The organism is Methylobacterium sp. J-072 (assembly GCF_022829425.1).
Lineage (GTDB): Bacteria > Pseudomonadota > Alphaproteobacteria > Rhizobiales > Beijerinckiaceae > Methylobacterium.
The window spans coordinates 1-53,197 of the sequence record NZ_JAKSYK010000160.1 but is presented as its reverse complement, the minus strand read 5'-3'; the positions used below and the strand labels follow the sequence as shown (position 1 = coordinate 53,197).

48 protein-coding genes are annotated in these 53,197 nt (G+C 69.8%); 28 read left to right on the top strand and 20 right to left on the bottom strand.

From position 1 onward, the window contains the following. The 5 genes from MKK67_RS18395 to era all read left to right on the top strand — a co-directional run. On the top strand, positions 1-512 hold a 512-nt coding region (locus MKK67_RS18395), incomplete at its 5' end, for a pyridoxine 5'-phosphate synthase (RefSeq protein WP_243967361.1). Next, the gene (gene acpS / locus MKK67_RS18390) at positions 509-919 is read left to right on the top strand and encodes a holo-ACP synthase (protein ID WP_243967344.1); all 411 of its coding nucleotides are present in this window, start codon (positions 509-511) and stop codon (positions 917-919) included. The genes MKK67_RS18395 and acpS, both read left to right, overlap by 4 nt. A 251-nt stretch (positions 920-1,170) precedes the next feature. Further along, positions 1,171-1,971 carry a signal peptidase I gene (gene lepB, locus MKK67_RS18385; protein WP_243967334.1) on the top strand — a complete coding sequence of 267 codons (801 nt, stop codon included), beginning with the start codon at positions 1,171-1,173 and terminating at the stop codon, positions 1,969-1,971. Positions 1,972-1,982: 11 nt separating this feature from the next. Continuing rightward, the gene (rnc, locus tag MKK67_RS18380) at positions 1,983-2,747 is read left to right on the top strand and encodes a ribonuclease III (protein WP_243967390.1); all 765 of its coding nucleotides are present in this window, start codon (positions 1,983-1,985) and stop codon (positions 2,745-2,747) included. Further along, positions 2,744-3,730, top strand: coding sequence for a GTPase Era (gene era, locus MKK67_RS18375; RefSeq protein WP_243967325.1), 987 nt, complete (start codon positions 2,744-2,746; stop codon positions 3,728-3,730). Before rnc ends, era begins: the two co-directional genes overlap by 4 nt. 130 nt (positions 3,731-3,860) lie before the next feature. Here the strand turns inward: era and MKK67_RS18370 are convergent, their stop codons facing one another. After that, complete coding sequence (locus tag MKK67_RS18370; protein WP_243967317.1) at positions 3,861-5,939, bottom strand: prolyl oligopeptidase family serine peptidase; 2,079 nt, start codon at positions 5,937-5,939, stop codon at positions 3,861-3,863. Positions 5,940-6,192: 253 nt separating this feature from the next. Between MKK67_RS18370 and MKK67_RS18365 the strand changes: the two genes are divergently transcribed. Then, a complete protein-coding gene (locus MKK67_RS18365; protein WP_243967306.1) occupies positions 6,193-7,098 on the top strand; it encodes a class I SAM-dependent methyltransferase in 906 nt (301 codons plus the stop codon). After that, entirely contained in the window at positions 7,095-7,835 is a 741-nt protein-coding gene (locus tag MKK67_RS18360; protein ID WP_243967297.1) for a pseudouridine synthase, read from the top strand. The genes MKK67_RS18365 and MKK67_RS18360 overlap by 4 nt, the downstream gene beginning before the upstream one ends. Positions 7,836-7,859: 24 nt before the next feature. On the opposite strand, the gene MKK67_RS18355 is transcribed toward MKK67_RS18360, so the two are convergent. Further along, the gene (locus tag MKK67_RS18355; RefSeq protein WP_243967289.1) at positions 7,860-8,117 is read right to left on the bottom strand and encodes a CCDC90 family protein; all 258 of its coding nucleotides are present in this window, start codon (positions 8,115-8,117) and stop codon (positions 7,860-7,862) included. Positions 8,118-8,344: 227 nt separating this feature from the next. Between MKK67_RS18355 and MKK67_RS18350 the strand changes: the two genes are divergently transcribed. The 3 genes from MKK67_RS18350 (at position 8,345) to MKK67_RS18340 (ending at position 11,108) form a co-directional block, all read left to right on the top strand. Further along, the gene (locus tag MKK67_RS18350) at positions 8,345-9,412 is read left to right on the top strand and encodes a 30S ribosomal protein S2 (protein WP_243967272.1); all 1,068 of its coding nucleotides are present in this window, start codon (positions 8,345-8,347) and stop codon (positions 9,410-9,412) included. A 117-nt stretch (positions 9,413-9,529) separates the two neighbouring features. Next, positions 9,530-10,456: a translation elongation factor Ts gene (gene tsf / locus MKK67_RS18345; protein ID WP_243967264.1), complete on the top strand. Its 927-nt coding sequence runs from the start codon at positions 9,530-9,532 to the stop codon at positions 10,454-10,456. A gap of 343 nt (positions 10,457-10,799) precedes the next feature. Beyond that, the gene (locus tag MKK67_RS18340) at positions 10,800-11,108 is read left to right on the top strand and encodes a hypothetical protein (RefSeq protein WP_243967253.1); all 309 of its coding nucleotides are present in this window, start codon (positions 10,800-10,802) and stop codon (positions 11,106-11,108) included. Positions 11,109-11,132: 24 nt separating this feature from the next. Here the strand turns inward: MKK67_RS18340 and MKK67_RS18335 are convergent, their stop codons facing one another. Continuing rightward, positions 11,133-11,951, bottom strand: a complete 819-nt coding sequence (locus tag MKK67_RS18335; protein WP_243967244.1) for a metallophosphoesterase family protein — start codon at positions 11,949-11,951, stop codon at positions 11,133-11,135. Next, complete coding sequence (locus tag MKK67_RS18330) at positions 11,948-12,850, bottom strand: diacylglycerol/lipid kinase family protein (protein WP_243967235.1); 903 nt, start codon at positions 12,848-12,850, stop codon at positions 11,948-11,950. The genes MKK67_RS18335 and MKK67_RS18330 overlap by 4 nt, the downstream gene beginning before the upstream one ends. A gap of 186 nt (positions 12,851-13,036) precedes the next feature. Here MKK67_RS18330 and pyrH point away from each other — a divergent pair, with 186 nt between their 5' ends. The 4 genes from pyrH (at position 13,037) to dxr (ending at position 16,595) form a co-directional block, all read left to right on the top strand. Next, complete coding sequence (pyrH, locus tag MKK67_RS18325; protein WP_243967233.1) at positions 13,037-13,759, top strand: UMP kinase; 723 nt, start codon at positions 13,037-13,039, stop codon at positions 13,757-13,759. A 169-nt stretch (positions 13,760-13,928) separates the two neighbouring features. Continuing rightward, positions 13,929-14,492 carry a ribosome recycling factor gene (gene frr, locus MKK67_RS18320; RefSeq protein WP_243967223.1) on the top strand — a complete coding sequence of 188 codons (564 nt, stop codon included), beginning with the start codon at positions 13,929-13,931 and terminating at the stop codon, positions 14,490-14,492. A gap of 19 nt (positions 14,493-14,511) precedes the next feature. After that, complete coding sequence (locus MKK67_RS18315) at positions 14,512-15,369, top strand: phosphatidate cytidylyltransferase (RefSeq protein ID WP_243967213.1); 858 nt, start codon at positions 14,512-14,514, stop codon at positions 15,367-15,369. A gap of 47 nt (positions 15,370-15,416) precedes the next feature. Beyond that, a complete protein-coding gene (dxr, locus tag MKK67_RS18310) occupies positions 15,417-16,595 on the top strand; it encodes a 1-deoxy-D-xylulose-5-phosphate reductoisomerase (protein ID WP_243967204.1) in 1,179 nt (392 codons plus the stop codon). Between the two features lie 243 nt (positions 16,596-16,838). Here the strand turns inward: dxr and MKK67_RS18305 are convergent, their stop codons facing one another. Next, complete coding sequence (locus MKK67_RS18305) at positions 16,839-17,477, bottom strand: TetR/AcrR family transcriptional regulator (protein WP_243967185.1); 639 nt, start codon at positions 17,475-17,477, stop codon at positions 16,839-16,841. A gap of 139 nt (positions 17,478-17,616) precedes the next feature. Here MKK67_RS18305 and MKK67_RS18300 point away from each other — a divergent pair, with 139 nt between their 5' ends. The 9 genes from MKK67_RS18300 (at position 17,617) to lpxB (ending at position 29,786) form a co-directional block, all read left to right on the top strand. Next, positions 17,617-18,861 (top strand): HlyD family secretion protein, encoded by a 1,245-nt coding sequence (locus MKK67_RS18300; protein WP_243967176.1) that lies wholly within the window; start codon positions 17,617-17,619, stop codon positions 18,859-18,861. Between the two features lie 59 nt (positions 18,862-18,920). Next, on the top strand, positions 18,921-20,450 hold the full coding sequence (locus MKK67_RS18295) for a DHA2 family efflux MFS transporter permease subunit (protein ID WP_279601702.1): 1,530 nt from the start codon (positions 18,921-18,923) through the stop codon (positions 20,448-20,450). A gap of 595 nt (positions 20,451-21,045) precedes the next feature. Beyond that, complete coding sequence (locus MKK67_RS18290; protein WP_243967157.1) at positions 21,046-22,200, top strand: M50 family metallopeptidase; 1,155 nt, start codon at positions 21,046-21,048, stop codon at positions 22,198-22,200. A gap of 419 nt (positions 22,201-22,619) precedes the next feature. Further along, on the top strand, positions 22,620-25,190 hold the full coding sequence (bamA, locus tag MKK67_RS18285) for an outer membrane protein assembly factor BamA (protein WP_243967147.1): 2,571 nt from the start codon (positions 22,620-22,622) through the stop codon (positions 25,188-25,190). 50 nt (positions 25,191-25,240) lie between these two features. After that, positions 25,241-26,311, top strand: coding sequence for a UDP-3-O-(3-hydroxymyristoyl)glucosamine N-acyltransferase (gene lpxD / locus MKK67_RS18280; protein ID WP_243967130.1), 1,071 nt, complete (start codon positions 25,241-25,243; stop codon positions 26,309-26,311). Positions 26,312-26,433: 122 nt separating this feature from the next. After that, complete coding sequence (fabZ, locus tag MKK67_RS18275; RefSeq protein WP_147855074.1) at positions 26,434-26,910, top strand: 3-hydroxyacyl-ACP dehydratase FabZ; 477 nt, start codon at positions 26,434-26,436, stop codon at positions 26,908-26,910. Beyond that, positions 26,907-27,725, top strand: a complete 819-nt coding sequence (gene lpxA / locus MKK67_RS18270) for an acyl-ACP--UDP-N-acetylglucosamine O-acyltransferase (RefSeq protein WP_243967112.1) — start codon at positions 26,907-26,909, stop codon at positions 27,723-27,725. The genes fabZ and lpxA overlap by 4 nt, the downstream gene beginning before the upstream one ends. Positions 27,726-27,735: 10 nt before the next feature. Beyond that, entirely contained in the window at positions 27,736-28,599 is an 864-nt protein-coding gene (locus tag MKK67_RS18265; RefSeq protein WP_243967102.1) for an LpxI family protein, read from the top strand. An 11-nt stretch (positions 28,600-28,610) separates the two neighbouring features. Continuing rightward, complete coding sequence (lpxB, locus tag MKK67_RS18260; protein ID WP_313899029.1) at positions 28,611-29,786, top strand: lipid-A-disaccharide synthase; 1,176 nt, start codon at positions 28,611-28,613, stop codon at positions 29,784-29,786. Between the two features lie 212 nt (positions 29,787-29,998). Here the strand turns inward: lpxB and MKK67_RS18255 are convergent, their stop codons facing one another. Together MKK67_RS18255 and MKK67_RS18250 are read right to left on the bottom strand one after the other, a co-directional pair. After that, complete coding sequence (locus MKK67_RS18255; RefSeq protein ID WP_243967092.1) at positions 29,999-30,655, bottom strand: peptidase inhibitor family I36 protein; 657 nt, start codon at positions 30,653-30,655, stop codon at positions 29,999-30,001. Between the two features lie 98 nt (positions 30,656-30,753). Then, positions 30,754-31,386 (bottom strand): 2OG-Fe(II) oxygenase, encoded by a 633-nt coding sequence (locus MKK67_RS18250; RefSeq protein WP_243967090.1) that lies wholly within the window; start codon positions 31,384-31,386, stop codon positions 30,754-30,756. A gap of 297 nt (positions 31,387-31,683) precedes the next feature. Here MKK67_RS18250 and MKK67_RS18245 point away from each other — a divergent pair, with 297 nt between their 5' ends. From MKK67_RS18245 to MKK67_RS18235, 3 genes are all read left to right on the top strand, one after another. Further along, positions 31,684-32,004, top strand: coding sequence for a hypothetical protein (locus MKK67_RS18245; protein WP_243967083.1), 321 nt, complete (start codon positions 31,684-31,686; stop codon positions 32,002-32,004). A gap of 151 nt (positions 32,005-32,155) precedes the next feature. Next, positions 32,156-34,267, top strand: a complete 2,112-nt coding sequence (locus MKK67_RS18240; protein WP_243967081.1) for an ABC transporter ATP-binding protein/permease — start codon at positions 32,156-32,158, stop codon at positions 34,265-34,267. A 116-nt stretch (positions 34,268-34,383) separates the two neighbouring features. Further along, a complete protein-coding gene (locus MKK67_RS18235) occupies positions 34,384-34,680 on the top strand; it encodes a hypothetical protein (protein ID WP_243967070.1) in 297 nt (98 codons plus the stop codon). A gap of 78 nt (positions 34,681-34,758) precedes the next feature. On the opposite strand, the gene eda is transcribed toward MKK67_RS18235, so the two are convergent. From eda to MKK67_RS18220, 3 genes are all read right to left on the bottom strand, one after another. After that, positions 34,759-35,388 carry a bifunctional 4-hydroxy-2-oxoglutarate aldolase/2-dehydro-3-deoxy-phosphogluconate aldolase gene (gene eda / locus MKK67_RS18230; protein WP_279594836.1) on the bottom strand — a complete coding sequence of 210 codons (630 nt, stop codon included), beginning with the start codon at positions 35,386-35,388 and terminating at the stop codon, positions 34,759-34,761. 23 nt (positions 35,389-35,411) lie between these two features. Continuing rightward, positions 35,412-37,238, bottom strand: a complete 1,827-nt coding sequence (gene edd / locus MKK67_RS18225; protein ID WP_243967068.1) for a phosphogluconate dehydratase — start codon at positions 37,236-37,238, stop codon at positions 35,412-35,414. Positions 37,239-37,574: 336 nt separating this feature from the next. Next, a complete protein-coding gene (locus tag MKK67_RS18220; RefSeq protein WP_243967059.1) occupies positions 37,575-38,696 on the bottom strand; it encodes a type II asparaginase in 1,122 nt (373 codons plus the stop codon). A gap of 169 nt (positions 38,697-38,865) precedes the next feature. Between MKK67_RS18220 and MKK67_RS18215 the strand changes: the two genes are divergently transcribed. Further along, the gene (locus tag MKK67_RS18215; protein ID WP_243967050.1) at positions 38,866-39,084 is read left to right on the top strand and encodes a hypothetical protein; all 219 of its coding nucleotides are present in this window, start codon (positions 38,866-38,868) and stop codon (positions 39,082-39,084) included. Positions 39,085-39,236: 152 nt separating this feature from the next. Here MKK67_RS18215 and MKK67_RS18210 read toward each other — a convergent pair whose 3' ends face one another. From MKK67_RS18210 to MKK67_RS18180, 7 genes are all read right to left on the bottom strand, one after another. Continuing rightward, the gene (locus tag MKK67_RS18210; protein ID WP_243967047.1) at positions 39,237-40,256 is read right to left on the bottom strand and encodes an acyltransferase family protein; all 1,020 of its coding nucleotides are present in this window, start codon (positions 40,254-40,256) and stop codon (positions 39,237-39,239) included. Positions 40,257-40,404: 148 nt separating this feature from the next. Next, a complete protein-coding gene (locus tag MKK67_RS18205; protein WP_243967037.1) occupies positions 40,405-41,343 on the bottom strand; it encodes a DMT family transporter in 939 nt (312 codons plus the stop codon). A gap of 73 nt (positions 41,344-41,416) precedes the next feature. Beyond that, entirely contained in the window at positions 41,417-42,685 is a 1,269-nt protein-coding gene (locus MKK67_RS18200) for an arsenic transporter (protein ID WP_243967021.1), read from the bottom strand. Between the two features lie 34 nt (positions 42,686-42,719). Continuing rightward, positions 42,720-44,021, bottom strand: a complete 1,302-nt coding sequence (locus MKK67_RS18195) for a metallophosphoesterase family protein (protein WP_243967011.1) — start codon at positions 44,019-44,021, stop codon at positions 42,720-42,722. Between the two features lie 20 nt (positions 44,022-44,041). Then, on the bottom strand, positions 44,042-45,367 hold the full coding sequence (locus MKK67_RS18190) for an MFS transporter (RefSeq protein ID WP_243967009.1): 1,326 nt from the start codon (positions 45,365-45,367) through the stop codon (positions 44,042-44,044). A 146-nt stretch (positions 45,368-45,513) separates the two neighbouring features. Beyond that, positions 45,514-46,923: a sigma-54-dependent transcriptional regulator gene (locus MKK67_RS18185; protein ID WP_243967000.1), complete on the bottom strand. Its 1,410-nt coding sequence runs from the start codon at positions 46,921-46,923 to the stop codon at positions 45,514-45,516. Further along, positions 46,908-48,368, bottom strand: a complete 1,461-nt coding sequence (locus tag MKK67_RS18180; protein ID WP_243966982.1) for a sensor histidine kinase — start codon at positions 48,366-48,368, stop codon at positions 46,908-46,910. Before MKK67_RS18180 ends, MKK67_RS18185 begins: the two co-directional genes overlap by 16 nt. A gap of 165 nt (positions 48,369-48,533) precedes the next feature. On the opposite strand from MKK67_RS18180, the gene MKK67_RS18175 reads away from it, so the two are divergent. Next, complete coding sequence (locus MKK67_RS18175; RefSeq protein ID WP_243966973.1) at positions 48,534-48,878, top strand: Hpt domain-containing protein; 345 nt, start codon at positions 48,534-48,536, stop codon at positions 48,876-48,878. A gap of 3 nt (positions 48,879-48,881) precedes the next feature. Here MKK67_RS18175 and MKK67_RS18170 read toward each other — a convergent pair whose 3' ends face one another. From MKK67_RS18170 to MKK67_RS18160, 3 genes are all read right to left on the bottom strand, one after another. After that, complete coding sequence (locus tag MKK67_RS18170; protein ID WP_243966957.1) at positions 48,882-50,129, bottom strand: sensor histidine kinase; 1,248 nt, start codon at positions 50,127-50,129, stop codon at positions 48,882-48,884. A gap of 269 nt (positions 50,130-50,398) precedes the next feature. Further along, positions 50,399-52,030 carry an ABC1 kinase family protein gene (locus MKK67_RS18165; protein WP_243966946.1) on the bottom strand — a complete coding sequence of 544 codons (1,632 nt, stop codon included), beginning with the start codon at positions 52,028-52,030 and terminating at the stop codon, positions 50,399-50,401. A 131-nt stretch (positions 52,031-52,161) separates the two neighbouring features. Continuing rightward, a partial coding sequence (locus MKK67_RS18160) for an MFS transporter (RefSeq protein ID WP_243966936.1) occupies positions 52,162-53,197 on the bottom strand: 1,036 nt, incomplete at its 5' end.

Genomic DNA, 53,197 nt, shown 5'->3' with positions numbered 1-53,197 from the left:
AGATGGTGGCGATCGCCCTGGCGACCCGGCCGCACGCCGCCTGCCTGGTGCCCGAGAAGCGCGCGGAGCGCACCACCGAGGGCGGCCTCGATATCGTCGGCGGGTGCGATCACCTCGCCCCCCGCATTCGGGCCCTGGCCGAGGCCGGTATCCGCGTCTCGCTGTTCGTCGAGCCGGAGCCCGCGATCATGGACGCCGCGCGGGCCCTCGGGGCGCCGGTGGTCGAGCTCCATACCGGCCGCTACTGCGAGGCCGCCATTGCCGGCGACGGCGCGCGCATCGCCCACGAGCTGAGGCGGATCACGCGGGCGGCCGAGCATGGCGCCGGGCTCGGCCTCGAGATCCATGCCGGCCACGGCCTCACCGTCGAGAGCGTCGGTCCGGTGGCGGCACTGCCGCAGATCCGGGAGCTGAATATCGGCCACGCGCTGATCGCCGAAGCGATCTTCGTCGGGCTCGCCCAGGCCGTACGGGACATGCGGGCGGCCATGGACCGCGCGCGGCGCCCATGATCATCGGCATCGGCTCGGACCTCTGCGACATCGATCGGATCGGGCGGACCCTGGCGCGGCACGGCGACCGCTTCACGCACCGGGTGTTTACCGATGGCGAGCGGGCGCGCTGCGACCGCCGCGCCGCCCGCGCCCCGGGCTACGCCAGGCGCTTCGCCGCCAAGGAGGCCTGCGCCAAGGCCCTGGGCACCGGTCTCAGCAACGGCGTGTTCTGGCGCGACATGGAAGTGGTGAACCTCCCCTCCGGCCAGCCGACCCTGCGGCTCTCCGGCGGCGCGGCGGCGCGCCTGGCCGAGTTGCTGCCCCCGGGCCATGAGGGACGGCTGCATGTGACTCTCACGGACGATCCGCCGATGGCTCAAGCCTTCGTGATCATCGAGGCGCTGCCGACGGTGCCGCCTACGTGAGATCCGGGATCGTGGATTAGCCTGCCGCCCTCGTGCGTTGCGGGGGGCTCGCGCTTGGTCTAGACCGCCGCACCAGCGGACACGATTGCGGCGCATTCCTCGGGACAACCGCAGATCAGCCGCAAGCGGCGGGGCCGAGCCCCGCTTGCGGCTGGCGTATGATGCGGAAAAACGGGGTCCGGTTTTCCGAAGCCATCATGCGATAACGGAAGCGCCGGAGCCTGCTTCGGCGACGGAATCTGAGTCTGAAGATGGAACGCGCACGCGTGGATCACGACGGCAAGCCGCTGATGAAACAGGCCGAGACCGGCACCTGGGCCAGCATCCGCGAGACCCTGAAGGTCGGCATCCAGGCGCTGCTGATCGCCCTGGTGGTGCGGACGCTGCTGTTCCAGCCGTTCAACATCCCGTCCGGATCGCTGGTACCGACCCTGCTGATCGGCGACTACTTATTCGTCTCGAAATACTCGTACGGATACTCGAAGTATTCGCTGCCGCTGTCGGAATACATCCCGATCCAGGCGGATGGGCGCGTCTGGGCGGCCGAGCCGAAGCGCGGCGACATCGCGGTGTTCAAGCTGCCCAAGGACAACGCGACCGACTACATCAAGCGTGTGATCGGCCTGCCGGGCGACAAGATCCAGATGATCGACGGCGTGCTCAACATCAACGGCAAGGCGGTCAAGCGCGAGCGAATCGCCGATTACGAGACCACCGATCCCTACGGCCAGGCGACCAAGGTTCCCCAATACCTCGAGACGCTGCCCAACGGCGTCGTCCACCGGGTGATCGAGCGCGACGGCGACAACGGCTTCTGGGACAAGACCGAGCTGTACACCGTGCCGAGCGGTCACTTCTTCATGATGGGCGACAACCGCGACAACTCCACCGATTCGCGCGACCTCGCCAGCGTCGGCTACGTGCCCTTCGCCAACTTCGTCGGGCGCGCCGAGATGATCTTCTTCTCGATCGACGAGGGCACGCCGGCCTGGCAGCTCTGGAACTGGCCGGCCCATGTACGGTGGTCGCGCCTGTTCTCGACGATCCATTGACCGGCCCGGACTTGGACGAGGCTGGACAGGCCCGGCCGTCTTCCCGGGCGCGGCGTTCCCACAGGCCCAGGCCGCCCCTCGGCGTCCTGGAGGAGCGGATCGGCCACAGCTTCGCCGACCAGACCCTGCTCACCCGGGCCCTGACCCATACCAGCAAGGCCACCGGCCGCGGCGGCAGCTACCAGCGCCTGGAATTTTTGGGCGACCGCGTGCTCGGGCTCGCGGTGGCGGACCGGCTCTATTCTGCCTTTCCCGACGCGGACGAGGGCGACCTGTCGCGCCAGCTCGCCGGGCTCGTGCGCCGGGAGACCTGCGCGGCGGTGGCGGCCTCCTGGGAGGTCGGGCCGCACCTGATCCTCGGCCAGGGCGAGGTGATGGGCGGCGGCCGGCGCAACCAGACGATCCTGGCTGACGTGTGCGAGGCGATTCTCGGGGCAGTCTACCTCGATGCCGGCTTCGATGCGGCCCGGGCGATCGTCGAGGCGCATTTCCACCCGGCCGAGCCGATGGCGGCGCATCGAGGCCGCGACGCGAAATCCGCCCTGCAGGAATGGGCGATGGGCCGGGGCCTGCCGATTCCCGTCTACGCGGTGGTCGAGCGCACCGGCCCGGATCATGCGCCACGCTTCCGCATTGCCGTACAGGTCGAGGGGCTCGAGCCGGGCCATGGCGAGGGCACCTCGAAGCGTGTCGCCGAGCAGGAGGCCGCCCGCGCGCTGATGGAGCGCGAGGGAATCGGCACCGTCCCGGAGACGGGGCCGACGGAGACAGCATGACCGAACACGATCAAGACGACGGCCACGACGACGGCCCTGCCGAGCGGCTGGCCCCGAAGACGCCCACGGCGCTCCCGGGTACGCCCGCCGATGCCCGGGCGGGCTTCGTCGCGCTGATCGGCGTGCCGAATGCCGGCAAGTCGACGCTCCTCAACAACCTGGTCGGCACCAAGGTCTCGATCGTCTCGCGCAAGGTGCAGACGACCCGGGCGCTGGTGCGCGGCATCCTGATCGAGGGCTCGGCCCAGGTCATCCTGGTCGACACCCCCGGCATCTTCGCGCCGAAGCGCCGCCTCGACCGGGCGATGGTGCATTCGGCCTGGAGCGGCGCGGCCGACGCGGATGCGGTCTGCCTGCTGGTCGATGCCCGCAAGGGCCTGGACGAGGAGGTCGAGGCGATTCTCAGCCGCCTCGGCGAGGTGAAGCGCGAGAAGATGCTGATCCTCAACAAGATCGACCTGATCCCGCGCGAACGGCTGCTCGATCTCGCCGCCAAGCTCAACGCGGCCTCGCCGTTTGCCGAGACCTTCATGATCTCGGCCCTCAAGGGCGACGGCGTCGGCGACCTGCGCCGGGCGCTCGCCGCCCGGATGCCGCCCGGCCCGTGGCTCTACCCGGAGGACCAGGTCTCGGATGCGCCGCTGCGCATGCTCGCCGCCGAGATCACCCGGGAGAAGATCTACGACCGCCTCCACGAGGAGCTGCCCTACCGCTCCACGGTCGAGACCGACCAGTGGCAGATCCGGCCGGACGGCTCGGTGCGGATCGAGCAGACGATCTTCGTCGAGCGCGAGAGCCAGCGTTCGATCGTGCTCGGCAAAGGCGGCCAGACCATCAAGGCGATCGGGCAGGCCGCCCGGATCGGGATCTCCGAGGCGGCGGATGCCAAGGTCCACCTGTTCCTGCACGTGAAGGTGCGCGAGAACTGGGCCGACGACCCGGCCCGCTACCGCGAGATGGGCCTGGAATTCCCGCGCGGCTGAAAAGGGTTTCCAAAGGGCTCAGCCCTTTGGCGGGGTTCGGGGGCGGAGCCCCTGATGCATCGGGCGGAGCCCGACAGCAGGGCGCTGCCCTGCACCCGCAAAAGGTCGAAGACCTTTTGAAACCAGGACTCTAGGCCTCCGGTACGTTCCAGCCGATCGAGCGGCGCAGGAAGTTCAGGCCGAGCGCCAGGAACGCGGCTGTCTCGGCATTGTCCTTGCCGTAGCCGTGCCCCCCGGCTGCGGGCTCGTAGAAGGCCGCGTCGTAGCCGAGGGCGTTCAGCTTCCGGGCCATCTTGCGGGCGTGGCCGGGATGCACGCGGTCGTCGCGGCGGCTCGTGGCCAGCAGGATCGGCGGGTAGGGCCGGCCCGCTTCGGCCGTATGGTAGGCCGAGATCGCGCCGAGGAACGCCCAGTCCTGAGGGTCGTCCGGGTCGCCGTATTCCGCGATCCAGCTCGCCCCGGCCAAGAGCTTGGTGTAGCGGCGCATGTCGATCAGCGGGATCGTGCAGAACAGGGCTCCGAACCGCTCGGGATAGCGGGTCAGCATGTTGGCGATCAGCAGGCCGCCGTTCGATCCGCCCTCCGCGGCGATCCGGCCCGGCCGGGTCACGCCCCGCGCCACGAGGTCGGCCGCGACCGCGGCGAAGTCGTCATGCGCGCGAGCCTTGCCCTCCCGGCGGCCGGCATCGTGCCAGCGCGTTCCGAATTCGCCGCCGCCGCGGATATTGGCGACGACGCTCGTGCCGCCCCGTTCCAGCCAGAGCTTGCCCAAGACCGGCTGGTAGCTCGGCAACAGGGGAACCCGGAAGCCGCCATAGGCGGTCAGGTACACGGGAGCTTCGCCTGTCAGTCCGTCCGGGCCGGTCTGGACGTAGGGGACCCGCGTGCCGTCCGCCGAGACCGCCTCGTGGCGAGTGACCCGCAGGCCCTGCGCGTCGAAGGCCGGCGGTGTCCGGCGCAGGACCGTGGGGGCTTCGAGGCTCGGCGGGATGCTAAGCAGCGTCGCGGGCGTCACCGGGTCGTGCACGGTCGCGAGCAACGTGCCGTCCGACTCCTCGGGGTCGCCGTCGAGGGGCCAGACATGGACGCTGCCCAGGGTCGGCAGCCCGTCTAGGGGCCGCGTCGTCCACACGCCCCCGGTATGCTCGCAAATCGTGTAGGTCGGCCGCAGGTCGTCGAGCGCGTGCACGAACAGGCGCCCGGCGGACCAGAACACGTCCTGGAGCGCCCGGCGCTCGTCCGGCCGCCACAGCACCGTGAAGTCGCGGCTTCCGGCGAGGAACCCGGACAGGGCGATCGCCAGCACCGTGTCGGTCGCGTGCTCAGTACCGCCGACACGCCAGGGCTGGCGCGGCCGCACGGCGATCTGGTCCCGATCGATCTGCACATCCGCGTCCGAGGGCAGGTCGAGCTGCGTGCGCGAGCCAGTCCGGTCGCCGAGATGGATCTTCGTATCGAAGAAGCCGACCTGATCGATGAAGACGAGCCGTTCGACGCCGGTCTCCCGGTCGACCGAGGCCCATGCGGCCATGCTGGTCTCGGGCACTTCGAACAGCACCGCGGCGGCCTGCGGATCCGATCCGCGCGACAGCATCCGGGTGGTGCGCGGGTAGCCCGCGCGCGTGGCCATGTCGTCGCCGTAGGCGCTCGATACCAGCAGCGTGTCGCGGTCGAGCCAGGCCGCACCGCCCTTCGACTCCGGCAGGACGAAGCCGTCGGCCACGAAGCTTCGGCTGATCAGGTCGAACTCGCGCACGACCTTGGCGTCGCCGCCGCCCCGACTGAGGGATAGCAGGGCGCGATCATGCCCGTCCTTCAGGACCGAGGATCCGGCCCAGACCCAATCCTCGCCCTCCGCAGCGGCCAGGGCGTCGAGGTCGAGGAGAATGTCCCAGGCCGGCGCCTCGGCCCGGAAACTCGCCTCGTCGGTCCGCCGCCACAGGCCGCGCGGATGCTCGGCATCCGTCCAGAAATTGTAGAGCAGCCCGCCGCGCCGCGAGACGAACGGGATGCGCTCCGGCCGGTCGAGAATGGTGCGCGCGGTGTCGCGGTCGCGGGCGAAGGCGGCATCGCCGTAGCGGGCCAGGGTCTCGGCGTTGCGCGCCTCGACCCAGGCCAGCGCCTCCGGCCCGTCGATCTCCTCCAACCAGAGGTAGGGATCGTCGTCCGGATGCTGGAGGGTCGGGCGCGGATCGGTAGGGACGGTCATGGCGGACACGATAGACCGGCGTATGGGGATTCGGGAACGGCCCTGACTGCGTCAGGTTAGGCGCACGTCCTGGTTGTTGGATGAAGGCTCGGATAGGGCGGATGCCGGGCCGTGCGGATCCGAAGGCTGGGCTTCCGGGACCATTCCAGTGTAACAGGCGACGTTCCTCCCGGATGATCCGAGTCGGGCGCGGGTTTCCCGCTCCGCTGTGGATTCGCGTTCCGATGCCAGCTCTCCAGATCCTGAATTGTTCATGCGCCACGCCGTTTACGGCCTGCCGCCGGTCGATCTCGCCGAGGTCCCCGGTGACGCCGTCCAGTTTTCCCCCCTGATTCCCGGCTCCGCCCGGCTCGAGGATCTGCCCGAAGGCAGCCTCGATGCCGCGACCGTGCTGGCGCCGCCCGGCACGGTCGAGCGGCGCTACGTTCTCGCTCATACGTTGCGGGCACTCGTGCCCGGCGGCCGGATGATGGCGCTCGCCCCGAAGGATCGGGGCGGTGCCCGGCTGGCCAAGGAACTGGCGGCTTTCGAATGCCACGCCGCCGACGAGCCGCGCCGCCACCACCGGATCTGCCGGCTCGTGCGGCCGCCCGCACCGGCCGGGATCGCCGCCGCCATCGACGAGGGCGGACCGCGCCACGTCGATAACCTCGCTTTGTGCACGCAGCCGGGCATCTTCTCCTGGGATCGGCTCGATCCCGGCACGGCGCTGCTCCTGGCCAATCTTCCGCCCCTGAAGGGGCGGGGGGCCGATCTCGGCTGCGGCCTCGGGGTCCTGTCCCGGGCGATCCTGGGCTCGCCCGCCGTGACCGCGCTGACGCTGGTCGAGGTCGATCGCCGCGCCGTCGAGATGGCGCGGCGCAACGTCGCCGATCCGCGGGCCACGATCGTCTGGGCCGACATCCGGGCGGCCGGCACGGTGCCTGGCAGCCTCGACTTCGTCGTGATGAACCCGCCGTTCCACGACGGCGGCACCGAGGACCAGGCGCTTGGCCGGACGTTCATCGCCCGGGCCGCCGAGGCTTTGCGCAAGGGCGGCACGCTGTGGCTCGTGGCCAACGCGCACCTGCCCTACGAGACCGCCCTGTCGGCGGCGTTCCGCGACGTCTCGGTCACGGTGCAGGCCGGGGGCTACCGGGTCTACGAGGCGCGCAAATGACGGCCGCGAAGTCCGTCCGCCTCGACAAGCTGCTGGCCAATCTCGGCTACGGATCGCGCCGCGAGATCCAGGGTCTGGCCCGGGCCGGTGCGGTCCTGTTGGACGGTGCGGAGGTGGCGGATGCCGGCGACCGGATCGCCCTCGACCCCGATCTCCCGAGCCGGCTGACGATCGACGGCGCGCCGGTCGATCCGCTGCCGGGCCTGTGCCTGATGCTGCACAAACCGCTGGGCGTGACCTGCTCGCATAAGGAAGCCGGCCCGCTGGTCTACGGACTGCTGCCCGAGCGCTGGCGTCGGCGCGATCCGCCGCTCTCCACCGTGGGCCGCCTCGACAAGGAGACCTCCGGCCTGCTGCTGCTCACCGATGACGGCGCGCTGCTGCACCGGATCATCGCCCCCAAGGCGAACGTCGCGAAGCGCTACCGGGTCACCCTCGACCGGCCCCTCGACGGCACCGAGGCCGCAATCTTCGCGTCCGGCTCGCTGATGCTGGAGGGCGAGGACAGGCCGCTGCTGCCGGTGCGGCTGGTGGTGGAGGATCCTACGCATTGCGCGGTGACGCTCACCGAGGGGCGCTACCATCAGGTTCGCCGGATGTTCGCTGCGGTCGGCAACCATGTTGTGGCGCTGCATCGGGACCGGGTCGGGGGCCTCGACCTGATGGCGGACCTGCCGGCCGGGGGCTACCGGGTGATGAATGAGGCGGATGTCGCCGCGGTGTTCGAGGGCGCCTGAACACCCCGCTGTCGGGTTACGGCCTCAGTGAAGTGATCGGGCGAGGGCGACTACGGCGCCGATGATCGCCAGCGTCTGAAAGCCAATCAATCCAGCGACCCAACGCACGATCTCGGCCCGCGTTTCCGCCAACTCGGCGCGCAGATCCGCCTTCGTGACGAGATCGCCCTGAAGCGCTTCGGCCATGGCATCGGCCAAGCCCTCGGCCTGCTCGGGTGAGAGCTTGGCCTTGTCCCGGAGTGTCCGGGCGAATTTCAGCGTATCGAATGCCACGGCCGCCATGTGGGGTATTATCGGCGTCGAAGGTGCCGGGTTGCAAGCTCTGGGGACCCGCAATCACCATCCGCATCACCCGAATCCTTGCGTCCGGCTCCGGGCTCTGCTAAGCGCCCGCCCATCCCACACGCGGAGCCGGCCTCATGCCTGAATGAGGCGTCTTCCGGTGGCCGTCCGAATCTTTTGGGCGGCTGCATCCCTCCGCGGCGGATCCAACCGGAGAGTACAAAGATATGGCCGTCGATTTCTCTATGCGTCAGCTCCTCGAGGCGGGCGCCCATTTCGGTCACCAGTCGCACCGCTGGAACCCGAAGATGCAGCCGTACATCTTCGGCACCCGCAACAACATCCACATCATCGACCTGGCCCAGACCGTGCCGGCGCTGCACACCGCGCTGCAGGCGGTGAGCGACACCGTCGCCAAGGGTGGCCGCGTGCTGTTCGTCGGCACCAAGCGCCAGGCGGCCGACACCATCGCCGACGCCGCCAAGCGCTCGGCCCAGTACTACGTCAACTCCCGCTGGCTGGGCGGCATGCTCACCAACTGGAAGACCATCTCGGGCTCGATCTCGCGCCTGCGCAAGGTCACCGAGACGCTGGAGACCGGCGGCCCGGGCCTGACCAAGAAGGAGCGCCTGATGCTGTCCCGTGAGAAGGACAAGCTCGAGAAGGCGCTGGGCGGCATCAAGGACATGGGCGGCGTGCCGGACCTGCTGTTCGTGATCGACACCAACAAGGAGCAGCTGGCGATCAAGGAGGCGAACCGCCTCGGGATCCCGGTGGCCGCCATCGTCGACACCAACTGCAACCCGGACGGCATCACCCACATCGTCCCGGCCAACGACGATGCCGGCCGCGCCATCGCGCTCTACTGCGACCTGATCGCGAAGGCCGCCATCGACGGCATCTCGCGCGCCCAGGGTTCGTCGGGTGTCGATCTCGGCGCCTCCGAGGAGCCGCAGGCTGAGGAGCTGCCGGCCAACGACGCCGCCGCCGTCTCGGTCGAGTCCGACGCGCTCGATCCGGCCGACGTGGCGATGCTCTCCGAGACCACCGAGCATTTCGAGCTGCTCGCCGCCCCGCGCGGCGCGCCGGACGACCTGACCAAGCTGCACGGCGCCGGCCCGCAGATCGTCCAGAAGCTCAACGATGCTGGCATCTACCATTACTGGCAGATCGCCGCGATGACGCCGGAGGAAGTCGCCAAGGTCGATTCCGACCTGAAGCTCAACGGCCGCATCGATCGCGATTCGTGGGTCTCGCAGGCTCGCGGCTTCGTCGAGGCGACTGCCGCAGCCTGATCCTCCGGGACCTCGCGACGCCCCGTCATCCGGGCGTCGCGAATTCAGCCATATCGGGCCCGGCCGCTCACCCGCGCGCCGGGCCTCTCTCATCCAGACCACACGAAAGGGACCGCCATGGCCAACATCACCGCCGCGATGGTGAAGGAGCTCCGGGAGAAGACCGGCGCGGGCATGATGGACTGCAAGGGCGCGCTCAACGAGACGCAGGGCGACATCGAGGCGGCCATCGACTGGCTGCGCAAGAAGGGCCTCGCCAAGGCCGCCAAGAAAGCCGGCCGCGTCGCCGCCGAGGGCCTCGTCGCTGTCGAGTCCGCCGGCCATCACGCCGCGATCGTCGAGGTGAATTCCGAGACCGACTTCGTCGCCCGCAACGACGCCTTCCAGGCCTTCGCCCGCGAGGCCGCCAAGATCGCTCTCAACACCGACGGCACCCTGGAAGGTCTCCAGGCCGCCCATTTCCCGGGCGCCACCGAGACCGTCTCGGAGAAGCTGCAGAGCCTGATCGCCACCATCGGCGAGAACATGAACCTGCGCCGGGTCGCCAAGCTCGAGGTAAAGAAGGGCGTCATCGCCTCCTACGTCCACAGCCAGGTCTCCGAGGGGCTGGGCAAGATCGGCGTGCTCGTGGCGCTCGAGTCCGAGGGCGATGTCGAGGCCCTGTCGGCGCTCGGCCGCCAGATCGCCATGCACGTCGCCGCCACCAACCCGGTGGCGCTGGACGCATCCGGCGTCGACGCCGCGACCCTGGAGCGTGAGTCGAACATCCTGCGCGAGAAGAACGCCGGCAAGCCGGACCACGTGCTCGCCAAGATCGTCGAGAGCGGCCTGAAGAGCTACTACAAGGAGGTCACCCTCCTGGAGCAGCCCTTCGTGCATGACGGCTCGAAGACGGTCAGCCAGGTGCTCAAGGAAGCTGCCGGTAAGGTCGGCGGTCCCGTCACCCTGACGGCGTTCGTCCGCTACGCTCTGGGCGAGGGCATCGAGAAGGAAGACGGTCCGGACTTCGCCACCGAAGTCGCCCAGCAGGCCGGCCGCGCCTGATTTTTTCGGACCTGTTGGTCTGACGATTTCGAGACCCCGTCCGGCGCGAGCCGGGCGGGGTTTTCTTTTGTACCGCGACGACGGCTTCGGCGAGGGGGCAGGAGGCCGGGTGGGAGCGGCCGGTCGGATGGAACCTGGTCAGACAGGACTCGCCTCATTGAGAAGGTCTGCGTCGATCGCACCGCGCAGGATGCAGCGCGGGTCCCCTCTCCCGTGCGGGAGAGGGACAGGGTGAGGGATGCGACATCTCCGGAGAAACCTGATCCCTCACCCCAACCCTCTCCCGCACGGGAGAGGGGGCGCGTCGTGGCCTGCACAAGCTGACAAGTGAACATCGTAGCCCGTGCGGGTGGGGGCTTCGCTTCGCGAACTCAGCAGCACCGCCAGATCAAACGTTTGCGCCGCGACCGAGCCTGTTGAGAAGCTGCAAGCCATTGCCGGAAAATATCATTCCGGCCTGGTCAACGCGAAGCCCCGCATCGCGAAACATAATCCCGCCCGCCTCGTGTTGCAGCGCACACCCGGTTCGGCACCGCCGCGCTACATCACGCTCATGGCAATGAAATCCTTCTCGTACCTGATGATCGGCGTGTTCGCCTCCGGTCTCGTCATGACCCTTCTGGGCTCCGTCGGCCTCTTCGTCGGGAGCTGAACCTTGGCGCCGGCGTGACCCCCGTCATGCCGGCGCTGCTGCATCGACCCAGGCGCCGCCGTCCCACAGACGGACCCGGACGGTGGCGCAGCCCTCCGCGATGGTGATGCGGTTGTAGGCGTTGGGCTCGTTGCCCCGCAGCCGCGTCGAGGTCGCCGAGCCGGCCTGGACCGCCAGAAGACGCCCGGGACGAGACCGGATCGACCCCCGGTCCAGCGTCTCGGGGATTGATCCTTCCGCTTCCGCATAGCGCGCGTAGTGCCGATGCAGGTGGCCGGCGAGCGTCAGGCCCACACCGCACCCGGCAAACGCCGCCAGGGCCCGGTCGGCGCGCCCGACCAGGCGGGCCTCCTCGTCCCAGGGCGGCGGCAGGAACGGGTGGTGGCCGACCACGATCTTGAACAGGTGGGCCGGCATCGCCGAGAGCCGCGCCTCCGCCCGCTCGATCTGGCTCCGGCGGATCACGCCGTGCGACCAGTCTGGCTCCGGCGCCCAGCGACGCACCGTGTTGAGACAGACGATCCCGATCTCTCCATCTTGGAAGCACGGCTCGGTCTCGGCCGCGATGGCGCGCCGGTAGCGGGTGAACGGGTGCACGAAGCGCTGGACCAAGCGGAACGGCGAGATGTCGTGATTGCCCGGCACCCCAATCCAGGGCGGCGCCAGGCGGTCGAGGAAGGCCCGGGCTTGCGCGAATTCCGAAGGCCGCGCCGCCATGGTGAAATCCCCCGAGGCGACGATCAGGTCCGGCGCATCCGCGTTCAACTCGTGGACCAGGGCCTCCACCACGGCGGGGTCGGTACGGCCGAAATGCAGGTCGGAGATATGGCTGATCCGTCTCACGTGTGCTGGCTCGACCGAGGCACGATCACCGTCAGCGCCTGCCGGTGGATCCGGTAGCGCAGGGGCGCGGGGATCAGCGCCACCTCGCCGTCGTTCATGACCCGCAGCGCCCGGGTCTCCGACGCGATGGTCAGGTTGGCTGCCGGCAGCCGCTCGATGTCCGGCAGGCGCCGCCAGTCGCCCAGGGCGAAGCCGAGGGCGAGGCGCAGGGTCCGCCACGGGGAGAGATGCGCCAGGATGTAGAGCGTCAGCTCCCCGGCATCGACCGGCGCCCGCACCAGCATGCGGCCCGGCCGCTCGACATAATCCCCGATCACCACCGCCAGCAGCCGGAACCGCCAGGTCCGCGCCGCGCCGTCGATCGTGCCGGTCACGGTCAGCCGCGGATACCGGCCGAGATGGCGCAGCACGCCTATGATCCAGCGCAGCAGCGTGCGCAGGCCGAGATGCCGGCGATGCGCCTCCCGGTGCCGCGTCACCCGAGCGGGCAGGCCGAGCACGGAGTTGATCAGGAACGTGCGGCCATTGACCTCACCGACATCGATCTGCCGCCGGGCTCCGGAGGCGAGGACCGCGACCGCGCCGTCGATATCGAGCGGCACGCCGAGATCCCGCGCCAGGAAGTTCATGGTGCCCAGCGGCAGGATGCCGAGGGGCGTGGCCTTGCCGATGAGCGCTGCGGCCGCGCAGGCGATGGTGCCGTCGCCGCCCGCCACCACCAGGGCATCGATGTCGGGCTCCGACGCGGCGGCGGCGATCCGCACCGGCAGGGGCGCCCCCCGGTCGGCCTCGCCCAGGGGTTCGATCCCGGCCGCGACCAGCTTCTCCCGGATCGCCTCCGGCGTCGTGCCCGACGCCACCGCCCCGGAGGCGCCGTTGATGACCAGAGCGATGCGCATGGATTCGGGCATCCATCCCGATGACGAGCCTAGCTCCTCTGCCAAAGCTGCACGTCGTTCGCGTGTCGGTGGGACATCGTCCCCGTGATCCCCGCCCGGATCGGCGCCCGCCCCTCGACGCCGCTCCCGCGGCTGACGTAGAAGCCTCACGGGTTCGGGTGATGCGGTATGGAGCCGGAGATCAAGATGCCGGAAGCGACGCCGTTTCGCCGTATCCTCCTCAAGCTGTCTGGCGAGGCCCTGGCCGCCCCGGACGGCTACTGGCTCCATCCGCCGACCCTCGCGGCGCTCGCCGAGGACATCGCCCGCACCATCGAGTCCGGGGCCGAGATCGCCATCGTGGTCGGCGGCGGCAACATGATCCGCGGCGCCCGCATCTCGGCGGCCGGCTGGATCGACCGCGCCACCGGTGATTCCCTCGGCATGATGGCCACCGTGATGAACTCGCTGGCGATCGAGACCGCCCTCAACGCCGCGGGCGTCCCGGCCAGGACCATGTCGGCGGTGTCGATGCCGACGATCTGCGAGACCTACGCCCGCCAGCCGGCCCTGCACCATCTCGACAAGGGCCAGGTGGTGGTTCTGGCCGGCGGCACCGGCAACCCGTTCTTCACCACCGACACCGCCGCGGTGCTGCGCGCCGCCGAGCTGCGCTGCGACGCCGTGCTCAAGGCCACGCAGGTGGACGGCGTCTATTCGGCCGATCCCAAGAAGGATCCGAGCGCCACGCGCTACGACCGGCTGACCCATGACGAGGCGATCGCCCGCGATCTCAAGGTGATGGATACCGCCGCCTTCGCGCTCGCCCGCGAGAGCCGGCTGTCGATCGTCGTCGGCTCCCTGCATCCGCCGAGCTCGATCGCCAAGATCCTGTCCGGCGAGGCGCCCTCGACCCTCGTGGCACCGTAACCGCACGCTGCGCGCGCCTCTCGATTCGCATCGTCTTCTTCCGAAAGCCGGCGGCCACCTTTCGGGACGATGCTCCGGAGGTTTGCGGCACCGGGAAAATTCCGCCATTGAGGCCGCGACTGCCCGTACTGGGCGAGAAGACAACGTCAGACGTGTCGGGACGACCACCATGGCCACACCGGAATTCGACCTCAACGACATCAAGCGCCGCATGCAGGGCGCGGTCGCGTCGCTCTCCAAGGATCTCGGATCCCTGCGGACCGGGCGGGCCACCCCCTCGCTGGTCGATCCGATCCAGGTCGATGCCTACGGCTCGTCGATGCCGATGGCGCAGGTCGCCACCGTGAGCGTGCCCGAGCCCCGGCTCCTGTCGATCTCGGTCTGGGACCGCAGCATGGTCACCGCCGTCGAGAAGGCGATCCGCGAATCCGATCTCGGCCTCAACCCGCAGACCGAGGGCCAGACCATCCGGCTGCGCATCCCCGAGATGAACGAGCAGCGCCGCAAGGAGATGGTCAAGGTCGCCCACAAGTACACCGAGGAGGCGCGCGTGGCCGTGCGCCACGTCCGCCGGGACGGGCTCGACCACCTCAAGAAGCTCCTCAAGGACAGCGCCATCTCGGAGGACGACGAGAAGCGCCAGGCCGCCGACGTGCAGAAGGCGACCGACCAGTTCATCGCTGAGATCGACAGCGTGCTGGCCTCGAAGGAAAAGGAGATCATGCACGTCTGAGGCGCAGGCCGAGACGCGCGTGACCTCCGCCACCACACCGGCCGTGCGCCCCACCGGGCGGCGCGAGCTCTGGCTGCGCGTCGCCTCGGGCGTCGTGCTCGCCCCCGCGATCCTCGCGGCCCTGGTCTATGGCGGCTGGCCCTTCGCCGGGATCTGGCTCGCCGCCGGGATCATCGGCTTCGCCGAATGGATGGTGATGAGCCGGACCGAGCCCCGCGAGGTGCTGATCGCGTTGGGCGTGGCGACTTTGGCCGCCCTGCTGCTCTGCCAGCGCGGCGGCGCCCCGGCGCTCGCCTGCCTCGCCGTCCTGCTCCTCGGGGCCGCGGCCTGCGCAACGGTGGCGCGCACCGGCTCCGGCCGGGTGCGGGCGTTCGCCGGCGTGCTCGGGGCGGCGGCCGTCGCCTCGGTGCCGGTCGCCCTGCGCGACGATCCCGGGATCGGCCTCGTCGGGCCGGCCTGGATGTTCGCCGTGGTCTGGTCCACCGACATCGCCGCCTACTTCGCCGGCCGGAAGATCGGCGGCCCGAAGCTGATGCCCCGGGTCTCGCCCAACAAGACCTGGTCGGGGGCCATCGGCGGCCTGATCGGGGCGGTCGCGGCGGGCTCGCTGGTGGCGGCGGCCGCCGACCTCGCCGGGCTGGACCTGCCGAGCGCCGCCTCCCTGCCGGTGGTGGCCGGCGTCAGCGCCCTGGCCTCCGTGCTGAGCCAGGCCGGCGATCTCGTCGAATCCGGCCTGAAACGCCGCTACGGGGTGAAGGATTCGGGCAAGATCATCCCGGGCCATGGCGGCGTCATGGACCGGCTCGATGGATTTTTCGCGGTGGCCGTGTTGGCCGGGCTCTATCTCGCCGCGCGTGGAAGCGGTCTGATCCCATGACTCTGACCCCATGACTCTGACCCCATGACGATGAGGGAGTTTCACCCGTGACCCAGATCGTCACCGTCTTCGGCGCCACCGGCTCGATCGGCCGCTCCACCGCCGACCTGCTGGCCCAGCACCCGGACCGGTTCCGCACCGGTGCCGTGGTCGGCGGGCGCGACGCGGTCGCGTTGGCCAAGGTCGCCCGCGAGCTCAGCGCCACCTTCGCGGCGCTCGCCGACGAGACCGCCGGCCCGGCGCTGGCCGAGGCTCTGTCGGGCAGCGGCATCGCCAACGGGGCGGGGGAGGGCGCCGTCATGGAGGCGGTGGCCCGCGACGCCGACATCGTGGTCGCCGCGGTGAGCGGCGCGGCCGGGCTGAAATCCACCCACGCCGCGCTCCGGCTCGGCCGCACGGTGGCGCTCGCCAACAAGGAGAGCCTGGTTTGCGCCGGCGACGCCTTCATGCGCGACGCCGCCCGCTACGGTGCCACGATCCTGCCGATGGATTCCGAGCACGACGCGCTCAGCCAGGCGCTCGCCGGCCGGCCGCTCGCCGATGTCCGCACCCTGATGATCACCGCCTCGGGCGGCCCGTTCCGGACCTGGACCCGCGAGCGGATCGCCGCCGCCTCCGCGGCCGAGGCCGCGGCCCATCCGACCTGGTCGATGGGCATGAAGATCAACATCGATTCGGCCAGCCTGATGAACAAGGGGCTTGAGCTGATCGAGGCGCACCACCTGTTCGGCATCGAGCCCGAGCGCCTGGACGTGGTCGTGCACCCGCAATCGGTGATCCACGGCCTGGTCTACTGGCTCGACGGCGCCGTGACCGCGGAGCTCGCGCTTCCCGACATGCGCGTGCCGATCTCGCATTGCCTCGGGCTCGGCGATCGCCTGACCATCGCCCGGGGCCGGCCCCTGGACCTGGTGAAGCTCGGTGCGCTGACCTTCGAGGCGGCGGACGAGGAACGCTTCCCGTGCCTGCGAATCGGCCGGGCGGCGCTCGCCGCCGGGGGCGCGGCGCCCACCGTGATGAACGCGGCCAACGAGGTGGCGGTGGCCGCCTTCATCGCCGGCCGCATCGGCTTTTACGGGATCAGCGACTTGGTCGAGCGTGCCTGCGAGCACTTCGCCGGGCAGTACCGGACCGCGCCGTCCGACGTTGACGAGGCGCTGGCCATCGACGCCCATGTCCGGGTCTGGAGCGCCGAGGCGTTGCCGGAGCTGCGCGCGGCCGGTTAGTAGAGCCTGCGGCCGAGGGTTTTTCCGGCGTCCGTCTCAACCGGTTCGTCCCACCCAATCCCCTCATCCTGAGGTGCCCGCTGCAGCGGGCCTCGAAGGAGCGCTCCAGCGATCGCGCGGCTAGCTGGAGGGCTCCTTCGAGGCCTCCGCTTCGCTTCGTCACCTCGGGATGAGGGCGCGTGTGGGGGAAGGTCCGATAGCCGTAATGGGCTGCCGGATCGATCAGCCCCTAGCCGCGCCGTCCTAGCCATCCGCCCCGTACCCAGCCAAAAACACTCGCACCGCCTCCGCCACCTGAAATCGCTTCCGGGCCTCGTCCGCCATGCCACCGGCGGCGAACAGGAGGCGGGTCAGGAGGCCCGCCAGGCACAGATGCAGGAAGTGTTGCGCGGCAAGCGTGGTGTCAACGATGTGCAGCCGGCCGCCCTGCACTTGGATGTCGAGATACGCCGCCAGCCGCCCGACCCCGCGGGCCGGGCCGGCGTCGTAATAGACCTGCCCGAAATGCGGGAACTTCTCGCAGACCCCGATCACCATACGATGCACCGAGATATGTTCCGGCTTGGACATCTCGGCGAGGAAACTCATCCCTAACCGCGTCAGCACTCCCGGAATATCCGTGTCGGCCGGGTCGAAGGTGAACAGCGTCTCGGCCAAGCTGGTCTTTTCGACAATGATCAGGGCCTCGAACAGCGCTTCCTTGCTGTCGAAATAGACGTAGAGCGTGCCCTTGGAGACGCCTGCGGCTCGCGCGATCTCGCCCATGCTGGCCCCGTCGAACCCCGACGCCAGGAAAACCCGGCGGGCGCCGTCGAGGATTTGCCGCCGCTTGTCCCCCTCATGCTGGGACGATCCCCGCTCCAGCACCGCGCCCTGATCCATCACCCTGCTCCGCGTCGGCGACGCCGCTCTACTTGACCGAACCGTTCGGTCAATCTACCCTGACGGCAGATTCGACGTGCGTCAAGGCGCGTCCAAATCATTGACCGAACGGTTCGGTCACGGGTCCAGAGGCGTTGAGATGTCCCTTCGCGAGGATGGCGACCGGTCTGCTGCCGGCATCGAGATCGCGGACGACGAGCGCGCCGACGGCCGGGCGCCACCGCACGCGGCTCCGGATGCGGCCGACGCCCCTCAGACGACCGCCCCGTCAGTTCCCGAAGCCGGCCCAGCCCAAAAGCGCCCGCTCAAGAGGGTGCTCCTGCTCGGCCTCCTGGCGACGGCTCTCGGCGGCGGCGTTTATGAGGGCTGGCACTGGTGGAGCGTTGGGCGGTTCTTCGTCTCGACCGATGACGCCTACGTGCAGGCCGACATCTCGATCCTCGCCGCCAAGGTCTCCGGCTATCTCGAATCCGTGCCCGTCGTGAACGGCGTCTCTGTCAGCAAGGGCGACGTGATCGCCAAGCTCGACGACGGCGATTACCGCCTCGCGCTCCAGGCTGCGCAGGACAAGCTCGCCACGCAGGAGAGCACGATCGTGCGGATTGCCCGGCAGGTCGAGGCCGCGCAGGCGCAGGTCGCTCAGGCCGCCGCGCAGATCGACGCGACCCGCGCCGATGCCGTGCGCGCGCAGGCGGACTTCGCCCGGGCGACCCAGATGCAGGCGGATTACGTCGCCAAGTCGCGGATCGACCAGGCCCGCGCCGACCGGGACCGGACGGAAGCCTCGGTGAAGGGCATGGAGGCCGGCCTCCTGGCGGCTAGAGCCAATGTCGACGTGCTCGCGGCCCAGAAGCGCGAGGCCGAGCGCCTCTCGGCCGAGCTGCGCACCGCCGTCGACCGCGCCCGGCGCGACCTCGACTTCACGGTGATCCGCGCGCCCTTCGACGGCGTGATCGGCAACAAGGCGGTCGAGGCCGGGGCCTACGTGGCGCCGGGCACCCGGGTCGCCGCCCTGGTGCCGCTCCAGAGCGTGCGCATCGACGCGAACTTCAAGGAGACGCAGGTCCAGCGCATGCGCCCCGGCCAGCCGGTGCTCGTGACCGTGGACGCCTATCCGGACCGCGAGATCGAGGGCGTGGTCGAGTCGTTCTCGCCGGCCTCGGGCTCGGTGTTCAGCCTGCTGCCGCCGGACAACGCCACCGGCAACTTCACCAAGATCGTGCAGCGCCTGCCGGTGCGGGTGCGGGTGCCCGAGGCCGTCGCCCGCGAGGGCCTGCTACGGCCCGGCCTCTCGGTGGAAGTGCGGGTGGATACCCGGGCGGGCACTGATCGTTCGGTCCTCGACCACGCCGAGGACGGGCGCTTCAACGCCGCGAGCCGCTGAGCCCGCCCGTGGCCGCCACCGCCGCCATCTCGGCCGGAGCCCCGGCCGCCGAGCCGCCGATGGACCGCCGCCGCATGGTGGCGTTCTTCTGCATGGTGTTCGGGATGTTCATGGCGATCCTGGACATCCAGATCGTCTCGGCCTCCCTCAACGAGATCCAGGCCGGCCTCTCGGCCTCCGGGGACGAGATCCCCTGGGTCCAGACCAGCTACCTGATCGCCGAGGTCATCTCGATCCCGCTGTCGGGCACCCTGTCGCGGGTGCTCTCGACCCGCTGGATGTTCGCGATCTCGGCGGGCGGCTTCACGCTGATGAGCGTGATGTGCGCGACCTCCTCGTCGATCTCCGAGATGATCGTCTGGCGCGCCGCGCAGGGCTTCATCGGCGGCGGCATGATCCCGACGGTGTTCGCCGCGGCGTTCACGATCTTCCCGCCGTCGAAGCGCACCATCGTGTCGCCGGTGATCGGCCTCGTCGCGACGCTCGCGCCGACCATCGGCCCGACGATCGGCGGTTACCTCACCGACCTGATGTCGTGGCACTGGCTGTTCCTGATCAACGTCGTGCCCGGCATCGCGGTGACGATCTCGACCTGGATCCTGATCGACTTCGACAAGCCCAATTACGACCTGCTGAAGTCGTTCGACTGGGCCGGCCTGGCCTTCATGGCAGGGTTCCTCGGCTGCCTCGAATACGTCCTCGAGGAGGGGCCGAACCACGATTGGCTGCAGGACGAAGCGGTCTTCACCTGCGCGATCATCGGCGGGGTCTCGGGGCTGTTGTTCTTCTGGCGCGTCTTCACGGCCATGCAGCCGATCGTCGACCTGCGGGCCTTCTCCGACCGCAACTTCGCCAGCGGCTGCGTGGCCAGCTTCGTGCTCGGCATCGGACTTTACGGCCTGACCTACATCTACCCGGTCTACCTCGCCCGGGTGCGCGGCTACTCGGCGCTGATGATCGGCGAGACCATGTTCGTCTCAGGGCTGTGCATGTTCGCCACCGCTCCGATCGCCGGCCGGCTCTCCGGCAAGGTCGATCCCCGGATCATGATGGGGATCGGCTTCGTCGGCTTCGCCTGCGGCACCTGGATCGTCACCGGGCTCACCAAGGATTGGGATTTCTGGGAGCTGCTCTGGCCTCAGATCCTGCGCGGCTGCTCGCTGATGCTGTGCATGATCCCGATCAACAACATCGCGCTCGGCACCCTGCCGCCGGCCCGGATGAAGAACGCCTCCGGCCTCTACAACCTCACGCGCAACCTCGGCGGCGCGGTCGGCCTGGCGCTGATCAACACCGTGCTCAACGCTCGCTGGGACCTGCACCTCGCCCGGCTGCACGAGCGCTTCACCTGGGCCAACAGCACCGCGCTGGAACGCCTCGACACGATGCAGCGCGGCTTCGACTCCTACGGCAGCGCCGCTTCCGGCATGGCGCTCAAGGCCATGACCAACACGGTGCGGATCCAGGGGCTGGTCATGGCCTTCGAGGACGTGTTCCTGGCGCTCACCGTGCTGTTCCTGGCGATGGCCTGCGCCGTGCCGCTGATCCGCCGCCCCCGCGCGGCCGCCGGTGGGGGCGGGGGGCACTGACGGTTTCCAGGGTGGTGATGGGCTTCGCAGAGCGAGGATAGCGGGGATCGTTTTTAGGCTGTGGCGGACTGCGCTGCGGCCCTGACTGCGGGCGCATATCCCTTCGCCCCGCGGGCCTACCGGACTCACACGTCGCATTCAGTAGCAAGCGATGGACATACCACGCGTTTCCCCTCCCCGCAGGGGCTACGGGCTAAACAGGTTTCGATCGTAGCCGTGATCATGCCGTGGGTGCAGAAGGCGCGGGTCCCCTCTCCCGTGCGGGAGAGGGACAGGGTGAGGGATGCGCCTTGTCCGGAAAGATCTGGTCCCTCACCCCAACCCTCTCCCGCACGGGAGAGGGGGCGCGTGGCGGCCTGCAACAGCGCCTGTGCTTCAAACCTGTGTAGGCCGTAGCCGCAGGCGGGAGGACAGCGCGTTCTGCCTTCCAGAAGCCGATATGTGAACATCGTCGCCGCGCACGTGGGGAGAGGGAGCCCCGTGACCTCCCGCGGCAGCCGCGGCGGATTGCGTTGGCGGTAAGCCGCATCGATCTGCTAAACCGGCCCGATGGCCGGCCTGAGAAGCCGGCGCAGAGACGGCCAGGGATCGGCTCATGGACTTCCTCAACGCGATGGGCGGGACCGCCGGCGGCTTCTTCGGGGCCGTGATCCCGTTCCTGTTCGTGCTCACAGTCGTGGTCTTCGTCCACGAGATGGGCCACTTCCTGGTCGGGCGCTGGTGCGGGGTCGGCGTGCACGCCTTCTCCCTTGGCTTCGGCCCGGAGCTGTTCGGCTTCAACGACCGCCGCGGCACCCGCTGGAAGCTCTGCGCCATCCCGCTCGGCGGCTACGTCAAGTTCCACGGCGACGTGAACGGCGCGAGCGTCCCGGATCCGGAGGCGATCGCCCGGATGTCCCCGCAGGAGCGGGCGATCAGCTTCCCGACCCAGCCCGTGGCCAAGCGCGCCGCGATCGTCGCCGCCGGGCCGGTGGCGAACTTCCTGCTGGCGATCCTGCTGTTTGCCGGCGCGATCTGGCTCGCCGGCCGCTACGAGCTGCCGGCCCGGGTCTCCTCGGTGGAGCCCGGCAGCGTCGCCGCCCAGGCCGGCTTCCAGCCCGGCGACGTGATCACCGCCATCGACGGCGAGAAGATCGGCGACTTCAACGCCATGTACCGCACCGTGACCGGCAGCGCCGGTACGCCCCTGACCTTCACGGTGGAGCGGGCTGAGCAGCCGATCACCATTCAGGCGACCCCGGCCACCTACGAGGAGAAGACGCCCTTCGGCCGCCACCGGATCGGCCGGCTCGGCATCCGCTCGCCTGCGGGCTCGGAGGCGCGGCTCGTCCGGTACGGCGCTTTCGACTCCCTCGATCTCGGCGTGCGCGAGACCTACTTCGTGGTCGAGCGGACCTTCTCCTACCTGAGCAAGCTCGCTACGGGGCGCGAATCCGCCGACCAGCTCTCGGGTCCGATCGGCATCGCCCGGGTCTCGGGCGAGGTCGCCAAGAACGGCGGTGTCGGGGGGCTCGTCGGCCTGATCGCGCTGCTCTCGGTCTCGATCGGCCTGCTGAACCTGTTCCCGGTGCCGCTGCTCGATGGCGGGCACCTGCTGTTCTACGCCTTCGAGGTCGTCCGCGGCCGCCCGCTCAGCGAGCGCGCCCAGGAGATCGGCTTCCGCATCGGCCTCGCCCTGGTGCTGATGCTGATGCTGTTCGCTGCCTGGAACGACATCCTCAACCTCGGCGCGTCCTGGCGGAACACCTGATCCCGGGATCCCGCGCGGGCACCGGTTCCGGTCTCCACCGGAATCGGTGCCCCAATCCCGCCGCGATACCGCCAGAAGAGCGCCCAGAAGGCGCCGCGCCGGCGACCCGGCGGAGGCTTAAAACAGGGTTAACGTTCGTATCGACGTTTGCGAAAACAGTCGTGCTCGCAAAGATTTACAAGCCATTCACCACGATTGGCGCTTTGCCGACTCGGTGCCCGCGCCGTTAAGTGGCGCGAAGGCCACGACCCCCCAAAATCCCCTGACGATGGCCTCCCGCGCGTTTGCTTGGCAGGGGAATCCCGCTAAGAGCTACGCTTGGACCTGAAGCCACGCTTGGACCAGGGTGACAGGACGACCGGTCAACGGCCGCCTGTGACGGGCTAACCCCCGCGACCAGAACAGAAACGGGCGATTGCATGATGTCGTTGACGGGGAAGCCCCGACGTAAGTCGGTGCGGAAGACCATCGTCCTAGTCGCTGCCGGTGCGGGCCTGGTCCTGAGCGGTGCCGCCCAGGCGCAGCAGATCGTCGTCCAGGGCAACCAGCGCGTCGATGCCGACACCATCCGCTCCTACGTGACGGGAACCGCCTCCGGCTCCTCCGAGGAGGCCCGGCGCAACCTGCTCGCCAGCGGCATGTTCTCGGACGTGAAGGTCGCCCAGTCCGGTGGACGCACGGTGGTCACCGTCCGCGAGAACAACCTGATCAACCGGGTCGTCTTCGAGGGCAACAAGAAGATCGAGAAGGCCACGCTCGAGGGCGTGGTCGAGGCGAAGGCCCGCGGCCCCTACAGCGAGGCCATCGTCAACGCCGACCTCGCCCGCATCCGCGACGTCTACAAGCGCTTCGGCCGCGGCACCGCCAAGGTCACCTACCGCACCGTTGACCTGCCGAATGGCCGGGTCGACGTGATCTACCAGGTCGACGAGGGCGACAAGACCGGCATCATCTCGATCAACTTCGTCGGCAACAACGCCTATTCGGAGCGGACCCTGAAGGGGCTGATGAGCTCCTCCGAGATGAACTTCCTGTCGTTCATCAAGACCTCCGACGTATACGATCCCGACCGCATCACCACCGACCTGGACCAGGTGCGCCGCTACTACCTGAAGAACGGCTACGCCGACTTCCAGGTGGTCAGCGCCGACGCCCGCTACGTCGAGGCCGACAGCTCGGGCTACGTCATCACCATCACGGTGAACGAGGGCGAGCAGTACAAGGTCGGCGCGGTGGCAGTGGATTCCCGCCTGCCCGGCATCGACACCGCCAAGCTCGACGGCAACATCACCGCCGCGGTGGGCGACGTCTACAACGCCGACGACGTGGAGCGGACGCTCAACAACGTCACCCGCGAGGTCAACCGCGCCGGTTACCCGTTCGCGCAGGTCCGCCCGACCGGCCAGCGCGATCCCGCGACCCACCAGGTCTCCCTGGGCTTCGTGGTCGAGGACGGCCCGCACGTCTACGTCGAGCGTATCAACATCCGCGGCAACACCCGCACCCGCGACTACGTCATCCGCCGCGAGCTCGATATCGCGGAAGGCGACGCCTACAACCGCGTGCTGACCGACCGGGCCGAGCGGCGCCTGAACGGCCTCGGCTTCTTCAAGAAGGTCCGGTTCTCCAACGAGCCCGGTTCAGCGGCCGACCGCGTGGTCATCAACATCGATGTCGAGGATCAGCCCACGGGTTCGTTCTCGGTGGCGGGCGGCTACTCCACCCAGGACGGCATCATCGGCGAGGTCTCGGTCTCCGAGTCGAACTTCCTCGGCCGCGGCCAGTATGTCCGCCTCGCCGGCACCGGTGGCCAGTACTCGCGCGGCGTCGACTTCTCGTTCACCGAGCCGTACTTCCTCGGCTACCGACTCGCCGCCGGCTTCGACGCCTTCTACAAATACTCCGACCTGACCCGGTACTCGCGCTACGAGACCACGGTGTATGGCGGCCAGCTGCGCCTGGGCCTGCCGATCACCGAGGAATTCGGCATCACCCTGCGCTACTCGCTGTACAACACCGAGCTGAAGGTCCCGAACACCCTCAAGCGGCCGTACAACGACTGCTCGACGCCGATTCCGGGCTACACTGCCCGTTACCAGCCCGGAACGATCGATCCGAACAGCGGCCGCGACATCGGTGGCCAGGCGCTCTACCCGAACTGCGCGTATGACGGCGAAGCTTCGATCGCCATCAAGGGCTCGCAGGGCAACACGCTGACCTCGCTGGCCGGCCTGACGCTCGCCTACTCGACCCTCGACGTGGTCGGCGCGCCGCGCAACGGCCTCTACGCCGAGCTGAAGCCCGACGTGGCCGGCCTGGGCGGCGACTCGAAGTTCTTCCGCGTCACCGCGGATGCGCGCTACTACAAGGAGCTGTTCGAGGATGTGATCGGCTTCGTCCGCTTCCAGGGCGGCCACATCAACGCCATCGACGGCAAGCCGCTGCGCGTCACCGACGAGTTCTTCCTCGGCCCGTCGCTGGTCCGCGGCTTCGCGCCCAACGGCATCGGCCCGCGCGACGTCGGCATCGCCGATGCCCGCTCCAACGCCATCGGCGGCTCCACCTATATCGGCGGCACCCTCGAAGTGCAGTTCCCGTTGCCCCTCATCCCGCGGGATCTGGGCCTGAAGGGCGCGGTCTTCGCCGATGCCGGTACGCTGTTCGGCTATAACGGCCGGCGGTCGTTCAACGTGAACGGCGACGGCTTCATCAACGGCATCTCGCCGCAGACCGGGAAGTGCAACTTCTCCGCGTTCAACATCGGCGTCGAGCCGGAATGCGTGAACGTCCGCGATACGGCCGCGATCCGCTCCTCGATCGGCGCGTCCATCCTGTGGAACTCGCCGCTCGGCCCGATCCGCTTCGACTACGCCTACGCCCTGACCAAGGACGAGGGCCAGTCGGTCTACGTGCCGCTGCTCGGCAAGGTCGGCCATATCGGCAAGGATCAGACCCAGGCGTTCCGCTTCTCCGGCGGCTCGCGGTTCTGATAAAATCCAGGCGCGCCGGCCGGATTTCTCCGGCCGGCGCGTTGTCACGCATGTCAGATCTCGATTTTTTCGCTGCGACCGGCGCCCTTACCCTGGCCGACGTCGCCGCCGCCGCTGGCGTAGCCCTGCCCGAGGGCGCAGACCCGGAATACCGGCTCACCGGCGCCGCGCCCCTCGAGAGTGCCGGGCCGCACCATCTCGCCTACATGGACAATGCCCGCTACGGCGAGGCGCTGACCCTGACCCGGGCCGGGGCCTGCCTGGTGAGCCCGCGCTTCGCGGCGCGCTGCCCGGCCGGCACCGTCGCGCTAGTGACCCGCGACCCGTACCGGGCCTACGCCGCCCTGCTCGGACGCCTGCACCCCGATGCCATGCGGCCGGGCTCGCAGTTCGGCGGCCGCAGCATCGTCCCCGGGGCCCATATCCACCCGGATGCGCGGCTGGAGGAGGGGGTCACGGTCGATCCCGGCGCGGTGATCGGCCCCGGCGTCGAGATCGGTTCAGGCAGCGTCATCGGCCCGAACGCGGTGATCGGCCCGGGCGTCCGGATCGGGCGCGACTGCTCCATCGGCGCCGGCACGACCTTGAGCCACGCGCTCGTCGGCAACCGGGTGATCCTGCATCCCGGCGCTCGGCTCGGCCAGGATGGCTTCGGTTTCGCCATGGGCGCGACGCATCTCAAGGTGCCGCAGATCGGCCGGGTGATCGTCCAGGACGATGTCGAGATCGGCGCCAACACGACGATCGACCGGGGCGCCTCGCGCGATACGGTGATCGGCGAGGGCACCAAGATCGATAACCTCGTCCAGATCGCCCACAACGTCGTTATCGGCCGCCATTGCGTGATCGTCTCCGGGGTCGGCATCTCCGGCTCGACCACGCTGGAAGACTACGTGGTGCTGGGCGGCCAGGTCGGCGTGGTCGGTCACTTGCGCATCGGCCGCGGCGCGCAGATCGCCGGCTCGTCCAACGTCAACCGCGATGTCCCGCCGGGCAGCCGCTGGGGCGGCACGCCGGCCAAACCGGTGCGGGCGTGGTTCCGCGAACTGACGACGCTGGCGCGGCTGGCCGAGCGCTCCGGCAAGGATCCGGAGAAGGATCCGGCCGCCGACGCCGGGTGATATCGGCCGGTCATCCCGGAAGCCCTTGCATCTCTGCCGATTTCTTCCGAAGAGGGCGTCCGCCCGTCATGGGGGGCGGATATCGGTCCGCCCGATGGCGGTGACTCGAGGTACGGGATTCGATGAGCGAGGCGGCGCGCGACACCAACGAGGAACTGGGCACAGCCGACATCCAGACGCTGCTGGAGTTGCTGCCGCACCGCTACCCGTTCCTGATGATCGACCGCATCGTCGAGATCGATCGCGATGAATCCTGCGTCGGCATCAAGAACGTCACCGCCAACGAGCCGCAATTCATGGGGCATTTCCCCGGGATGCCGGTCTTCCCCGGGGTGCTGCTGATCGAGGGCATGGCCCAAACCGCCGGCGCGATCTGCTGCCGTCACATCCGGACGGACGAGCTGCGGACCAAGCAGGTGTTCTTCATGACCATCGACAAGTGCAAGTTCCGCAAGCCGGTCACCCCCGGCGACCAGGTCCGCTTCCACATGAAGAAGATGAACCACCGCCGGACCATGTGGTGGTTCCGCGGCGAAGCCCGGGTCGACGGCGTGCTGGTGGCGGAGGCCGAGATCGGCGCCATGCTGGTGACAGAGTGAGCGACGCCCTGATCCACCCGAGCGCCGTGATCGAATCCGGCGCCGCGATCGGCGAGGGCGTGCGGATCGGCCCGTTCTGCCATGTCGGGCCCGAGATCGTGCTGGGCGAGGGCTGCGAGCTCCTCAGCCACGTGGTCCTGGCCGGCCGCACCACGATCGGCCCCCGCACCCGGATCTTCCCGTTCGCCTCCATCGGCCACCAGCCGCAGGACCTGAAATACCGGGGCGAGGCCTCGACGCTGACGATCGGGGCCGATTGCCTGATCCGCGAGGGCGTGACCATGAACCCCGGCACCAGCGGGGGCGGCCTCGAGACGACGGTCGGCGATCACTGCACCTTCCTGGCGAACTCCCATGTCGGCCACGATTGCCGGGTCGGCGACCACGTCATCTTCTCCAACAACGTGATGCTGGCCGGCCATTGCAGCGTCGGCGATTACGCGATCCTGGGCGGCGGCGCCGCGGTGATCCAGTTCGCCCGGGTCGGCGCCCACGCCTTCGTCGGCGGCCTCTCGGGCCTGGAGAACGACTGCATCCCCTACGGCATGGTGCTCGGTAACCGTGCGTATCTTTCGGGGCTCAACATCATCGGCCTGCAGCGCCGCGGCTTCGCCCGGGAGGACATCCATGCGCTCCGGCGGGCCTACCGCCTGCTGTTCGCCCCCGAGGGCACGCTGATGGAGCGGGTCGAGGACGTGGCCGCGACCTTCGAGTCCCACACCGCCGTGGCCGAGATCCTCGCCTTCATCCGCGCCGGCGGCAAGCGCTCGATCTGCACGCCGCGCGAGCTTCCGGTCCCGATCGGGGCGGCCTGAGCCTGCCCGCATGGCCGAGGCCGCTCCGCTGCCCGAGGGCACGCTCGTCCTGATCGCCGGCGCCGGCCGGCTGCCGGAGCTCGTCGCCGAGTCGCTGACCCGGACGCACCAACCGTTCCGGCTGATTGCGCTCCGCGGCTTCACCGACCGGTCCCTGCGCGCCCGGGCCGACGCGACCGTCGACCTCCTCGACCTTGCCGCGATCCTCAAGCTGCTCCGCGCCTGGGGCCCGGCCGTGATGGTGCCGGCCGGCGGGGTCTCCCGGCCGAGCCCGGCTGCGCTGCTCAATGCCGGCGCGGCTTTGCGCAACCGCGAGACCCTGCGGGCGATCGCTGGCGGCGGCGACGACCGGCTGCTGCGCGCCGCCCTGGCCCTGGTCGAGGAGGAAGGGCACCGAGTGCTGGGCGTCCACGAGGCCGCCCCGGACCTGCTCTGCCCGGAGGGCCGGCTCGGCCGCCTCGGTCCCGATGCGGAGGCTGCCATCTCGATCCGCACCGGGCGCGGGGTGCTTGATGCGCTCTCGCCCTACGATCTCGGGCAGGCGGTGGCGGTCTCCGGTGAGCGGGTGATCGCCGTCGAGGGACCTGAGGGCACCGACCGCATGCTTGCCCGCGCCCGGGCGCTCGGGCGCAAGCCGTTCGGGCGGGGGCGGGCGTTGCCCGCGACCGTGCTGGTGAAGGCGCCTAAGGTCGGCCAGGACCTGCGCATCGACCTGCCGGCCATCGGCCCCCGGACGGTGCGCAACGCCGCCGCTGCCGGCTGCGTTGGCCTCGCCTTGGAGGCCGGCGGCACCCTGGTGATCGACCGCGTCGCCACCGCTGCCGAGGCCGATCGCCTGGGGCTGTTTCTGGTCGGCTACGGAGCCGAGCCGTGAGCGCCGCCTCCGTGTCCCCATCCAAGACAATCTGGCTGGTGGCCGGCGAGGATTCCGGGGATCAGCTCGGGGCCAAGCTGATGCGGGCGCTGCGGGCGACCGCGCCCGGGACCGTGTTCGGCGGCGTCGGCGGCGAGGCCATGGCCGAGGAGGGCTTTTCCTCCCTGTTCCCCCTCGATGACGTCGCCGTCATGGGCTACCTGCCGGTGCTCGCCCGCGCCCGGACCCTGCTGCGCCGGATCCGTGAGACCGCCGCTGCCGTGGTGCGCGCGAGGCCCGACGTACTGGTGATCATCGACAGCCCGGGCTTCACCCACGCCGTGGCCCAGCGGGTCCGGAAGGCTGCGCCCGGCATCCCGATCGTCGATTACGTGTCGCCGAGCGTCTGGGCCTGGCGGCCGTGGCGGGCCAAGGGCATGCGTGGCTTCATCGACCACGTCATGGCGCTGCTGCCGTTCGAGCCGGACGCGCATCTGCGGCTCGGCGGGCCGCCCTGCACCTATGTCGGCCACCCGCTGATCGAGCGCTTTTCGGAGCTGCGACCCTCCACGGCCGAGAGCCGGCGGCGGGAGGCGGTACCCTACAGTCTCGTGATCCTGCCGGGCTCGCGCCGGGCCGAGATCGACCGGCTGATGCCGGTCTTCGGGCGGGTGCTGGAGCAGGTCTCCCGCATTCTGGAGGTCGAGGCGGTGCTGCCCGCCGTGACCCGCCACCGGGCGCTGATCGAGCGGATGGCCCTCGACTGGCCCGTGCCGGTGCGGGTTCTCACCGGCGGGGAGTCGAAATACGCCGCTTTCCGGGGCGCCCGGGCGGCGCTCGCAGCCTCCGGCACGGTCACGCTGGAGCTGGCGCTCGCCGGCGTCCCGATGGTGGTGGCCTACAAGGTCTCGCGGGCGGAGGAGTTCATCGCCCGGCGGCTGATCCAGGTCCCCAGCATCGTGCTGCCGAACCTGATCCTGGCCGACAACGCCATGCCGGAATTCGTCCAGGCCGAGTGCACCCCCGAGCGTCTCACCAAGGCGCTGCTGCCCCTACTGGTCGGCGGCTCCGAGCGCGACGCGCAATGCGACGCGCTCGCCCGCATCGACGGAGCGATGCGGCTCTCGGGCGACGACACCCCGAGCCGGGCCGCGGCGCGGATTGTATTGAACGCCGCCGCCGGGGGGCGGATGATCGAGATCGCCTGACGCATCGAGGATTACCGGACCCGAAACAGACGTTCCGGTGAACGGCATGGCGAAGTTCTCACCGTCATTGCGAGCGGAGCGAAGCAACCCAGGGAAACGCCACGGTTTGAGATCGCGCGCTGCCCTGGGTTGCTTCGCTCCGCTCGCAATGACGGAGTGGGTGTCATGGATTGAGAATCCCCGCCGTGGACCCTGCGCGCCTCAGTCGCCCCTCACCCCCCGCGCCGGCCGCAGCGGATATAGGCCGCGGTGCCGCGCGCGCTCGACCAGGTGAGGCGGTCGCCGGCGACCATGAGGCGGACTTGGGAGGACCAGTGCCGGCCGCGGTCGCTGCATTCGGCGCCCATCACCCAGGCGTTGCCGACCCGCCGGCTGTCGTGGAAATTGCAGATCGTCCGTCCGGCCCGGGCGCGCTCCTGCGTGATCGTGGCCGGGATGAAGCCCCGGCGGCGGGAGCGGGCGCCGCAGGCCTCGGCGGTCGGGCCCCAGATCCCGACGAACTCGGCGCTGCCGGAGGTCTGAGGCTTGCCGGATGCGACCGCCATCGGGGCGGAGGCGGCCGCCCGCGTGCTCGGCGGCGCCTGGCTCGGGGACGCTTCCGTCGCGGCCTGCAGCGACGCATCGGGGCGCTGCACGTCCGGAATGGCCTCGTCCGGCATGTCGAGCATCACGACCCGGCGGCCGGGGGGCTTCGGCGCTGGCCGAGTCTCGGCCGGCTGGGACCGGAACGGTAGGTCCTCGGTCAGATAGGCGGCGCTGTAGGCGAACAGCCCGGCCCAGCCGAGCACGAGGAGGGCGGGCACGATGAAGCGACGCTTGGAACCGGCTCGGGTCTCCTCACCCGGATCGACCAGCACGACCGCGCCCATTCGATCCCCCTGGTTTAGGCATCCTGCGCCGATTCGGTCACCGGCTGACCGGTGAAAAGCATGCCCCAACAAGAGTCTGGGTGAAACCGTCGTGGTGCTCAGCGTCCGAAAATCCCTTTCAGGAACTGCGCCGTGCGGTTGCGCTTGCGCTTGCGCTCCAGCTCGGCCGCATCCTTGAGCCAGGCCACCTGCACCACGCGCCGCTCGCCCTCGAACGGCTCGTGGCCGTGCCAGGAATTGTCGGCCCGCAGGAAGGCGAACATCGTGCCCATGGTCGGCGGCACCTCGACCGCGAAGGGCGCGTAGTTGCGGCCGTCGTAGAGCACGCGCAGGCGGCCGGCGGCCGGGGCGTCCCAGGCGTCGTTCATGTAGACCAGCAACGTCAGCACCTTCGACGGGCCGTCGGTGTGGATCGAGCCGTATTTCAACTGGCTCTTCCGCATGATGGTGGTCAGCCGCGGGCAGGACACGAGGTCGATGCCGAACTTCTCGCCGAGGATCTCCGAGAACGCGTCGCTCTCCAGCTCGTCGATCAGCGCCTTGAACCGGCCCTTGAGGGCGACCTCGTCCACCGTCAGGTAGCCGGGCTTGGCGATGTCCGGGAAGTCGCGCCGGATCGCGTCGATCGCGTCCGGGTTCAGGACGTTGGTGCCGAGCGTGTACGGGTAGGGCTCGCGGGCCACCGGGGCGGCGCGCACGGCTGAAACATCGAGGATCGAGAGGGCGGACATCTGCGGGTCCCTGGGCTCCAGCGCACGTCGGCCGGCACGCCGGGCGCCGGAGGCGCGTGCCGGAGGATCAGCCGGGAGGCTCGTGCCGGGACCGCCCGTCGGGGGTCCGCGGTCGCACAGTTTCGAGCGCTCTCCGTGGTCCGGAAATCCCATAATCCTGTGATTGCGGCGGTCCAACGGCGAAAGCGGCGTGGTGGCGCATTCCGGTGACAGTCTCGGGCCGCTCGGCCGTGCAGGATGGCGCGATGCCCGAGGACTTTCTTCTCGGGTGCGTCGTGTTTCTGGAACCCATTCGCGATGAGGCCGCTGGTCCTCGCCTTGCTGTGCATTCACCTGGTCGCCGTGACGATCGGGGCGGGCGCGCTCGCCCAGCCTTCGCGCTCGCCGCGTCCAGCCGGCACGGTGCGGATGACCTGCGCGGAGGCGATGGCGCTGGTCAAGAACGAGGGCGACGTGGTGATCGCCGGCGGCACGGCGGCGGAGCGCTTCGTCAGCGGCCCGGGCCAGTGCAGCGGCGCCGAGATCGCCGAATTGCGCTTCGTGCCAACCCGCGACAATCCGCAATGCCCGATCGGTTATCGCTGCCGCGAGCCCGGTTTCGAGGAGTGGAACTGGTAGCGCGGAAAGCGGCCTGACGTCGCGATCGCCGGATCCTGACCAAACTTTCACGTGACAGCGCACGCGAAGTGCCACGTTGTCGCCACGACCCAGGGCCAAGGCCGCCGGGTTGCGTACCCGAAGGGGCGCTCACGTTAGGCGGGAGACACGCGTGGCTTCACTCAGGACCGGGCTCGGGATCCAGGCCGTGCTCACGGCCGTGGCCGCGCTGATCCTGCTGGCGCTCCCGGGGATCCCCAGCCCGCCGCTCTACGTCTCCCTCGCCGGCTTCGTGATGGCCGGCATCCTGGTCGCGGCGAACGGCATCTCGGCCTACCTGAAAGTCTTCGTCTCGGTCTACGGCCTGGGCTACCTGCTGCTCGCCGGCATGAAGACGGTGGCCGCCATGGGCCTGCTGCCCCCGGTGGTCGCCGCCCTGCTGCCGCCGGACTTCGCTGCCACCGGCGCCGTGGTGTTCGGCGCCATCGTGCTCGCCGTCTCGCATCTCGAGCCGATCCGGGCGATCACCGACATCGCCGACCCGTATTTCGCCAACCGCGACAAGCCGACCAAGGAGATCGGCCTGTTCCGCTGGTTCGGCAGCACCGAGGGCCGGATCGGGCGCAACCTCGTCGCCCTGTCGATCTTCGTGAACTTCGCCGACGTGGCGCTGACCCTGCGGTTCAACTTCTTCTACCGCGACATCTACAACTCGCTGCAGGAATACGACGCGGCGGCGTTCTGGTACCAGCTGCTCTGGATCTTCATCCCGCTGGCGACGCTCAACATCGCCATCGGCATGTTCGACCTGTTCGTCGATTCCTCGCTGCACATCCGCTGGCGCACCTGGCTGACCCACAGCCTGTACGAGCGCTGGCTCGGCAAGGGCACCCATTACCGCATCCCGTTCACCGACGAGGAGGCGGACAACCCGGACCAGCGTATCCAGGCCGACGTCAACCTGTTCATCCAGCAGACCGCGAGCCTGTCGATCCGGCTGCTCAGCCAGGCGGCGCAGCTGGTCTCGTTCATCGTGATCCTCTGGACCCTGTCGCGCGACTTCGTCGTGCCGTTCACCGACACGGTGATCCCGGGCTTCCTGGTCTGGCTGGTGATTGCCTACGCGGTGGTCGGCACCTGGCTGACCCACCTGATCGGCCGCCCCCTGATCGGGCTGAACTTCCGGCAGGAGCAGGTCGAGGCCGATTTCCGCTTCTCGCTCGCCCGCAACCGGATCTACTCCGAGCAGATCGCGCTGCTGCGCGGCGAGCGCGCCGAGGCGACCCGGCTGGGCACGCTGTTCCACAGCATCATCGACAATTACGTCGGCATCATCTTCCGCCGGATCAAGCTGATCGCCTTCACGTTCAGCTACCGGCAGGCGAGCGTGATTTTCCCGATGGTGCTCGCCGCGCCGTCGTTCTTCGCCAAGAAGATCACCCTGGGCGCGCTCCAGCAGACCTCGCAGGCGTTCGGACAGGTGCAGAGTTCCCTGTCGTTCTTCGTGGATTCCTACACGACGCTCGCCTCCTACAAGGCCAACACCATCCGTCTCGGCTCCTTCCGCCGGGCGATGAGCAAGGCCGAGGCGCTGGAATCGGCGGGCTACGGGCTGATCCGGGGCAACGACACCGCCAACGGCGTGACCGCCCGGGGCGTGGTGCTCGCCCTGCCGGATGGCCGCGAGATCGTCTCGGCCCCGGAGCTGACCCTGCCAAAGGGCGGCGCGACCCTGGTCACCGGACCCTCGGGCTCCGGCAAGTCGACGCTGTTCCGGGCGATCGCGGGGATCTGGCCGTTCGGCAAGGGCCGGGTCGACGTGCCCGCCGGGCAATCGGCGCTGCTGCTGCCGCAGCGGCCCTACATCCCGCAGGGGACCCTGCGCGGCGCCGTCGTCTACCCGAACACCACCGACCAGTTCTCGGACGACACGATCCGCGAGGCCCTGACGGCGGCGCAGCTGCTGCATCTCATCGACCGCCTCGACGAGACCGATACCTGGGAGCGGCGCCTGTCCGGCGGCGAGCAGCAGCGCCTCGCTATCGCCCGGGCGATCCTGGCCAAGCCCGCCTGGCTGTTCCTCGACGAATCCACCGCTTCGCTCGACGAGCCGTCCGAGGCGAAGATCTACGCGATGCTGCGCGAGCGGCTGCCCGACACCACCATCGTGTCCATCGGCCATCGCTCGACGCTGGACGCGTTCCACGACCGGCGGATCGTCCTGGAGCCGCAAGGCAGCGTCTTCACACCCCGGGAGCGCCGCGAGCCGCAGCCGGCCGAGTAGGCACTATCCCTCGACATCCCGGGAAAAATGCCCCGCAGAAGTTGCGAGATGGAAATATTAAGGAACCTGGGACTGCGGGGTCCGTTTGTCATGCGCTGAATAAATCGGAGGAACGCATGACCAAGATCAAGACCCTTGCGGGCGCCGGCGCTCTCATCCTGATGTCGACCGCCGCCTTCGCGGCGCCGTGCGCGACCGGGACGACCGTGACGCGCGACAAGGAAGCCAGCAAGGCCTCGAACGTCGATCCGAGCGTGAAGACCCCGACCACCCCCGGCGCCAAGGCCGAGTCCCCCGGGACCGTCGGTGCCATGACCAATGCCGGCACCGCCACCTCGCCGTCGGACGTGCAGGCTCAGTCGCAGGGCAAGCCCACCGCTGCGCAGGCCGGCAAGGGCGGCGACGACTGCTGATCGTCGCCAACCAAGCTATTGGATGATGGAACGCCCGCCCGGCTCAGCCGTGGCGGGCGTTCTCGTGTCCGGGGACGGTCAGGCGGCCTTGCGCAGGCCGGACGCGGCCCGGGCCGCGCGCTCGATGGCTTCGCGGTCCGGCGCGCCGGGCTTCACCACCCAGCTGCCGCCGACGCAGAGCACCGACGGGATGGCGAGCCAATCCGGCGCGGTCGCCTCGGTGATCCCCCCGGTCGGGCAGAATTTCACCTGGCCGAACACGGCGGTGAGGGCCTTGAGCGCCTTGATCCCGCCCGCCGCCTCGGCGGGGAAGAACTTGAACCGGTCGAGCCCGTAATCGAGCCCGCGCATGATATCGGCCGCCGTGGCGATGCCCGGCAGGTAGGGTACGCCGTTCGCCTTGGCGGCGTCGGTCAGCGGCGCCGTGAGCCCCGGCGAGACGATGAACTCGGCTCCCGCCGCCAGGGCGCCTTCGAGGTCGCCCGGGTTCAGGACCGTGCCGGCCCCCACCACCGCGCCCTCGACCTGGGTCATCTCGCGGATCACGTCCAGGGCGGCCGGCGTGCGCAGGGTGACCTCCAGGGCGGTCAGCCCGCCTGCGACCAGGGCTTCGGCGATCGGCCGGGCCTGGGCGACATCCTCGATCACCAGGACCGGGATGACGGGCACGGAGCGCATCAGCGCGTCGATGCTGGTCAGATCGTTCATGATCGGCTTCTCCCGTTCGACGTTCAGAGGCCGGCGGCCGCGAGCATGGCCGAGGCGCCCCGCTCGGCGGTGTCGGCCCCGTGGCGCATGAAAGCGAACAGCTCCCGCCCGGTTCCCGCCTCCGGCACCGGCTGGATCGCCGCCTCGCGGGCGGCGAGTTCCGCCTCGTCGACCAGCACCTCCAGCAGCCCTTCGGCGGCGCTGAGGCGGACGATGTCGCCGTCGCGGATCCGCCCAATGGCACCGCCGCCGAGCGCTTCCGGGCTCAGATGGATCGCCGCCGGCACCTTGCCGGAGGCGCCGGACATGCGTCCATCCGTGACCAGCGCGACCTTGTGGCCACGGTCCTGCAGCACCCCGAGCGGGGGCGTGAGCTTGTGCAGCTCGGGCATACCGTTGGCCCGCGGCCCCTGGAACCGCACCACCACGACCACGTCCCGCTCCAGCTCGCCGGCCTTGAAGGCTTTCAGCACGTCGTCCTGGTCCGAGAACACCCGGGCCGGGGCCTCGATGGTCCGGCGGCTCTCCTCCACGGCGCTGGTCTTGAACGTCGCCCGCCCGAGATTGCCCGTCACCAGCCGCATGCCGCCATCGGCCTGGAACGGGTTGTCCGGCCGCCGGATCATGGTCTCGTCCAGGCTCTCCGGCACCGCATCCGCGAAGGCGAGCTCATCGCCGTCGAGCTTCGGGTCGCGGGCGTGGTCGCGCAGGGACTGGCCGGCGACGGTGAGGATGTCGTCGTGCAGCAGCCCGGCATCGAGGAGGGCGGCCATGACGAAGCTCATGCCGCCGGCGGCGTGGAAATGGTTCACGTCGCCCGCGCCGTTCGGATAGACCCGGGCGATCAGCGGCACGGCGTTGGACAGCCGGTCGATATCCTCCCAGTCGATCACGATCCCGGCGGCGCGGGCGATGGCCGGCAGGTGGATCGCGTGGTTGGTCGAGCCGCCCGTGGCGAGCAGGCCGACCGCCGCGTTCACGATCGCCTTCTCGTCGACGCACAGGCCGAGCGGCCGGTAATCGTTGCCGGCGGCGCCGATCTCGGTGAGCCGGTGGATCGCCGCCCGGGTCACGGCCTGGCGGAGCTTCGTGCCGGGGTTGATGAACGAGGCGCCCGGCATGTGCAGGCCCATCATGTCCATCATCATCTGGTTCGAGTTGGCGGTGCCGTAGAACGTGCAGGTACCGGCCCCGTGATAGGAGGCGGATTCGGACTCCAGCAGCTCCGCGCGGCCGACCTTGCCCTCGGCGTAGAGCTGGCGGATCCGCTGCTTCTCCTTGTTGGCGAGCCCCGACGGCATCGGCCCGGCCGGGATCAGGATCGTCGGCAGGTGGCCGAAGCGCAGGGCACCGATCAGCAGGCCGGGCACGATCTTGTCGCAGATTCCGAGCAGCGCGGCGCCATCGAACATGCCGTGGCTCAGGCCCACCGCGGTGGAGAGCGCGATCGTGTCCCGGGAGAACAGCGACAGCTCCATGCCGCGCTGCCCTTGCGTGACCCCGTCGCACATTGCCGGGGTGCCGCCGGCCACCTGGGCGGTGGCGCCGCGCTCCCGGGCGAACACCTTGATCTGGTCGGGATAGCGTCCGTAGGGCTGATGCGCCGAGAGCATGTCGTTGTAGGCAGTGACAATCCCGATATTCATCACCGTCCGGCCGTCGCGCAGCGCCGGCTTGTCCTCGCCGGAGGCGGCGAAGGCGTGGGCGAGGTTGCCGCAGGCGAGCGTCGGACGGTGCACGCCCGAATCGCGCTCCCGGGCGATCAGGTCGAGATAGGTCCGCCGGGACTCGCGGGAGCGCGCGACCACGCGCTCGGTGACCGCCGCGACCTCGGGATGAAGCTCGGTCATGCTCGTTCCTCCAGGCTCGGTGCTGGCGGATCGCCAGGTCGGGGCCGCTTTCGGCTCCGGCGGCGCGATCCGTCGCGCACCGGTATCTAAGGGGTGCTCGGGACGTTGTAACCCGGGGCCCACGCAGGGCGGCCGGGGCACCAGGCGTACGGCCGGGGGTGCCGCAGGCTTCCGGATTTCCAAATTCCCCCCTCATCCTGAGGTGCCCGCGTCAGCGGGCCTCGAAGGAGGGCTCCAGGAAGCGCGCGGCCGGCTGGAGGGCTCCTTCGAGGCATTCGCTTCGCGAATGCGCCTCAGGATGAGGTCGAGTGAGGGAGATCCGAAGAAAATCGCCGCTCAATACTCCCAAAAAATCCGCTGCAGCTCTTTGGTGTCCTGAGTCTTGGTCAGCGCCACCGCGGCCAGGATCTTGGCCTTGGCCGGGTTCAGGTCGTGGGCGACCACCCAGTCGTAGGTGTCGTCGGGCTGCTCGGCGTTGCGCAGGACGAGACCGTCCGGCACCCGCGAGGAGCGGATGACGATCGTGCCCTTGGAGCGGATGTCCTTGAGCTTGTCCACGAGGTAGCCCGGCACCGAGCCGTTGCCCGTGCCGGCGTTGACGATCGCCTTGGCGCCGGCCTGGACCTCGGCATCGTAGACCCCGGGGATCATGGTGCCCGAACCGTAGACGATGCCGACCAGCGGCAGGCTGTCGATCGTATCGATATCGAACTCGGAGCTGGTGTTGTGGCGCTTCGCCAGGGAGCGGACGAAGTAGGTCTTGCCCTCGATCACCATGCCGAGCGGCCCCCACTGGCTGTAGAAGGCGCTGGGCACCACGTTGGTCCGCTTGTTCACGTCGCGGCCCGACTGGATCGTGTCGTTCATGGTCACGGTGACGCCCTTGCCGATCGCTTCCTTGCTGGCCGCCACCGTCACGGCGTCGAGCAGATTGAGGGCGCCGTCGGCGGAGATCGCCGTGCCCGGGCGCATCGACCCGACGACCACGATTGGCTTGTCGCTCTTCACCACGAGGTCGAGGAAGAACGAGGTCTCCTCCAGGGTGTCGGTGCCGTGGGTGACAACCACGCCGTCGACATCGTCCTGCTTGAGCAGGGCGGAGACCCGCTTGGCGAGCTGCACCAGCTGCGTGTCTGTGAAGCTCTCCGAGGCGATCTGGAAGACTTGCTCGCCGCGCACGTTGGCGATGGTGCTGACCTGCGGCACGGCTGCGAGCAGCTTGTCCACCGGCACCTTGGCGGCGGTGTAGGTCGCGCTGTTGGCCGCGTCGGCGCCGGCGCCCGCGATCGTGCCGCCGGTGGCCAGGATGACGACGTTCGGCTTCTTCACCGCCGCCGCCGTGCTGGCATCGGTCATCTCGCGGGCGCGGAGCGGGGTCGCCCCGAGCGTGCCGGCCAGCACCAGGGCCAGGGTCGCTCCGCGCAGGGCATGGGCCGCGCCGCTTCGGCAGGAAAGCATCGGGGATCCTTGAGATCTGAAGGTGGGTCGCGAGTCGGGCTCGCGGGTGGGGATCGTAGACCCCACTGGGCGCGAGGCAAGTTTCGTGCAGGGACTCCGCTGGCGGGCGGATCCTTTTCGTAAGCTTAGGCGTTACCCTATGTCGCTGTACGTTCGGAGGTAGACCCCCATGCTGCATCTCGCCGGCCTGCTCGACGAACTCGAGCGGAGCGAGCCCGCACGGGCCGCCATGGCGATCCTCGAATCGGCCCTGGCCCGCCGGTCGGTCGACGAGCAGACTGCGTTCTGGCGCGCGGTCGATCTCTACTACGTCTCCCGCAAGGCCCCGCCGGAGGAAACCGCGACCGGCGTGCTCGGCGCTTCGTCGCAGATGGCTGCAGCCGTTTAGGCGGGGCAATAAGTCTTCTTACGTTTTGGGCGTTGCGAAGACGCGCCGATATGCACCCGTCATTCTGGGCTCCGCTACGCGACCCCGGAATGACGGAATTGGTTGGCAGGCCTCTCAGCCGTCCGTCACCCTCCATCCATCTCTCGCGTCCCTCACGACGTTGCGTAGGACTTCACCGCGGTGCCGCCCCGGCCCGCCGCGCGGTCGAACAGGCGGTTGAGGTAGTCCCGCATCGGCCGCTCGATCAGCAGCAGGCTGACAATGCCGAGTGCGATCGCTGGCAGGACGAGGGCCGTGCTGAACCAGTCGCCCATCGCGTCGTGCAGCACGTAGAAGGGCTGCTGCCACAGGTAGATCGCGTAGGACCACGCCCCGAACAGCAGGAGCGGCGTCGACGTCAGGCCGTCGCGCAAGGCGGCCGGTGCCCTCGGGAGTGACGCCACCGCGCCAGCGAGCAGGGCGGTGCCGAAGCTGTACTTGATCGGGTCTGGCACGGCGTTGACGTTCAGCGCCAGGCCGGCCAGCAGCAGGAACGCCGGCTGCCAGGACGGCCTATCGCTTGTCGGGTCGCTGCGGCCGAACTTCAGATAGGCGACAGCTCCGAGCAGGATCGACGCGCTCCGGACATCGCTGCGCCAGTACACCTGCGTGTAAGTGCCGCCGATCAGCGTCGAGACCAACCCATCCAGGCAGGCCAAGGCCGCCAGCACGGCGAGGACCGAAAGCAGCGGGAAACCGAATCTGTGCCAGAGAAGCGCGATGACGCCCAGCAGGATGTAGCTGTGCTCCTCGACGCAGAGCGACCAGATGTGGTCGACATTGGGTACTTCCGCAAACCACAGATGGTAGTAGTTGTAGGTCAGCGTCACGGCCGCGAGGCAGCCATAGAGCTGCCGGTAATGGCCGGTGGCGAGGGCCAGAATGCTCATCGCCAGCACGAAGCAGATCAGCGCCGGATAGATCCGCGACGCCCGGCGGACGAAGAACGTCGTCAGCGGCGTGGCGCGCACGAACAGGATCTCGGCCATCAACCGGCCGCTCAGGACGAAGAAGAACTCTACCCCGAAGCGGCCGAGATTGATCCCGCGGCTCGTCGCGAAATGGCCGACGAGCACCAGCAGGATCGCGCAGCCGCGCCAACCATCGAGCACGGGCAGGTGACGCGAGGGCATAGGGCGCCTCTCGAACTCATTTTTAGTGAGATTCTAGAGAGGCCAGTTCCCTGCGCGGCGCCGAGATGGTCTTAAGCGGTAGGCGGCGCGGACAGCCCAGCCCGGCGCCTCGAAAGGCGTAACGGGTCTCGCCCGGTTCGGCTGTCGGTCAAAACACCGAGATCAGCACGATCCCGCCCGCCATCAGCAGGCCGCCGATCAGCCGGCCGATCCCGGCGCGGACGCGCTTCATGCCGAGCCAGCCGAAATGGTCGATGGCGATCGAGGTGAACAGGTTCGCGGTGATCAAGAGGCCGTTGAAGGCGCCCGCGCCGACCTTGTCGACGAACAGCAGGCCGGCAAACACCGCCACCGCCCCGGCGATCCCGCCCAGCGCCCCCCACCACGGCACCCGGGCCACGTCCGCCCGGGTCGGCAGCGGCGTCGGGCGGAGGAGGAACACGAACAGGAACACCAGGGCCACCGGGATGAACGACACGGTAGCGGCGAGCCAGGGGTTCACCAGGGCGCCGCGCAGCTGCGCGTTGAGCACCACGCCCACCGCCTGGAGCGAGCCGGCGACCAGGATGAACGGGTAGAGCAGCTTGGCCATCAGGCCGCCCTCGCTGCTCTCCGCCTTCTCGTCTTCCGATTTCGGGCCGGTGGCGCGGGCGATGAACACGATGCCCACCACCATCAGCAGGCCCCCGAGCCACGGCATCGGTTTGAAGCCGCCGGCCTTGAGGCCGAACAGGCCGAGGCTGTCGAGCGCCAGCGAGGTCAGGATGTTGGCCGTGATCGTCAGGCCGTTGAACGGGCCGGCCCCGACCTTGTCGACGAAGGCGAGGCCGCCGAACACCGCCACCGCGCCGGCGACGCCCCCGAGCGGCGCGTACCAGGGCATCGAGCCCAGGGTCTGCAGCGTCGGCAGCGGCGTCGGCATGGTGAAGAACAGGATCGCGAACACGATCACGATCGGCATGAACGAGTAGGTTGCGGCGAGCCACGGATTGACCAGCGCGTCGCGCAGGCGCGCGTTCATGGAGTTGCCGAGCGCCTGCAGGGCGCCCGCGACCAGGATGAAAGGATACAGCAGGGCGGCGTTCAAGGATGGGGTCTCCGGGCGTGGGAGGGCGAGGCGATCGGGGCAGGCACCGTCCTGGGAACCGGAGACCGGGCTCTCAGACGAGAAGGAGGGCGGCCAGCGCCAGAACCAGGGCGGGCGGCATCACCAGCAGGCCGAGCTTGAGGAACTGCCAGGCCGACACGTCCTCGCCCTCGCGGCGGATCGCGGTGAGCCACAGGATCGTGGCGAGCGAGCCGGTCACCGACAGGTTCGGCCCGAGATCGACGCCGATCAGGATCGCGCCCGCGACCTTGTGCGAGACCTCCGCGGCCTGGACCGCGGCGCCGGCGAGCAGCCCGGCCGGCAGGTTGTTCACGAGGTTGGTGCCGAAGGCGATCAGCGCGCCGCCGGCCCAGGCGGTGGCGGCGGGGTCGGCCTGCGCGTAGCCCTTCAGCGCGTCGGCCAGCAGGGTGAGCACGCCGGTCTTCTCCAGCGCCTCGACCAGCACGAACAGGCCGGCCACCAGCGGCAGCACCGCCCAGGACACGTCCTTGACCACCTCGACCAGGCCGCCACGGTTGAGCGCCACCACCAGCAGGGTGGTAGCGAGACCGGCCACGAAGGTCGGCAGGCCGAGTTCGATGCCGGCGGCCGAGGCCCCGATCAGCGCCCCCGCGGTGGCGATGATGCCGAGCCCCGCGACCTTGCCGCCGAGGCCGAGATGCACGGTCTCGACATCGGTCTTGATGGTCTGGCCCTTGAGCCGGGCGTTCTGGGTCATCCGCAGCACCGCGTAGGTGGCGACGATCGCCAGCACCGAGGGCAGCGCGAAGGTCGCGAGCCATTGCCCGAGGGGCGGCATGTCGGTGGCGAACACGACCAGGTTGGCCGGGTTCGAGATCGGCAGCACGAAGCTCGCCGCGTTGGCGATGAACGCGCAGATGAACAGGTAGGGCAGGGGCTCGGCGTCGGCGGCCTTGGCGGCGGCGTAGACAGCGGGCGTCAGCACCACCGCGCAGGCATCGTTGGAGAGGAACACCGTCACCACGGTGCCGACGATGTAGATCAGCAGGAACAGCCGGGTCGGCGAACCCTTGGCGGCGCGCACGGCGAGGCCCGCCAGCCAGTCGAACAGGCCCTCCTTCCGGGCGATCTCGGCCAGCAGCATCATGCCGACCAGGAACAGGTAGACGTCGGTGCCCTTTGAGACGCCGTCGAGGGCGATCTGCCAGGGCAGCAGGCCGAGCACGACCAGCAGGGCGGCGCCGAGCACCGCCCAGATCGCCTCCGGCCACGAGAACGGGCGCACGATCACGCCCAGGGTGGCGAGGGCGGCGATGCCCCAGGTCGCCAGGTTCGGTGTCAGGGTCAATCCAGCGAACACGTCTAACAATCTCCCCCCGGAGGCTTGGTGAGGATCACCACTTGCGGCCGTAGCGGTTAGGCGCGAGCTGGTCGCCGCGCACGCCCTTTCGGACCCAGGACAGGATCCGGCCCGCGTCGCTACCCGGTTTTTCCGGCATCGCCGGCAAGGCCGCGCTGTTCGAGAAGGCGATGACCGGCTCGATCACGTCGGTATCGACGTAGTCCGGGCCGTGGCCGGGCCAGCGCCCGTCCACCGCCTCGACTTGGATGCTGCGTCCGGATCCGTCCCAGGGCAGCGCGGCCGCGTAGCAGCGCGAAGCCGGGTCCCGCTCCATCAAGAGCCAGGGGCCGGTATCGACCCGGCAATGGACGTAATCCGGCGCCGCATCGGACAGCACCACCGCCCGGACGGTGATCCGCCCCTCGGCGTCGAGCTCCAGGCCGCTGCTCTCGGGCGTGGTCGGCAGCGTCGCGACCCGCCGGTCCGCCGGACTGGTGATCAGCACGAACGGCGCCGTCCGGTCCAGCGCGCGGAAGCGCCAGCTCGTCACCGGTCCGTCGATGGCCGCGACCGCGTAGCCGACCGAGCCGTCCTCGTTCTGCCCCACAGAGCGGGCGGCGGCGTAGAGGGTCCGGCCGTCGGGGGCGAGCTCGTTGTAATGGGTGTGGCCCATCTCCACGAGGCGGACACGGGTCGCCCAGAACAGGCCGCCGATGTCGAGGCGGTCGTCCGGCTCGCGCAGGTCGTCCGGATAGGCGTGCATGAACACGGCGCACGGCTTTTTTTCCGCCGCCGCCTGCGTGAGCTGCTCGCTCAGCCATTGGGTCTGCGGCCGGCCGAGCCGGAAATCGAGCCCGATGCCTTTCCGGCCGAAGCCCGGGCTGACCATGTCGACGAACAGGCAGCGCACGCCCTGGACATCCGCACTCACGCAGTAATGCGGGATCGGCCGGACCGGCCAGGTCTCCGGGCAGCCGGAGGGCGGCTGCTCCAGGTCCCAGACTATTGGCTCCGGCAGGCGGTCGCCCAAGCTCGCCGCGAAGGCGTGGAAATCGTCCATCCGGCCGTGCTGGCGGTCGTGGTCGCCGGGGATCAGGCGAACCGGCAGGTCGGGGTGCCGATCCAGCGCATCCTTCAGGATGCGATATTCCGAGGCGTAGCCGTTCTCCGCCAGATCGCCCGGCAGGTACACGAAATCGAACAGATCCTGCGGGGCAATCGTCGCGATCTGGTCGAGGATCGCGTTCAGCTCACGGGCATTCTGGGCCGCTGCATCCTGCAGGTGCAGGTCGCCGACATGCAGGAAGACGAGCGGATCGCGCTTCGGCACGGAGCCGGGATCTAGGGCGGACATGGGGTGATCCTGCCGGCCGGTCAGGCGCTCGCCGGCACGGCCGGGGGCAGGCCGGCGCTGCTATCCGGGGTGCCGCTCGCGGCTTCCCCGTCCCGGGTCTCGGGCATCATCGTCAGGTAGAGGACGAAGCCGAGCCCGGCGATCGCCGCCAGTGCCAGGAACGCCGTCGAATACCCGGCCGACACGATGATCAGCCCGGCCAGCGTGGCGCTCACCGAGGCACCGACGCCTTGGGCGGTGGCCACCGCACCCTGCGCCGCGTTGAACCGCCCGCCGCCCCGGGTCAGGTCGGCGACGACGATCGGGAACAGGGCGCCGTAGACGCCGGCCCCGACGCCGTCGAGGAGCTGGACGCCCACCAGCCAGAACGGGTTGTCCGAGAGGGTGTAGAGCACGCCGCGCAGCGCCAGCACGCCGAACGCCGCCAGAAAGATCGGCTTGCGCCCGATGATGTCGGCCCGGGCGCCGACGAAGATCGCCACCGGCACCATCACGCATTGGGCGGCGACGATGCACACGGCGATCAGCGAGGTCGCGTGATCCTTGCCGGAGAGGTGGGTGAGCAGCTGCCCGACCGAGGTCAGCATCGCGGCGTTGGACAGGTGGAAGATCGCGCAGAGCACGGCGAACAGCATCAGCGGCTTGTTCTGGAGCAAGGTCGCCAGGCCGGAGGGCTGCTCATCCGCCTTGGCCTCCGCCTCGGTCATGCCGCGGGCGAGGTCGTCGTCGATGGCATCGGCCGGGACCAGCAGCATCGCGCCGATCGACAGGGCGGCCAGCACGCCCATCAGCCAGAACACCACGATCGGCCCGAAGAAATAGGCCAGGCCCCCGGCGATGGCCGCGGACGCCGCGTTGCCGGCGTGGTTGAAGCCCTCGTTGCGGCCGATCCGCTTGGCGAACATCTTTGGGCCGACCACCCCGAGGGTGATGGCGGCGAGCGCCGGCGGGAAGATCGTGCCGGCCACGTGGGCGATCGATTGCGTCGCGGTGACGAGGTAAAAGTTCGAGATGAACGGCAGGATCAGGCAGCTCGCCGTCACCGCGATGGCGCCGCCGATCACGACGGCGCGCTTGTGGTTGGTGGCGTCGATCAGCGCGCCGGCGGGAGTCTGCGCGATCAGGCCGAGGATGCCGGCGACGGTCATCACCAGGCCGGTGGTGGCCTCGTTCCAGCCCTGGTCCGGCCCCCGCACGGCGATCAGGTAGATCGCCAGATACGGCCCGAGGCCGTCGCGCACGTCGGCCAGGAAGAAGTTGAGGGCGTCGAGGCCGCGCAGGGCCTTGGTGGAGGGAGCCCGGACGGTCGCGCCGTGCGCCGCCGCTCCGGTATCGGTCCTGTCCATCCTGCCCTGTCCCCCGCTCGAATGCCGCCGCGGCCGAGCCCGATCCGGGCCGGCACGTGACGAGCTTGACGCCGGCTTAATCCATCCGTTCCCTGGACTTGTTCAAGAACGCTTGTTCCGGCGCAATACCGAGGCGGATGAGTGGTTTACCCACCCTCTGGATCGACCGATGCGTCGGGATTTACGACATCGACCGTCGCTTCTGCGGACAGATCCGTCCCGGGGGCGGCCAAGCCGTAGCGCTCGATCTTGGCGTAGAGGAGCTGGCGCTGGATCCCGAGGCGGCGGGCGGCCCGAGCCCGGTTGCCGTCGGCCTCGCGGAGCGCGGCGGCGATCATGGTCCGCTCCAGCCGGGCGACGGCGCCGGGTAGGTCGCCCGCCAACCAATCCACGGGCAGGTCGATCGTGACGCCGCCCTCGTCGAGCCGTGAGGCCGGCCGCTCGGTTGGCAGATCGATGGCGTCGGGCGCGATCACCCCGCAGCGGACCAGCACGGCGGCGCGTTCGACGACGTTGCGCAACTCACGGACATTGCCCGGCCAGCCATAGGCCAGCAGCCGTGAGGCCGCGCCCGCGCTCAGGCGCTTGCCCGAGGGGCCGAGGAAATGCTCAGCCAAGGGCACGATGTCGGCCAGGCGCTCACGCAGGGGCGGCAGCAGGATCGGCACGACGTTGAGCCGGTAATACAGGTCGGCGCGGAACAGGCCGCCGGCCACCAGGGCCGGCAGGTCGCGGTGGGTCGCGGCGACCAGGCGGACATCGACCCGGGCCGACCGGCCGCCGAGGGGCGTCACCACGCGGTCCTGGATCACCCGCAGGATCTTCGCCTGCATCGGCGGGGGCATGTCGCCGATCTCGTCGAGGAACAGCGTGCCCCCCTCGGCCTGGTGGAAGGCACCGGCCCGATCGCCGACAGACCCCGTGAAGGCGCCGCGGACATGGCCGAACAGCTCGCTCTCCAGAAGGTCGGGCGGGATCGCCGCGCAGTTGACCGGCACGAACGGCCGCCCCCGGCGGGTGGAATAGGCGTGCAGCGCCCGGGCCACCTCCTCCTTGCCGGTGCCGGTCTCGCCCTGGATCAGCACGGTGGAGTCGGTGTCGGCCACGAGCCCGATGGTCTTCTGGACCCGGCGCATGCCGACGCTCGAGCCGATCAGGCCGCTTTCGGGATCTCGGTCCCCGGGATCCGGCTTCGCGATCGACAGCATCGCGTCGATGACCGCGGCGAGGTCGGCGCGGCCGACCGGCTTGGTCAGGTGGTCATGGGCCCCGAGGCGCATCGCCTCGATCGTGTTGGCCGGGCTCGCATAGGCGGTGAGCACCGTCACGGGCGGCCGGTCCGGCAGGGCGCAGATCCGCGCCAGGGTCGCCATGCCGTCGAGGTCGCCGGGCATGCGCAGGTCGAGCAGGACCGCGGCGACCGGGGTCTCGTGCAGGCGCGCCAGGGCCTCCGCCCCGGAGGCGGCCGGCAGGGGCGTATGGCCGAGATCGGCCACGGTCTCGGCCAGCCCCTCGCGCAGGGCGGAATCGTCGTCGACGATCAGGATGGTCGCCATGGCAGGTCCAGTACGAACGTGGTCTCGGGCGCATCGTCGATCAGCCCCACCGTACCGCGATGCGCCAGCGCGATCTCGCGCACAATCGCGAGGCCGAGCCCGGTCCCGTCCGGCCGGCCGGTCACGAACGGCTCGAACAGGCCGGGGCGGACCGCCGGGTCGATCCCGGGGCCGGTGTCGGCCACCTGCAGGTGCAGGCGCACCGCGCCGTCGACGGTCACGCGCGCGGCGGCGAGGCGGACCCGGCCCCCCGGTTGCGTGTGCTGGAGGGCGTTGAGCAGCAGGTTGTCGAGGGCCCGGGCGATCTGGGCGCCGTCGATCTGAGGGCGGTCCGCCCCGGGCAGCGCGTCGGCTTCGATCGCGATCCGCACGCCGCGGGCGCTTGCCAGATCCTCGTGCAGGCGCGCGCAATCGGCGAGCAGCGCGGCGATGTCGGTGGGGGTGCGGGTGAGCGTGCGGGCCTGCGTGAGGTTGAGGAGGTCGCGCAGCAGGTGATCGACCCGGGCGATCTGGCCGAGCATGCTCTCCAGCGCCACCGTGGCGCGGCCCGGATCGCCGCTGACCAGGGCGTTCTCGGCCTTGAGCCGCATCGCCGCGATCGGGTTGCGGATTTCGTGGGCGATGCTGGCCGCGAGCCGGCCGACGGCGGCCAGGCGCTCGGCGGCCACCACCCGGGCCCGGGCCTCCCGCAGGCGCCCGCCCGCGGCGTTGAGGGCGTCGACCAGGCGGTCGAGTTCGCGCTCCCCGGTCGGGGCGAGGCGGGGCAGGTCCTCGCCGTCCGGCCGCGGTGCCGCGAGGGCGGCCTCGACCCGGGCGATCCGGCCTGAGAACCCGTACAGGAACCAGCCCAGGAACGCCGCCGAGCCGAGCACGGTCACGGCTAGGAAGCCGAGGCCGGCCAGGAAGCGCGTATAGGCCGGCCCGTCATTGACGTGGGCGCGGCCCATGGTCCAGGCGGTCAGCCCGGCTTCCGGACCATGCAGCGGGCAGCCCTGGACTAGCAGCACCTGCGTCCGGCTCGGCCGGCGGACCGCCACGGCGTGGTCGACCCGCAGGGCCTGGGCATTCACCGCGGCGATGCTGTCACGCTCGGCCTCGGGGAGGTCGGTCTTCGGCCCGGTGCCCTCGTAGGTGGGATAGGCGTAGGCGAGCGGCCCGTCCGCAGCGCTCCAGACCCCGCCCTCGATGCCCGGATAGAGGTCGAGGGCCGCCCCGACGGTGGGGCCGAGCTCGGCTCGCGCGATGCTGCGGGTCCGGCGGGTCAGCGCGGCGTAGCGGTCGATGATCTCCCGGCAGGCGCGCCCGACTGCGACCTCGGCCTGGGCGACCTGGACCGCGGTCGACTGGCTGTAGAACCCGAACATCAGGTAGGCGGTGGCCGCTGCCGAGGCCAGCAGCAGGACCCACAGGGCGAGCAGCCGGGCGCGCAGGCTGTAGGCCGTCACGGGTCAGGTTCCTCCGGGGGCCGAGCGCCCCGGACTAAGCGGATATCCGGGTGGGCAGGCTGTGGAAACGGTGGCAGAGTCCATCGGGATCGGAATCGGCTGCTGGACCGCGCGGCGATTGCGCGCTTCTGTCGGATCGTTCTGCAAATCCGCTGCCGGAGACGGATGGTGTCACAGTCCCTCGTCGATCGGGCGGCGCTCGACGAACTTGAAGGTGTCATCGGCACCGAGAAGCTCGCCCGCCTGCTCGACCGCTTCACCACCAGCCTCGCCACGGCCTTCGACGGCGCGGACCGGGCGGAGGCCGACTACGCACGGGAGGCGCATACCCTGGTGTCGATGTCAGGCATGCTGGGCTGCGCAGATCTGTCGCAGGCCTGTCGGGACTTCGAACAATCGGCGAAGCTCGGCGGCGACGTCACGGCGCGGCTCGCAGATCTTCGAAGCCTGCGCGACCAGACCGTCGCGGCCCTGCGCGATCTGCGCGAAGACACGCAAGCCGCCCGGTAGACCTCAGCCGGCCGTCACGGCAGCCAGCGGCGCCTCGAAGGTCAGCACCGCACCGGTGGGCGGGTAGTTCAACTGCGCGGTCCCGCCGAAGCTGTGGGCGAGGCTGCGGGCGATCAGGCGCGTCCCGAACCCGGTGCGGGTCGGCGGGCTGACCGGCGGGCCGCCGATCTCCTCCCAGCGGAACCGCAGGGTGGCGCCGTCGGCGGATTCCGCGACGGTCCAGGTGATCACCACCTGCCCCGAGGGCACCGAGAGCGCGCCGTACTTGGCGGCGTTGGTGCCGAGCTCGTGCAGCATCAGCGCCAGGACCATGCCGTGGCGCGGGCCGAGCGTGAGGTCGGCGCCCTCGACCCGGAACCGGCCCGACACCCCGTCGCCGTGGAGCGAGACCGCGCCTTCCACCAGCCCGACCAGGGAGGCCGCCGCGAACGAGCCCTGCAGCAGCACGTCATGGGCCTGGGCCAGCGCCAGCAGCCGGGCGGCGAGCGCCTCGCCGGCGGCCTCCAGCGAGCCGGCGTTGCGCAGGGTCTGCGCGGCCACCGCCTGGACCATGGCCAGGGTGTTCTTCATCCGATGGGACAGTTCCTGCATCAGCAGGGTCTGGCGGGCCTCGGTGAGCTTCAGCTCGGTAATGTCTCGGGACGCCGCCAAGATCCGCTCGGGATGGCCGTGCCGGCCGCCGACCGGCGTCACCGCGATATCCCACCACGTCACCGACCGGCCGGTCTCGATCTTGGCCTGGAAGCGGCTCGCCCCGCCCAGCCGCGCCTTGCCGAGCGCTGCTGCGACCGCATCCCGGTCCTCGGCGCGGGTCCAGACGTCGATCCACGGGCGCCCGATCGTGTCCGCGGGATTCCGGCCGCTGAGGCTGGCCGGGCCGTTCTCGCCCGCGGTGATCAGGTGTCCGTCGCGGTCGAGCACCTCCAGCACGTCTGCGGCGACCTGAAGCATGCCGGGCGCGGTCAGCTCACCGGCCCAGGACGGGGCGGACCACGTCTCGACGCGGCCCGATTCATGCCGATCCAGCGCGTGCGGTCCCGTCGCTTGAAAGGGTTCGCGGCCGAGGCGCCCGGCCTCCACGCGGCTTGCGGCCTCGATGATGCGGCCGAGCCGCCGGCTGCGCTGCCGTTCCGAATCCGCCTGACCGGTCGCCTGCATCAGCAGGGCCCGCAGGCGCATGTTCTCCGCTTCGAGCGCGACGAGGCGTCGGTCCGTCCCGTCCACGCGCGGCAACACGAGGTCCGCATCCATCGCTCGCCCCCCTCCTCACCGTCCACATTCCGCGCCGCTCGCCCCAGGCGCGCAGTGCGGAAGACCCACCGTAGACGCGGTGCGGCGACGTGATGTCGAAGCGCGAAGACGCCGGCGGATCGAACCGCTTCTGGTGGCGCCCCCGCGCTCGCGACCGCGCGACTCGAAGGGTTCCCGAAGCTAACATGATCGCGGCGATAATCAAACGAACTGTGTATTCGTCACCGCTTCGCAACTAGAGGTGCGGGTCGCCCCGGTGCCGAAACCGGTTACTTGTTCCGCATCAGCAGCACCAGCCACCCGACGCCGAGGATGAAGATCACCAGGCCGATCGAGACGAAGACCGGCGTACCGAGGTCGATCAGGCGGGGCGCCAGCTGGGTGGCGAAGGCCGCCACCACCAGGGCGACCGCGACCCGGGCGGCGGCCCGCTCGATGCCGCGGGTGACCTTGTCGAGGCCCTTGATCTCGATCTCGACGGTGACGCGGCCCTGCTTGAGCCGCACCAGCATCAGGTGGATCAGGGTCGGCAGCTCGGAGGCGGCGCCGTAGAGGCCGACGCCCAAAGCCTCGGCCTTCTGCTTGAGGGCGCCCAGCGAGAACTGCGTCTGCATGCTCGCCTTGACCGTGGGGCCGGCCGCCGCGAACAGGTCGAAATCGGGATCGAGGTGGCGCATCACGCCGTCGGCGGTGACCAGGCCCTTGAACAGGATCGCCAGGTCGGTGGGCATCGCGAGGTCGTTCTCGCGGGCCATGTTCATGAAGTCGGTGAGCACCAGCCCGAGATTCAGCGGGATCGAGGAATGGCTCTCCACGAAGGACGTGGCCGAGACCTGAAGCTTGGTCAGGTCCGGGTTGCTGGTGCCGGTCCAGTCGAGCAGCACGGCCATCAGGCCGTCCGCATCCTGCTTGAGCATGGCGCCGATCAGCACCAGCAGCTGCGAGCGCCGCCGCTGCGACAGCCGGCCGATGATGCCGAAATCGATGAAGCCGATCTTGTTGCCCGGGAGCGCCAGCATGTTGCCCGGATGCGGATCGGCGTGGAACACGCCCTCGATCAGCGCCATCTGTAGGAAGGCGTCGGTGCCCTTCTGGGCGAGCAGCTTCTTGTCGAGCCCGGCCGCGCGCAGCGCCGCCTCGTCGTTCGGCGGGATGCCGTGGATGAAGTCCTGTACCAGCACCCGCTCGGAGCAGTATTCCCAGTGGATCTTCGGGAACACGATGTCGTCGCGGTCCTCGAAGATCTGCGCCAGCAGCTCGCAGTTGCGCGCCTCGTTGAGCAGGTCGAGCTCGCCGTTCAGGCCGTCGGCCAGGTGGCGCATCTGCTCCCGCGGCTGGTAGCGGGCCATGTCCGGCCACTCGTTCTCGACGATGCGGGCGCCATGCGCCATCAGGCGCAGATCCGCCTCGATGATCTTGCGCAGGTTCGGCCGCAGCACCTTAACGATGACGTCCTCGCCGGAGTGCAGCCGCGCTCGGTAGACCTGCGCGATCGACGCGGAGGCGATCGGGTTCATGTCGAATTCGGCGAACACCTGGTTGGGCGGGGCGCCGATATCCTCTTCCAATTGCGGGCCGATCTGCTCCCACGGCACCGGGACGACCTGGCTGTGGAGCTTCTGCAACTCCTCGGTCCAGGTCGGCGACAGCAGGTCCGGCCGGCTCGCGAGCACCTGCCCGAACTTGATGAAGGTCGGGCCCAGAGCCTCGATCGCCCGGCGCAGGCGCTCGGGCTCGGACAGCCGGGTGACGTCGACCCGGGGACGGCGGCGCGGCAGCAGCGGCAGGTAGCGCAGCCCGAGGCGGTCCACGACGCGCGTCACGCCGAAGCCGATCAGGATCGACGCGATCTCCGACAGCCTCTGACGGTCGCGGGCGGCAACGAAGGCTGTCTTCAGCATGAAGGGGGCGATCCGTTCGGACACGATTGGGCGTCCGGACAGCACGAGCATAAGGACTTTTTTGCGGTCGCGAAGCCCACGACACCCGCGACGGCGACAATAGGGCCGCCGAGGGCGTCAGCGTACGGATGTTACGTTCGCGGCGCCGCCGCTGGCAGGGTCGCGACGACCGCCGGCCGCCGCGCGTCGCCGAAGCGGGCATTGACCACCAGCAGCGTCACTACCACGGCCGAGAGCGCGAGCGCGGCCAGGAAGTACAGGCCGGCCTCGAAGCTGCCGGTGGTCTCGCGGATCCAGCCGACCACCGAGGGGGCGACGAAGCCGCCGAGATTGCCGATGCAGTTGATCAGCGCGATCCCGCCCGCCGCCGCGCTGCCGCTCAGGAACACCGAGGGCAGCGCCCAGAACGGCGCCTTGGCGCCGTAGAGCCCGGCGGCGGCGAGCGCCATGAACGCTACGGCCCAGAGCGAGCCGGTGGCGAGACCGGCGAGCGCCAGCCCGGTCGCGGTGAGGCCGAGGGCTGTCGCCAGGGTGATCCGGCGGTCGTCGTAGCGGTCGGAGATCCATCCGACCGTGAGGCCGCCGACCACCCCGAACACGTAGGGCACGGCGGTCATCAGGCCGGTCTGCATGTCCGACAGGCCGGTGCTCTTCAGGATCTGCGGCAGGAAGAACGCCAGGCCGAGATTGGCGCCGGTGTTGGCGAAGTAGATGAACGACAGGGCGATCAGCCGCGGATCCGAGAGGGCCGCCCGCAGGCTGGTCCCGTGGGCGCCGGCGACGCTGCTCTGCTCGGAATCGATCAGGGTCTGCAGGGCGGTGCGGTCGGCCGGGGCGAGCCAGAGGGCGTCCTTGGGCCGGTCCGGGATCAGCGCCAGGAACACGAAGCCGAACAGGGTGGTCGGGATGCCCTCCAGCAGGAACAGCCATTGCCAGCCCTTGAGGCCCAAGGTGCCGTCGAGCTGCATGATCGTGGTCGAGAGCGGGGCGCCGATCGCGAGCGAGACCGGGATGCCAACCGCGAAGGCGCCGAAGATCCGGGCGCGATACGCCTTCGGAAACCAGTAGGTCAGGTACAGGATCACCCCCGGGTAGAACCCGGCCTCGGCCGCGCCGAGCAGGAAGCGCAGGATCAGGAAGCTGGTCGCGCCCTGGACGAACATCATG

Coding starts and splice junctions, on each gene's coding strand:
- acpS (WP_243967344.1), top strand. CDS start 509: ATGATCATCGGCATCGGCTCGGACCTCTGCGACATCGATCGGATCGGG.
- lepB (WP_243967334.1), top strand. CDS start 1,171: ATGGAACGCGCACGCGTGGATCACGACGGCAAGCCGCTGATGAAACAG.
- era (WP_243967325.1), top strand. CDS start 2,744: ATGACCGAACACGATCAAGACGACGGCCACGACGACGGCCCTGCCGAG.
- MKK67_RS18370 (WP_243967317.1), bottom strand. CDS start 5,939: ATGACCGTCCCTACCGATCCGCGCCCGACCCTCCAGCATCCGGACGAC.
- MKK67_RS18365 (WP_243967306.1), top strand. CDS start 6,193: ATGCGCCACGCCGTTTACGGCCTGCCGCCGGTCGATCTCGCCGAGGTC.
- MKK67_RS18360 (WP_243967297.1), top strand. CDS start 7,095: ATGACGGCCGCGAAGTCCGTCCGCCTCGACAAGCTGCTGGCCAATCTC.
- MKK67_RS18355 (WP_243967289.1), bottom strand. CDS start 8,117: ATGGCGGCCGTGGCATTCGATACGCTGAAATTCGCCCGGACACTCCGG.
- MKK67_RS18350 (WP_243967272.1), top strand. CDS start 8,345: ATGGCCGTCGATTTCTCTATGCGTCAGCTCCTCGAGGCGGGCGCCCAT.
- tsf (WP_243967264.1), top strand. CDS start 9,530: ATGGCCAACATCACCGCCGCGATGGTGAAGGAGCTCCGGGAGAAGACC.
- MKK67_RS18330 (WP_243967235.1), bottom strand. CDS start 12,850: ATGCGCATCGCTCTGGTCATCAACGGCGCCTCCGGGGCGGTGGCGTCG.
- pyrH (WP_243967233.1), top strand. CDS start 13,037: ATGCCGGAAGCGACGCCGTTTCGCCGTATCCTCCTCAAGCTGTCTGGC.
- frr (WP_243967223.1), top strand. CDS start 13,929: ATGGCCACACCGGAATTCGACCTCAACGACATCAAGCGCCGCATGCAG.
- MKK67_RS18305 (WP_243967185.1), bottom strand. CDS start 17,477: ATGGATCAGGGCGCGGTGCTGGAGCGGGGATCGTCCCAGCATGAGGGG.
- MKK67_RS18300 (WP_243967176.1), top strand. CDS start 17,617: ATGTCCCTTCGCGAGGATGGCGACCGGTCTGCTGCCGGCATCGAGATC.
- MKK67_RS18295 (WP_279601702.1), top strand. CDS start 18,921: ATGGACCGCCGCCGCATGGTGGCGTTCTTCTGCATGGTGTTCGGGATG.
- MKK67_RS18290 (WP_243967157.1), top strand. CDS start 21,046: ATGGACTTCCTCAACGCGATGGGCGGGACCGCCGGCGGCTTCTTCGGG.
- bamA (WP_243967147.1), top strand. CDS start 22,620: ATGATGTCGTTGACGGGGAAGCCCCGACGTAAGTCGGTGCGGAAGACC.
- lpxD (WP_243967130.1), top strand. CDS start 25,241: ATGTCAGATCTCGATTTTTTCGCTGCGACCGGCGCCCTTACCCTGGCC.
- fabZ (WP_147855074.1), top strand. CDS start 26,434: ATGAGCGAGGCGGCGCGCGACACCAACGAGGAACTGGGCACAGCCGAC.
- MKK67_RS18265 (WP_243967102.1), top strand. CDS start 27,736: ATGGCCGAGGCCGCTCCGCTGCCCGAGGGCACGCTCGTCCTGATCGCC.
- MKK67_RS18255 (WP_243967092.1), bottom strand. CDS start 30,655: ATGGGCGCGGTCGTGCTGGTCGATCCGGGTGAGGAGACCCGAGCCGGT.
- MKK67_RS18250 (WP_243967090.1), bottom strand. CDS start 31,386: ATGTCCGCCCTCTCGATCCTCGATGTTTCAGCCGTGCGCGCCGCCCCG.
- MKK67_RS18245 (WP_243967083.1), top strand. CDS start 31,684: ATGAGGCCGCTGGTCCTCGCCTTGCTGTGCATTCACCTGGTCGCCGTG.
- MKK67_RS18235 (WP_243967070.1), top strand. CDS start 34,384: ATGACCAAGATCAAGACCCTTGCGGGCGCCGGCGCTCTCATCCTGATG.
- eda (WP_279594836.1), bottom strand. CDS start 35,388: ATGAACGATCTGACCAGCATCGACGCGCTGATGCGCTCCGTGCCCGTC.
- edd (WP_243967068.1), bottom strand. CDS start 37,238: ATGACCGAGCTTCATCCCGAGGTCGCGGCGGTCACCGAGCGCGTGGTC.
- MKK67_RS18220 (WP_243967059.1), bottom strand. CDS start 38,696: ATGCTTTCCTGCCGAAGCGGCGCGGCCCATGCCCTGCGCGGAGCGACC.
- MKK67_RS18215 (WP_243967050.1), top strand. CDS start 38,866: ATGCTGCATCTCGCCGGCCTGCTCGACGAACTCGAGCGGAGCGAGCCC.
- MKK67_RS18210 (WP_243967047.1), bottom strand. CDS start 40,256: ATGCCCTCGCGTCACCTGCCCGTGCTCGATGGTTGGCGCGGCTGCGCG.
- MKK67_RS18195 (WP_243967011.1), bottom strand. CDS start 44,021: ATGTCCGCCCTAGATCCCGGCTCCGTGCCGAAGCGCGATCCGCTCGTC.
- MKK67_RS18190 (WP_243967009.1), bottom strand. CDS start 45,367: ATGGACAGGACCGATACCGGAGCGGCGGCGCACGGCGCGACCGTCCGG.
- MKK67_RS18185 (WP_243967000.1), bottom strand. CDS start 46,923: ATGGCGACCATCCTGATCGTCGACGACGATTCCGCCCTGCGCGAGGGG.
- MKK67_RS18175 (WP_243966973.1), top strand. CDS start 48,534: ATGGTGTCACAGTCCCTCGTCGATCGGGCGGCGCTCGACGAACTTGAA.
- MKK67_RS18170 (WP_243966957.1), bottom strand. CDS start 50,129: ATGGATGCGGACCTCGTGTTGCCGCGCGTGGACGGGACGGACCGACGC.
- MKK67_RS18165 (WP_243966946.1), bottom strand. CDS start 52,030: ATGCTGAAGACAGCCTTCGTTGCCGCCCGCGACCGTCAGAGGCTGTCG.